At 69.2% G+C, this 55,213-nt stretch carries 59 protein-coding genes; 27 read left to right on the top strand and 32 right to left on the bottom strand.

Features of this window, described 5'->3' with window-relative positions:
- Window positions 1–243: 243 nt before the first annotated feature.
- Genes H5411_RS19250 through H5411_RS19240 form a run of 3 tightly spaced genes read right to left on the bottom strand, consistent with a single transcriptional unit; the run spans window position 244 to window position 3,252 of the window.
- Complete coding sequence (locus H5411_RS19250) at window positions 244–1,833, bottom strand: glycoside hydrolase family 13 protein (RefSeq protein WP_101434096.1); 1,590 nt, start codon at window positions 1,831–1,833, stop codon at window positions 244–246.
- Complete coding sequence (locus tag H5411_RS19245; RefSeq protein ID WP_376772182.1) at window positions 1,833–2,222, bottom strand: globin; 390 nt, start codon at window positions 2,220–2,222, stop codon at window positions 1,833–1,835. Before H5411_RS19245 ends, H5411_RS19250 begins: the two co-directional genes overlap by 1 nt.
- A 28-nt stretch (window positions 2,223–2,250) precedes the next feature.
- Window positions 2,251–3,252: a mechanosensitive ion channel family protein gene (locus tag H5411_RS19240; RefSeq protein WP_167441805.1), complete on the bottom strand. Its 1,002-nt coding sequence runs from the start codon at window positions 3,250–3,252 to the stop codon at window positions 2,251–2,253.
- A 411-nt stretch (window positions 3,253–3,663) separates the two neighbouring features.
- Between H5411_RS19240 and H5411_RS19235 the strand changes: the two genes are divergently transcribed.
- From H5411_RS19235 to H5411_RS19220, 4 genes are all read left to right on the top strand, one after another.
- Window positions 3,664–4,116, top strand: a complete 453-nt coding sequence (locus H5411_RS19235; protein WP_101434098.1) for an HNH endonuclease — start codon at window positions 3,664–3,666, stop codon at window positions 4,114–4,116.
- 349 nt (window positions 4,117–4,465) lie between these two features.
- Window positions 4,466–4,639, top strand: coding sequence for a hypothetical protein (locus tag H5411_RS49575; protein ID WP_235146640.1), 174 nt, complete (start codon window positions 4,466–4,468; stop codon window positions 4,637–4,639).
- 309 nt (window positions 4,640–4,948) lie between these two features.
- Entirely contained in the window at window positions 4,949–5,203 is a 255-nt protein-coding gene (gene ctaJ, locus H5411_RS19225) for an aa3-type cytochrome oxidase subunit CtaJ (protein WP_101434100.1), read from the top strand.
- Window positions 5,190–5,672, top strand: coding sequence for a DUF5130 family protein (locus tag H5411_RS19220; protein ID WP_101434101.1), 483 nt, complete (start codon window positions 5,190–5,192; stop codon window positions 5,670–5,672). The genes ctaJ and H5411_RS19220 overlap by 14 nt, the downstream gene beginning before the upstream one ends.
- 594 nt (window positions 5,673–6,266) lie before the next feature.
- Here H5411_RS19220 and pepN read toward each other — a convergent pair.
- Complete coding sequence (pepN, locus tag H5411_RS19215) at window positions 6,267–8,834, bottom strand: aminopeptidase N (RefSeq protein WP_101434431.1); 2,568 nt, start codon at window positions 8,832–8,834, stop codon at window positions 6,267–6,269.
- A 180-nt stretch (window positions 8,835–9,014) separates the two neighbouring features.
- On the opposite strand from pepN, the gene H5411_RS19210 reads away from it, so the two are divergent.
- A complete protein-coding gene (locus tag H5411_RS19210) occupies window positions 9,015–9,635 on the top strand; it encodes a mycothiol-dependent nitroreductase Rv2466c family protein (protein ID WP_101434432.1) in 621 nt (206 codons plus the stop codon).
- A gap of 43 nt (window positions 9,636–9,678) precedes the next feature.
- On the opposite strand, the gene H5411_RS19205 is transcribed toward H5411_RS19210, so the two are convergent.
- Entirely contained in the window at window positions 9,679–10,470 is a 792-nt protein-coding gene (locus H5411_RS19205; protein ID WP_101434102.1) for an MBL fold metallo-hydrolase, read from the bottom strand.
- Complete coding sequence (locus H5411_RS19200) at window positions 10,467–11,204, bottom strand: 2-phosphosulfolactate phosphatase (protein WP_183124518.1); 738 nt, start codon at window positions 11,202–11,204, stop codon at window positions 10,467–10,469. Before H5411_RS19200 ends, H5411_RS19205 begins: the two co-directional genes overlap by 4 nt.
- A gap of 44 nt (window positions 11,205–11,248) precedes the next feature.
- Here H5411_RS19200 and H5411_RS19195 point away from each other — a divergent pair, with 44 nt between their 5' ends.
- The gene (locus H5411_RS19195) at window positions 11,249–11,722 is read left to right on the top strand and encodes a ribose-5-phosphate isomerase (RefSeq protein WP_101434103.1); all 474 of its coding nucleotides are present in this window, start codon (window positions 11,249–11,251) and stop codon (window positions 11,720–11,722) included.
- Window positions 11,722–12,531, top strand: a complete 810-nt coding sequence (locus tag H5411_RS19190) for an Fpg/Nei family DNA glycosylase (protein WP_101434104.1) — start codon at window positions 11,722–11,724, stop codon at window positions 12,529–12,531. Before H5411_RS19195 ends, H5411_RS19190 begins: the two co-directional genes overlap by 1 nt.
- Before the next feature lie 161 nt (window positions 12,532–12,692).
- On the opposite strand, the gene H5411_RS19185 is transcribed toward H5411_RS19190, so the two are convergent.
- Complete coding sequence (locus H5411_RS19185) at window positions 12,693–13,496, bottom strand: hypothetical protein (RefSeq protein WP_101434105.1); 804 nt, start codon at window positions 13,494–13,496, stop codon at window positions 12,693–12,695.
- Between the two features lie 142 nt (window positions 13,497–13,638).
- Between H5411_RS19185 and H5411_RS19180 the strand changes: the two genes are divergently transcribed.
- Window positions 13,639–14,514 (top strand): TIGR03619 family F420-dependent LLM class oxidoreductase, encoded by an 876-nt coding sequence (locus H5411_RS19180; RefSeq protein ID WP_101434106.1) that lies wholly within the window; start codon window positions 13,639–13,641, stop codon window positions 14,512–14,514.
- Window position 14,515: 1 nt separating this feature from the next.
- The gene (locus H5411_RS19175) at window positions 14,516–14,956 is read left to right on the top strand and encodes a nuclear transport factor 2 family protein (protein WP_101434107.1); all 441 of its coding nucleotides are present in this window, start codon (window positions 14,516–14,518) and stop codon (window positions 14,954–14,956) included.
- 217 nt (window positions 14,957–15,173) lie between these two features.
- Here the strand turns inward: H5411_RS19175 and H5411_RS19170 are convergent, their stop codons facing one another.
- Window positions 15,174–15,641: a MarR family winged helix-turn-helix transcriptional regulator gene (locus tag H5411_RS19170; protein WP_101434108.1), complete on the bottom strand. Its 468-nt coding sequence runs from the start codon at window positions 15,639–15,641 to the stop codon at window positions 15,174–15,176.
- Between the two features lie 73 nt (window positions 15,642–15,714).
- Between H5411_RS19170 and H5411_RS19165 the strand changes: the two genes are divergently transcribed.
- Window positions 15,715–16,722 (top strand): substrate-binding domain-containing protein, encoded by a 1,008-nt coding sequence (locus tag H5411_RS19165; protein ID WP_183124517.1) that lies wholly within the window; start codon window positions 15,715–15,717, stop codon window positions 16,720–16,722.
- 34 nt (window positions 16,723–16,756) lie between these two features.
- Here the strand turns inward: H5411_RS19165 and H5411_RS19160 are convergent, their stop codons facing one another.
- The 9 genes from H5411_RS19160 to H5411_RS19120 all read right to left on the bottom strand — a co-directional run bounded on the left by H5411_RS19160 (window position 16,757) and on the right by H5411_RS19120 (window position 24,935).
- Entirely contained in the window at window positions 16,757–17,212 is a 456-nt protein-coding gene (locus tag H5411_RS19160) for a GNAT family N-acetyltransferase (RefSeq protein ID WP_101434109.1), read from the bottom strand.
- 39 nt (window positions 17,213–17,251) lie between these two features.
- The gene (locus H5411_RS19155; RefSeq protein WP_183124516.1) at window positions 17,252–17,413 is read right to left on the bottom strand and encodes a hypothetical protein; all 162 of its coding nucleotides are present in this window, start codon (window positions 17,411–17,413) and stop codon (window positions 17,252–17,254) included.
- A gap of 25 nt (window positions 17,414–17,438) precedes the next feature.
- Window positions 17,439–18,536, bottom strand: coding sequence for a glycosyltransferase family 2 protein (locus H5411_RS19150; RefSeq protein WP_183124515.1), 1,098 nt, complete (start codon window positions 18,534–18,536; stop codon window positions 17,439–17,441).
- 181 nt (window positions 18,537–18,717) lie between these two features.
- Window positions 18,718–19,989, bottom strand: a complete 1,272-nt coding sequence (locus H5411_RS19145; RefSeq protein ID WP_246369070.1) for a cation:proton antiporter — start codon at window positions 19,987–19,989, stop codon at window positions 18,718–18,720.
- 337 nt (window positions 19,990–20,326) lie between these two features.
- Complete coding sequence (locus H5411_RS19140; RefSeq protein ID WP_101434111.1) at window positions 20,327–20,902, bottom strand: dihydrofolate reductase family protein; 576 nt, start codon at window positions 20,900–20,902, stop codon at window positions 20,327–20,329.
- A 70-nt stretch (window positions 20,903–20,972) separates the two neighbouring features.
- The gene (locus H5411_RS19135; RefSeq protein WP_244194505.1) at window positions 20,973–21,827 is read right to left on the bottom strand and encodes an RNA polymerase subunit sigma-70; all 855 of its coding nucleotides are present in this window, start codon (window positions 21,825–21,827) and stop codon (window positions 20,973–20,975) included.
- A 180-nt stretch (window positions 21,828–22,007) separates the two neighbouring features.
- Complete coding sequence (locus H5411_RS19130) at window positions 22,008–22,673, bottom strand: fasciclin domain-containing protein (RefSeq protein WP_101434113.1); 666 nt, start codon at window positions 22,671–22,673, stop codon at window positions 22,008–22,010.
- A 64-nt stretch (window positions 22,674–22,737) separates the two neighbouring features.
- Complete coding sequence (locus H5411_RS19125) at window positions 22,738–24,255, bottom strand: molybdopterin-dependent oxidoreductase (protein WP_183124514.1); 1,518 nt, start codon at window positions 24,253–24,255, stop codon at window positions 22,738–22,740.
- Between the two features lie 194 nt (window positions 24,256–24,449).
- Window positions 24,450–24,935, bottom strand: a complete 486-nt coding sequence (locus tag H5411_RS19120; RefSeq protein ID WP_183124527.1) for a DinB family protein — start codon at window positions 24,933–24,935, stop codon at window positions 24,450–24,452.
- A gap of 371 nt (window positions 24,936–25,306) precedes the next feature.
- On the opposite strand from H5411_RS19120, the gene H5411_RS19115 reads away from it, so the two are divergent.
- Window positions 25,307–27,004, top strand: coding sequence for a DUF1003 domain-containing protein (locus H5411_RS19115; protein WP_183124513.1), 1,698 nt, complete (start codon window positions 25,307–25,309; stop codon window positions 27,002–27,004).
- A 2-nt stretch (window positions 27,005–27,006) separates the two neighbouring features.
- Here H5411_RS19115 and H5411_RS19110 read toward each other — a convergent pair whose 3' ends face one another.
- The 4 genes from H5411_RS19110 to H5411_RS19095 form a co-directional block, all read right to left on the bottom strand.
- Window positions 27,007–27,417, bottom strand: coding sequence for a hypothetical protein (locus H5411_RS19110; protein ID WP_101434117.1), 411 nt, complete (start codon window positions 27,415–27,417; stop codon window positions 27,007–27,009).
- A 67-nt stretch (window positions 27,418–27,484) separates the two neighbouring features.
- A complete protein-coding gene (locus H5411_RS19105; protein WP_183124511.1) occupies window positions 27,485–28,312 on the bottom strand; it encodes an SCO6745 family protein in 828 nt (275 codons plus the stop codon).
- A gap of 7 nt (window positions 28,313–28,319) precedes the next feature.
- Entirely contained in the window at window positions 28,320–28,739 is a 420-nt protein-coding gene (locus H5411_RS19100; protein ID WP_183124510.1) for a HutD/Ves family protein, read from the bottom strand.
- Window positions 28,740–28,842: 103 nt separating this feature from the next.
- Window positions 28,843–29,448, bottom strand: a complete 606-nt coding sequence (locus H5411_RS19095; RefSeq protein WP_312878433.1) for a TetR/AcrR family transcriptional regulator — start codon at window positions 29,446–29,448, stop codon at window positions 28,843–28,845.
- Between the two features lie 81 nt (window positions 29,449–29,529).
- Between H5411_RS19095 and H5411_RS19090 the strand changes: the two genes are divergently transcribed.
- Window positions 29,530–30,489, top strand: coding sequence for an SMP-30/gluconolactonase/LRE family protein (locus H5411_RS19090; RefSeq protein ID WP_246369069.1), 960 nt, complete (start codon window positions 29,530–29,532; stop codon window positions 30,487–30,489).
- A 4-nt stretch (window positions 30,490–30,493) separates the two neighbouring features.
- On the opposite strand, the gene H5411_RS19085 is transcribed toward H5411_RS19090, so the two are convergent.
- From H5411_RS19085 to H5411_RS19045, 9 genes are all read right to left on the bottom strand, one after another.
- Window positions 30,494–30,775 (bottom strand): hypothetical protein, encoded by a 282-nt coding sequence (locus H5411_RS19085; protein ID WP_183124507.1) that lies wholly within the window; start codon window positions 30,773–30,775, stop codon window positions 30,494–30,496.
- A gap of 29 nt (window positions 30,776–30,804) precedes the next feature.
- Complete coding sequence (locus H5411_RS19080) at window positions 30,805–31,155, bottom strand: hypothetical protein (RefSeq protein WP_101434123.1); 351 nt, start codon at window positions 31,153–31,155, stop codon at window positions 30,805–30,807.
- A gap of 13 nt (window positions 31,156–31,168) precedes the next feature.
- Window positions 31,169–33,079, bottom strand: coding sequence for a hypothetical protein (locus H5411_RS19075; RefSeq protein ID WP_183124505.1), 1,911 nt, complete (start codon window positions 33,077–33,079; stop codon window positions 31,169–31,171).
- A gap of 321 nt (window positions 33,080–33,400) precedes the next feature.
- Window positions 33,401–33,703 carry a hypothetical protein gene (locus H5411_RS19070; protein ID WP_183124502.1) on the bottom strand — a complete coding sequence of 101 codons (303 nt, stop codon included), beginning with the start codon at window positions 33,701–33,703 and terminating at the stop codon, window positions 33,401–33,403.
- 120 nt (window positions 33,704–33,823) lie between these two features.
- Window positions 33,824–34,141 (bottom strand): hypothetical protein, encoded by a 318-nt coding sequence (locus tag H5411_RS19065; protein ID WP_101434126.1) that lies wholly within the window; start codon window positions 34,139–34,141, stop codon window positions 33,824–33,826.
- 273 nt (window positions 34,142–34,414) lie between these two features.
- The gene (locus H5411_RS19060) at window positions 34,415–34,675 is read right to left on the bottom strand and encodes a helix-turn-helix domain-containing protein (protein ID WP_101434127.1); all 261 of its coding nucleotides are present in this window, start codon (window positions 34,673–34,675) and stop codon (window positions 34,415–34,417) included.
- A gap of 125 nt (window positions 34,676–34,800) precedes the next feature.
- Window positions 34,801–35,676, bottom strand: a complete 876-nt coding sequence (locus H5411_RS19055) for a hypothetical protein (RefSeq protein WP_101434128.1) — start codon at window positions 35,674–35,676, stop codon at window positions 34,801–34,803.
- 528 nt (window positions 35,677–36,204) lie between these two features.
- Window positions 36,205–37,062, bottom strand: a complete 858-nt coding sequence (locus tag H5411_RS19050; protein WP_167441807.1) for an SAM-dependent methyltransferase — start codon at window positions 37,060–37,062, stop codon at window positions 36,205–36,207.
- Window positions 37,063–37,185: 123 nt separating this feature from the next.
- A complete protein-coding gene (locus H5411_RS19045; protein ID WP_101434129.1) occupies window positions 37,186–38,103 on the bottom strand; it encodes an SDR family oxidoreductase in 918 nt (305 codons plus the stop codon).
- Window positions 38,104–38,304: 201 nt separating this feature from the next.
- Between H5411_RS19045 and H5411_RS19040 the strand changes: the two genes are divergently transcribed.
- From H5411_RS19040 to groL, 12 genes are all read left to right on the top strand, one after another.
- Complete coding sequence (locus tag H5411_RS19040; RefSeq protein WP_101434130.1) at window positions 38,305–39,342, top strand: M48 family metallopeptidase; 1,038 nt, start codon at window positions 38,305–38,307, stop codon at window positions 39,340–39,342.
- 175 nt (window positions 39,343–39,517) lie between these two features.
- Window positions 39,518–40,525: a Ppx/GppA phosphatase family protein gene (locus H5411_RS19035; protein WP_183124500.1), complete on the top strand. Its 1,008-nt coding sequence runs from the start codon at window positions 39,518–39,520 to the stop codon at window positions 40,523–40,525.
- 101 nt (window positions 40,526–40,626) lie between these two features.
- Window positions 40,627–40,956 carry a VOC family protein gene (locus H5411_RS19030; protein WP_101434132.1) on the top strand — a complete coding sequence of 110 codons (330 nt, stop codon included), beginning with the start codon at window positions 40,627–40,629 and terminating at the stop codon, window positions 40,954–40,956.
- Between the two features lie 412 nt (window positions 40,957–41,368).
- Window positions 41,369–43,144, top strand: a complete 1,776-nt coding sequence (locus H5411_RS19025) for a sigma-54-dependent Fis family transcriptional regulator (protein ID WP_101434133.1) — start codon at window positions 41,369–41,371, stop codon at window positions 43,142–43,144.
- Window positions 43,145–43,359: 215 nt separating this feature from the next.
- Window positions 43,360–44,997 carry a ferritin family protein gene (locus H5411_RS19020; RefSeq protein WP_101434134.1) on the top strand — a complete coding sequence of 546 codons (1,638 nt, stop codon included), beginning with the start codon at window positions 43,360–43,362 and terminating at the stop codon, window positions 44,995–44,997.
- A gap of 70 nt (window positions 44,998–45,067) precedes the next feature.
- Window positions 45,068–46,111: an FAD-binding oxidoreductase gene (locus H5411_RS19015; RefSeq protein WP_101434135.1), complete on the top strand. Its 1,044-nt coding sequence runs from the start codon at window positions 45,068–45,070 to the stop codon at window positions 46,109–46,111.
- Window positions 46,112–46,182: 71 nt separating this feature from the next.
- A complete protein-coding gene (locus tag H5411_RS19010; RefSeq protein ID WP_101434136.1) occupies window positions 46,183–47,286 on the top strand; it encodes an aromatic/alkene monooxygenase hydroxylase subunit beta in 1,104 nt (367 codons plus the stop codon).
- Window positions 47,287–47,291: 5 nt separating this feature from the next.
- A complete protein-coding gene (gene mimD / locus H5411_RS19005) occupies window positions 47,292–47,630 on the top strand; it encodes a propane 2-monooxygenase effector subunit MimD (protein WP_101434436.1) in 339 nt (112 codons plus the stop codon).
- Window positions 47,631–47,725: 95 nt separating this feature from the next.
- Window positions 47,726–48,727, top strand: a complete 1,002-nt coding sequence (locus H5411_RS19000) for an amidohydrolase family protein (RefSeq protein ID WP_101434137.1) — start codon at window positions 47,726–47,728, stop codon at window positions 48,725–48,727.
- Complete coding sequence (locus H5411_RS18995) at window positions 48,724–49,455, top strand: metal-sulfur cluster assembly factor (protein WP_183124498.1); 732 nt, start codon at window positions 48,724–48,726, stop codon at window positions 49,453–49,455. Before H5411_RS19000 ends, H5411_RS18995 begins: the two co-directional genes overlap by 4 nt.
- The gene (locus H5411_RS18990; RefSeq protein ID WP_101434139.1) at window positions 49,452–50,477 is read left to right on the top strand and encodes an NAD(P)-dependent alcohol dehydrogenase; all 1,026 of its coding nucleotides are present in this window, start codon (window positions 49,452–49,454) and stop codon (window positions 50,475–50,477) included. The genes H5411_RS18995 and H5411_RS18990 overlap by 4 nt, the downstream gene beginning before the upstream one ends.
- Window positions 50,478–50,504: 27 nt before the next feature.
- Window positions 50,505–52,151, top strand: a complete 1,647-nt coding sequence (gene groL / locus H5411_RS18985; protein WP_101434140.1) for a chaperonin GroEL — start codon at window positions 50,505–50,507, stop codon at window positions 52,149–52,151.
- Between the two features lie 55 nt (window positions 52,152–52,206).
- Here the strand turns inward: groL and H5411_RS18980 are convergent, their stop codons facing one another.
- Window positions 52,207–52,620 carry an enoyl-CoA hydratase-related protein gene (locus H5411_RS18980; RefSeq protein WP_101434141.1) on the bottom strand — a complete coding sequence of 138 codons (414 nt, stop codon included), beginning with the start codon at window positions 52,618–52,620 and terminating at the stop codon, window positions 52,207–52,209.
- A 149-nt stretch (window positions 52,621–52,769) separates the two neighbouring features.
- On the opposite strand from H5411_RS18980, the gene H5411_RS18975 reads away from it, so the two are divergent.
- The 3 genes from H5411_RS18975 (at window position 52,770) to H5411_RS18970 (ending at window position 54,168) form a co-directional block, all read left to right on the top strand.
- A complete protein-coding gene (locus H5411_RS18975; protein ID WP_158242443.1) occupies window positions 52,770–52,916 on the top strand; it encodes a hypothetical protein in 147 nt (48 codons plus the stop codon).
- 318 nt (window positions 52,917–53,234) lie between these two features.
- On the top strand, window positions 53,235–53,552 hold the full coding sequence (locus H5411_RS47655; protein WP_246369068.1) for a nucleoside hydrolase: 318 nt from the start codon (window positions 53,235–53,237) through the stop codon (window positions 53,550–53,552).
- Complete coding sequence (locus tag H5411_RS18970) at window positions 53,446–54,168, top strand: nucleoside hydrolase (RefSeq protein ID WP_246369067.1); 723 nt, start codon at window positions 53,446–53,448, stop codon at window positions 54,166–54,168. Before H5411_RS47655 ends, H5411_RS18970 begins: the two co-directional genes overlap by 107 nt.
- Here H5411_RS18970 and H5411_RS18965 read toward each other — a convergent pair.
- Window positions 54,137–55,192, bottom strand: a complete 1,056-nt coding sequence (locus H5411_RS18965; RefSeq protein ID WP_101434142.1) for a LacI family DNA-binding transcriptional regulator — start codon at window positions 55,190–55,192, stop codon at window positions 54,137–54,139. The genes H5411_RS18970 and H5411_RS18965 overlap by 32 nt on opposite strands.
- Window positions 55,193–55,213 lie beyond the last annotated feature (21 nt).

Genomic DNA, 55,213 nt, shown 5'->3' with positions numbered 1-55,213 from the left:
CGAGCCTGCCGTCGACCAGCGGGCTGCTGGTGCGGAGGAGCGGCATGCGGCCGGGAGGACGTCCGCGTTGTCGCCGGGACACGCGCACGACGTCGACGATCTGCGGGGATTGCTCGCGATGCTGGGTCTGGAGGCGGGTGCCCGCGTCTGAGCCGCCGGGGTCCGCCTGTCGGTGTTGAGGCTGGTGGGCGGTGCGGTGGGTTGGCCGTGGCGGGTAGGTCGGGCGAGCAGTTTCGTCGGGACCTACCCGAGCCAGGCGGCTGAATCCGGTGCGAGCCTGCCGTCGACCAGCGGGCTGCTGGTGAGCAGCACCTCGCCCGGCGGCAGGACGATCGAGCTGGCCGAGGTGTTCAGCGCGCAGATCAGGCCGCCCCGGCCGCGGCGGAACGCGAAGCAGCCCGCGGGCGCGCCGTACCACTCCAGCTCGTCGCCGCCCCGGAACGCCGGGTGGTGTTTCCGCAGCTCCACCGCACGCCGGTACAGCGACAGTGTCGATTCCGGGTCTTCGAGCTGCCGTTCCACGGTGAGTGGAGCCCAGTCCGCGGGCATCGGCAGCCAGGTCTGGGCGGTGCCCGAAAACCCATAGGGCGGCAGCGTGCCTTCCCACGGCAGCGGCACCCGTTCGCCGTCGCGGCTGAATTCCGGGCCTTGCGAGCGGGCACGGGGGTCGGTCATCGCCTCGAGCGGCAGGTCGGCGTTCGGCAGTCCCAGCTCTTCGCCCTGGTACAGGTAGACCGCGCCGGGCAGGGCGAGTTGGACCAGCGCCATCGCGCGCGCCCGGCGGAGCCCGGTCGCGCCGCCGCCATAGCGGCTCGCCGCGCGCCAGACGTCGTGGTTGGACAGCGTCCAGGTCGCCGGAGCGCCCGCCGAACGCGGCACCGCCAGCGAACGCTCGATCGACGTGCGCATCGCGTCCGCGTCGAAATGGGTGAGCACCAGGCGGAAGTTGAACGCCAGGTGCAGTTCGTCCGGCCGCAGGTACCGCGCCAGCCGTTCCTCGTCCTGCACCCAGATCTCGCCGACGGCCATCGCGTCCGGGTACTCGTCGAGCACTTTGCGGATCAGCTGGTGCACCTCGTGCACGCCGTCGTCGTCGAAGCGCGGATCGCCGGGCGCGCCGCCGCCGTGCGAGGGCGTGTCGGGGTCCATGTCGGGCAGCCCGGCGGGCTTGGCCATCCCGTGCGCGACGTCGATCCGGAACCCGTCCACGCCCCGGTCGAGCCAGAACCGCAGGGTGCGCTCGAGATCGGCGCGGACGTCCGGATTGGCCCAGTTCAGGTCCGGCTGCTGCGGCGCGAACAGGTGCAGGTACCACTGCCCGTCCGGCACCCGCGTCCACGCCGGGCCGCCGAACACGCTGACCCAGTTGTTGGGCGGTTCGGAGCCGCCCGGGCCGCGGCCGTCGCGGAAGTGGTAGCGCTCCCGCTCCGGGCTGCCCGGCCCGGCGGCCAGCGCGGACTTGAACCACGCGTGCTGGTTGCTCGTGTGGTTCGGCACCACGTCCACGGTGACCCGGATGCCGCGCCGGTGCGCCTCCGTGAGCAGCACGTCGAAGTCGCCGAGGGTGCCGAACATCGGGTCGACGCCGCGCGGGTCCGCCACGTCGTAGCCGTGGTCGGCCATCGGCGACGGGTAGAACGGCGTCAGCCACAGCGCGTCGACGCCCAGCAGCTCCAGGTAGCCGAGCTTGCTGCGGATGCCCTCGAGATCGCCGATGCCGTCCTCGCCCGAGTCGGCGAACGACCGCACGTAGATCTCGTAGAACACCGCGTCGGACCACCACGACGGCCGCGGCGGGCGGTCCGGCCGCCGCCGGCCGGCCACGCGTCTCATCAGACGAAGCTGTTCATCATGCTGTGCGCGGCCATTTCCAGGTACGCCCACAGCTGGCTGAGGTACGGCTCGGGCAGGTTCTCCTCGTCGATCGCGATCCGGATGCAGCGCAGCCACGCGTCGCGTTCGATCGGGCCGATCTTGAACGGCGCGTGCCGCATTCGCAGCCGGGGGTGGCCGCGCTGGTCGGAGTAGGTGTGCGGACCGCCCCAGTACTGGATGAGGAACATCCGGAACCGTTCCTCCGCCGGGCCGAGGTCCTCTTCCGGGTAGAGCGGGCGCAGCACCTCGTCGCGGGCCACTTCCTCGTAGAACCGCTTGATGATCCGGCGGAAGGTCGGTTCGCCGCCCACCGCCTCGTACAGGTTCGCCGGTTCCGGCTCGCTCACAGTCGACACACCTCCATCTTGCCCTGCCTCAGCTCTGCGGCGCGCCCGCCTGCTTGTCCTGCATGGACGACAGCAACCGGCCGAGCGGCGGTTCGAAACCGGCCTCTTCCAGCGCGCCGAGCAGCTGCCCGCGCAGCTTCCGCTGCACCGCCCACTGCTTGCCCGGTCGCACCTTGACCGTCAGGCGCAACACGATTCCCTCCGGCGTGACCTGTTCGACGCCGAGCATCTCCGGCGGCTCCAGGACGTTCGCCGAGAGCGCGTCGGCTTCGACCGCCTTCGTGGCCGCGCCGGTGAGAACCTCGGTCGCCCGGTCGACGTCCGCGGAATAGCTCAGCGGGACGTCCACCACGGCGTAGGCGAAGCCCTGGCTGGAGTTGCCCACGCGCAGCACCTCGCCGTTGCGGACGTACCAGACGGTGCCCTTCATGTCGCGGAGCGTGGTGATGCGCAGGCCGACCGCCTCGACGGTGCCGGTGGCCGAGCCGATGTCCACGACGTCGCCGACGCCGTACTGGTCCTCGATCATCATGAACATCCCGGAAAGGAAGTCCTTGACCAGATTCTGCGCGCCGAACCCGAGCGCGACGCCGACGATCCCGGCCGAGGCGATGATCGGGGCCAGGTTGATGCCCAGTTCGCCCAGGACGAGGATCACCGCGAGGCCGTAGATGAGGAACGTGGCCATCGACTTCAGCACCGAGCCGATCGTCTTGGCCCGCTGCCTGCGGCGCTCCACCACGGCCGTGCCGAGCATGTCCGGCGCGCGTTCCCGCAGCGGTCTCAGCAGCGACGGGATCTTGCCGTTGCTGCCCGAGGCCGGGAGCGTGGTGACCCGCTCGATCACTCGCTTGGTGAGATATCGCACCACGAAGGCGATGAGGAGGATCATGATGATCTTCAGCGGCTTCGTCAGGAGCCAGCCCGCCGACGCGGCGAGCCACTCGTTGTGCGTGACCGAATAGACCTGGGCGCACCACGTCCCGGTCTCGGAGATGCAGCTGGGCGGAGCGCTGAGCACGGCATTCACTGGCTGAGGAAGTCCCTTCTTGCGTGGTTGTCCCGGCGGCGCGCAAGCGGCCGCAGGGTAGCCGCCGGGTCGCGGGTATGTGACACGTCACAGAACACGCGTGCGCCGGGGCCCTGATGTGTGGTCGACTATGCCTGCACCGGTGGAGGTGGTCGAGTGCCAGACCGACAACCCGTCCCCCTCGGCGGAGCCGGCCAAGCCATGGCCGAGCTGCCGCCGGAGGCGATCCTGCGTGCCTGCCCGGGAGGGTCCGCATCCGGCGGCTCCGTCCCGTCCGGGCCGGGGACCCGTCCAGGGGGAGCGTCCCGTCCGCCCGGACAGCGTAGAGCCCGCGATCCGGTCGCCCCGGCGTGGGGGCGGCGCCGGGTCCTCCTGCTCAACGCCACTTTCGAACCGCTTACCGCGGTGCCCATGCGGCGCGCGGTGGTGCTCGTCATGTGCGGCAAGGCGGAGGTCGTCCACGGCGATCCGGGCGGCGTGGAACTGCACGCCGCGACGGTGTCGCTGCCCGTTCCCTCGGTGATCCGGCTCAGCACGTACGTGCGGGTGCCCTACCGGGCGCAGGTGCCGCTCACCCGGGCCGGGCTGATGCACCGGGACCGGCACCGCTGCGCCTACTGCGGCGGGCGCGCCGAGACGATCGACCACGTCGTCCCGCGCAGCAAGGGAGGTCCGCACAGCTGGACCAACTGCGTCGCCTGCTGCGCGAAATGCAATCACCGCAAGGCCGACCGGCTCCTGTCGGAGATCGGCTGGCGGCTGCGCGTCGTGCCGCGCGCCCCGCACGGTCCGCACTGGCGGCTGCTGGCGCATTCCAAAGAGGCCGATCCGCTGTGGCAGCCGTACCTCGGGTCGGCGGCCTAGCCTTCCGTACCCGGAGACGTCGGCGCCCCGGCTGCCGGTGCGGCGGCCGGGGCGAGCCGATGGAGCGCGCTCGACGTCTCGTGTCCGGTGCTGGGCTGGTGCTCAGGCGGCGAGGCTGTAGTCCGCCTGGCAGGTGACGCGCGTGCCCATCGTGACCCGGGTGCCGCGCGTGACGCGGGTTCCGCGGGTGACTCGCGTGCCCATCGTGACGCGGGTACCGCAGGTGACACGGGTTCCTGCCGTGACCCGCGTGCCGCGGGTGACCCGGGTTCCCCGCGTGACGCGGGTGCCCATCGTGACGCGAGTTCCGGCCGTGACGCGGGTCCCGCGGGTAACGCGGGTGCCCCTGGTGACTCGAGTTCCCATGGTCACCCGGGTACCCATTGTCACGCGCGTGCCCGCGGTGACCCGGGTTCCCCGCGTGACCCGAGTGCCGCGCGTAACCCTGGTGCCGGACGTGACCCGCGTTCCGGGCACGAATCCGGTTTCGCTGGGTGACGAAATGGTCTCGGTGATCGCCTGAGCGGGGGGCTGGACGCTCTGCATGAGGTGTCCTCCTGGGACCGGTGCGTGACGGGCTGGGGCTGGGGAGGCGGGCGCAAGGCCCGTACAGGTGAAAAAGCTACGAGGATTTCAGGGTTCGGACAAGCCGCTATCGCCCGGTACGGCCGCCTGTACGGCGAGTTGCCATCTTTCGGCCCGCAGCCCTTCGCCCCAACGTTCCAGCGGCGACGGGCCAAGCGGCGGACGGCGCCTCAGCGGCGACGAACGGTCGCCCCCGGTCGCCGGTGTCGCGCGGTGGCTCCGGGAGGCATCCGATACGCTCACCGGCGTGAACGTTGTCGAGACGATCCTGGTCTACGCGGTCATCCCCGGGGCCATTTACTTCGTGGTCGGCGCCGCGACCTTGCGGAAGAAGTTCTCGGGGACGCCGCGGTACCGTCCGGGGCAGCCGTGGGAGTACCCCGCTATGTGGTGGACCGCCAACCCGGACGGCGTAGGAGCCGGCCACGGCCCGGCGGTTGACGTGAATGCGGCGCCCTCGGGCGCTTCGACGGCCGCAGGAGGCGCTCGTGGCAAGTGGTGAACTGACCCAGACCGCGGTCGCGGAGAAGGACCTGGCGTTCGGCGAGGCCATCACCAACAGCGGCCGGCTGTCCGCGGCGAAGATGTACGAGCCCGCCGCGCCGACGAGCCCGTTCACGGTGCAGCAGCTCGCGCGCCTGGACGAGGCCCTGACCTTCGCGACGCGCGAGACCGGCCTCGACTTCAGCATCTACCTGGGCGACCTGGGCGAAGACACCCGGGCCGGCGCGGAAGCGCTGCACGCCGCCACCGAGAACCCGTCGAACGCGGTGCTGATCGGGGTTTCCCCCGCCCAGCGCGTGATCGAGATCGTCACCGGCGAACGCTCGCACGCCCGCCTGCCCGACCGCGGAGCGAACCTGGCCGTGGCGAGCATGGTGGCCTCCTTCAAGGAAGGCGACCTGACCGGCGGCCTGGTCAACGCCCTGCGCATGCTGAGCGACCAGGCAGGCCCCGCGCCAAAGCACTGATTTTCACGACCCACCAGGGCCGTCCCGCACCCCGCGGGACGGCTCTTTCTCTGTTCCAGGCCCCGGCCCACCGTCCGTGAGGGGAACCCTGACGGAATCAGATTCCCTCAGGGTTCCCCTCACGGCCCTCTGCCGATGGCGAGGAACCCCGTTCCCGACCTGGATTCCCTCAAGGGCCCCTTCACGGCGAATGCATCCGAATGCGGCGTTGGATGCGTCAGACGCACCGAACAACACATTCGGTGCAACCCACGCACCCAACGCCACAGTGGAGTGCTAGCCCCCGGCCAAAACCGCAGCTCGCCCGCCGCCGAGATGCGCCCGATTGCGGCATTGGGCGCATCTGCCGCACCGAACGCCACCTTGGAGCGCTAACCCCCGGCCAAACCGCAGCAGATGCACCCCAACGAGCGAGGTGCCCAGCCCGCCCCCGCACCCCGATACGAAGCCTCCCTGCGGTTCGGGGGTGCTTGTCAAGGCATCTTTCCCGCCTTGACAAGCACCCCCGAACCGTCAGCACAGTCGGGCTTCGGGGTGCCCCACGCAACCACCCACCTGCAATGTCGCCGCCAGGCGACGAGCAGACCGCGACCCTCAAGCCTGGCTGTCGAAATCCCGAGCAGCCAACGCCCGCACGATCCCCGCACGCCCCTCCGAAACCAGCCGCCGCAACGCCGCCGGGTGATCCCCGGCAAGCCACTCGTCCGAAGCGTTCACCGTCTCCGCCTCAACCGCCCAAGACGGGTACAACCCGATCGCCGTAGGTTGCGCCCGCTCGCTGGACCGCCGAGCCCACACGTCGTCGATGACCTCGAAGTACCGCTCGACGTACTCGCCGAGCAGATGCTTCTGCCCTGGGTGCGAGAACCCGGAAATCAACGCGTCGCTCACCGCGTTGGGGATCTCGTCGTCGTAGATCGCCCGCTGCCACGTGTCGGCCTTGGCCTCGGCGGTCGGCTGCAGCGCCCGCGCACGCTCGGCGTGGCGCCGGCCGGCCGCGGTGTCGTCGCGCTGCTGTTCGGCGTTGATCTCCGCCTCGCCCGCCTTGCCGTGCGCGACCAGCGCCTCCAGCAGCCGCCAGCGCAGGTCGGTGTCCACGGTCAGCCCCGGCAGCGGCGCGGACCCGTCGAGCCAGCCCGCGACCACGGCCACGGTCTTGTCGTCGAGCACGCCCCCGGCCAGCGAGTTCACGAACGCCAGCTGGTGGTCCGACCCCGCTTCCGAGGTCTGGGCCAGCTCCAGCAGCCGTCCGCTGAAAGCGGGCCAGCCCTCCTCGGCCGCCCACTTCTGGTTGGCGTAGGAGTTGAGCGCGGTCTGCGCCTGCAGCAGCAGCCGCTGGACCACGCCGACCTCGCTCTCGGCGTGGATTCCGCGCGCCACCAGGGTGACGAAGTCGCGGGCCTTCAGCTCGGCCTCGCGCGTCATCTCCCACGCGGCCGACCAGCAGAGCGTGCGCGGCAGCGATTCGGTGATGTCGCCGATCCGGTCGATCAGCGTGGTCAGCGACGCCGGGTCGAGCCGCATCCGGCAGTAGGTCAGGTCGTCGTCGTTGACCAGCACGAGCTTCCCCGCGGCCTGGCCGACCAGGTCCGGCACGTCGGTGCGCTCGCCGGTGACGTCCAGTTCGACGCGGCGGGTGCGCACGATCTTGCCGTCGCCGTCCTCGTCGTACACGCCGACCGCGACGCGGTGCGTGCGCAGTTCGCCCGCGCCCGGCTTCGCGCCGGTCTGCACGACGGCGAACGACGAGAAGGTGCCGTCCTCAGCGACCTCGTAGCGCGGGCTGAGCGAGTTGAGGCCGGTGGTCTCCAGCCATTCCGCGCTCCACCACGAGAGGTCGCGGCCGGAAGCTTCCTCCAGCGCCGCCAGCAGGTCGGCGAGCGTGGCGTTGCCCCACGCGTGCTTGCCGAAGTACACCTTGAGGCCGTCGAGGAAGTGCTCGATGCCCACGTACGACACCAGCTGCTTCAGCACGCTCGCGCCCTTGGCGTAGGTGATGCCGTCGAAGTTGACCTCGACCGCGTGCAGGTCGACGATGTCGGCCGCGATCGGGTGCGTCGAGGGCAGCTGGTCCTGCCGGTAGGCCCAGGACTTCTCGATGTTCGCGAAGCTGGTCCAGGCGTTCTTGTACTCGGTCGCCTCGGCCTGGGCGAACACGCTCGCGAAGGTCGCGAACGACTCGTTCAGCCACAGGTCGTCCCACCAGCGCATGGTGACCAGGTCGCCGAACCACATGTGCGCCATCTCGTGCAGCAGCGTTTCGGCGCGCCGCTCGTAGGCGTAGCGGGTGACGCGGCTGCGGAAGACGTAGTCCTCGAGGAAGGTGACCGCGCCGGCGTTCTCCATCGCGCCCGCGTTGAACTCCGGCACGAACAGCTGGTCGTACTTGGAGAACGGGTACGGGGTGCCGAATTTCTCGTGGTAGAACGCGAAACCCTGTTTGGTTTCGGCGAACAGCCGCTCGGCGTCCATGTGCTCGGCGAGCGACGCGCGGCAGTAGATGCCGAGCGGGATGGTGCGGTGCTCGTCGCGGAACTCGTCGGTCCATTCCGCGTACGGGCCGGCGACGAGCGCCACCAGATAGGTGGAGATCCGCTCGGATTCGGCGAACTGCGTGCGGCGCGCGCCGTCCTCGGTGTCCTCGGCGCTCTCGACCAGCGCGTTGGACACGACCTTCCAGTCGCGCGGGGCGCGCACCGCGAGCCGGTAGACCGACTTGAGGTCCGGCTGGTCGAAGCAGGCGAACATGCGCTTCGCGTCGGCGGTTTCGAACTGGGTGTAGAGGTACACGCCGTCGTCGACCGGGTCGACGAACCGGTGCAGGCCCTCGCCGGTGTTCATGTAGCGGCAGTCCGCGGTGACGACGAGTTCGTTGTCCGCGGCAAGGCCGGGCAGCGCGATGCCCTTTTCCTCGGTGTAGCCGCTGACGTCGAGCTCGGCGCCGTTCAGCACGGCGGAGCGGACCCCTTCGGCGACGAGGTCGATCCACGACGCTTCGCCGGGACGGCTGCTGGAGAACCGCACCGTGGTGGTGGAGCGGAACGTCTTCTCCCCGGGACGGCCGGAGCCGTCGGTGAGGTCCAGCTCGATGTCGTAGGACGACACGTCCAGCAGCCCGGAGCGCTGCTTGGCTTCGTCACGCGTCAGGTTGGGGGCGGGCACGGGCACCTCTGGTCTTCGGTTCCGGTGGGCACGACGTCCAGCATCCAATCATGACGAGCCCGGAAGCGGCGACCAGGGAACAATGCGGAGGGCTCCCCGCGTTGCCCCGCAGTGCGGGGGTTTCGCCCCGCCCTCCGGCGAGCGCCGGGGAGCAGCCGCGCCGAGGAGCCCGTGAAAAAGATGACTGACTCGTCCCAGCCCACCAAGGTCGACTTCTACTTCGACCCGATCTGCCCGTTCGCGTGGATCTCGTCGCGGTGGATCCTGGAAGTCGAGAAGCACCGCGAGCTGGACCTGACCTTCCGCGTGATGAGCCTGTCGGTGCTCAACGAAAACCGCGAAGACCTGCCCGAGCGGTACAAGGCGCTGCTGAGCGAGGGCTGGGCGCCGGTCCGCGTCGCCACCGCGCTGGCGCAGCACGAGGGCCAGGAAGCCGTGCGCGCCTTCTACACCGAGTTCGGCACCCGCTACCACAACCAGCACAACGAGGACCGCAAGCTCGTCATCAAGGAGGCGCTGGCGGCGATCGGAGCGTCGGCCGAACTCGCCGAGGCGGGCGAATCGACCGAGTACGACGAGGCGCTGCGCAAGAGCCACCACGAGGGCATGGACCCGGTCGGCATGGACGTCGGCACGCCGACTATCCACGTCAACGGGACCGCGTTCTTCGGCCCGGTGCTGTCGTCGATCCCGCGGGGCGAGGACGCGCTGAAGGTGTTCGACGGCGCGGTCGCGTTGGCGAGCTACCCGGACTTCTTCGAGCTGAAGCGCACCCGGACCGGGGACCTGAACTTCGACTGACGTCGTCGTGAGTGCTGATCACGGTTCTAACCGTGATCAGCACTCACGAGAACCCGAGCGCCGCCCTGGTGACGTCCTCCGGGTACGGCGAGTCCCGCAGTGCGTCCTCAAGCGACGCCCGGGCGGTCTTCAGCTCGTGCAGGCGCAGCAGGCCGTCGCGATGCGTCCGCACGAACGCTTCGTCCACCTGGTCGCCGTGGCCAGGCACGACGATGCGCGGTTCGAGTGCGAGCAGTGCCTCCATCGCGCGGGCCCACGCGTCCAGCTGGTCGTCCGGGCCGAACGAGTACGCGGTGAAGCCGTGCGGGCCGTGTTCCACGACATCGCCCGCGAAGACGACTTTCGCGTCGGGCACGTGCACCACCAGGTCGTGGTCGGTGTGCGCGGGCCCAGGGTGCACGAGCGCGACCGTGCGGCCGCCGAGGTCGAGTTCCGCGCGGTCGGGAACGAGGCGGTCCGGCGGCATGAGCCCGGTGCGTTCGATGGCTTCGGCGATTTCCGGCTTGCCCTCTTCGCGGTAGTGCGCGGCCCACTTTTGTTTGTCAGTTTCGCCGTTTTTCAGCAGGGCCCGCAGACAGCCGGGGTGAGCCCAGATGTCGCACGGCAGGAACGGCGTGGTGCCGAAGGCGTGGTCGAAATGCGCGTGCGTATAGACGACCGACCACGGCAGCTCGGTCAGCTCGCGGACCGCGGCGGCGAATTCGGCGCCCTGGTCGACGTCGCCGCGGGTGTCGATCACCAGGCACCGGTCCTGGCCGAGCACCAAGCCGGTGGTGAGGTCCAGTTCGTCGTACCGGCGGGCGAAAACCCCGTCGGCGACCTCGGTCCAGCTCATCGCCCCTCCAGAATTCCGTGCGACAGCCTCGCCACGCTATCGCTGACGTCGTGCTGTGCGGCGAGAACTACGTCGTTTCCGTGGCCGGTCGCGGCGAGTTCCCGGCCGGAGGTGCAGGAGTGCAGCGCGGCCGGTACGTCGGTGGCCGCGTAGGAAGCCGCCGCGAGCGCGGCTTCGGCGGACCACGAGCCGGCCAGCGCGCTGACGATCGCGCCCGCGCCCAGCTGGTCCTCGACGCACGGCCGCAGCGGACCGAACTCGGTGCCTTCTCCGAACAGGTCGACCCCCCAGCGTTCCCCGGCGGGAATCACGCCGATCGGCTGCCCGTCGGCGATTTCCCTCGCTTTCGCCGCGGTCGCGGACGCATTCCGCAGGCAGCCGGCCAATACGTGCGCGCCGGTTTTCGCCGCGGCCGCGCAGAGCGTCGCGCCGTTGGGGGAGGGGAGCGCGAGCAGCGTGCCGGACGGGATCTCCGTCACAGCGGACGGCCGGAGCGTCCATTCCTCTTCGCCCGCGATCACCGCTCCCGCGCCGCGCGCCTCGGCGATTCCGCGTTCGTCCCGCCACCGCACCGGCAGCACCCGGCCGCCGCGACTGACGACGAGATCCGTTGTGGTGCTGAAGGAAAGCACGTCCACGATGATCAGCACGGCGCATTCCCGGCCGAGGATCCCGACCCCTTCGCCGCCCCATTCGAGGCGGACGTCCGCGCCGTTCTGCGCTGCGATGTCCACCCCCGGAGCATGCCGGGTCCCCGGCGAGATGGCACACTCCCGCTGTGCGTGTCTACTTGGGATCCGACCATGCCGGTTTCGAGCTGAAGAACCACCTTGTCCGCCACCTCGGCGAACAGGGGCACGAGGTGACCGACATCGGTCCGTTCGTCTACGACGCGGCCGACGACTACCCGGCGTTCTGCGTCGAAACCGCGCGCCGCGTGGCCGCCGACGAGGGCAGCCTCGGGATCGTCGTCGGCGGTTCGGGCAACGGCGAGCAGATCGCCGCGAACAAGGTGCCGGGCATCCGCGCCGGACTCGGCTGGAGCGTCGAAACCGCGCAGCTGACCCGGCAGCACAACCACGCCCAGGTGCTGGGCGTCGGCGCGCGGATGCACACCGAGGAGCAGGCGACCGAGATCGTCGAGGCGTTCCTCGCCGCGGAGCCGGACCCGGACGAGCGCCACGTGCGGCGCGTGCAGCAGCTGGTCGACTACGAGCGCACCGGCACCCCGCCCGCGCTGCCGGAGGCCTGATGCCCGAGGGGCATACGCTCCATCGGCTGGCCCGTCTCCACAAACGCCGGTACGCCGGCGGACCGGTCGGCCTCAGCAGCCCGCAGGGCCGGTTCGCCGCGGAGGCGGAGAAACTCGACGGGCAGGTGCTCGTTTCCGCTGAGGCGTATGGGAAACACCTGTTCCACCACTACGGTCCTTTGGGGACAGTCCATGTCCACTTAGGTCTGTACGGCACCTTCGGCGAAGCGCCGCTGCCCGAGACCGCGCCGGTCGGCCAGGTGCGGATGCGGCTGGTCGGCCGCACCCACTGGACCGACCTGCGCGGCCCGACGCGGTGCGAACTGCTGGATCCGGCGCAGGTCGACGCGATCAAGGCCCGCCTCGGCCCGGACCCGCTGCGCCGCGACGCGAAACCGGATCAGGCGTGGGAACGGATTTCGCGGTCTCGCACGACGATCGCTGCCTTGCTGATGGATCAGTCTGTGCTGGCCGGGGTCGGGAACGTTTATCGTGCGGAAGTGCTGTTCCGGCACGGGGTTTCGCCGATGCTCCCCGGGCGGTCGCTGGACCGCGCGCTGTGGGACGCCATGTGGGCGGACCTGGTGACGCTGATGCGCGCCGGGGTCCGGGTCGGCCGGATCGACACGGTCGCGCCGGAGCATCTGCCCGCGGCGATGGGCCGGGCTCCGCGGGAGGACCGGCACGGGGGCGAGGTTTACGTGTACCGGCGGGCTGGAATGCCGTGTCTGATCTGCGGGACGCCGGTGGCGCACAAGGAATTGGCTGCGCGGAATCTTTATTGGTGTCCTGCCTGCCAGCCTGAATGAGTACGGCGGATTGAGCTGGTGCTCGGAGCTGGTTGTGCATTCGCGTAGGTGAGTTCGCCGCATCCGGCCAAGCTGAACTCGCCAACGGCATCAGCCGAAGCGAATCCGCGAGCAGAGACGGTGAAGGCCCCGCGGCTAGCCTGCCGCGGGGCCCTCACTGGTCAGAAGTCGAAGCCTCCGCCGTCGAATCCGCCGCCATCGAAGCCGCCTCCGTCGAAACCTCCGCCGAAGTCCTGGCTTCCGTCGAACCCGCCGCCGTCAAAACCGGCTCCGTCGAAGCCGCCGTCCATGCCGCCGGCGTCCAGGGCGTCCGCCTGGCCCGCGTCGTAGCCCGATTCCCAGGCCGATGCGCTGGCGATGCCGCTCATGCCGGAGAACATGGCGCTGAACAGGAACATCGAGCCGAGGCCCCACGCGCCGGCCACGAGCGCGGGCTTCCACCACGGTTCGCTGTACCAGCCTTGCGGCACCGGGCGGCCCGCGACGCGGCCGCCGGGGTAGTAGTACGGCGTGTCCTGGCCGGGGTCGGGCGAGGCGGCGTAGCGCTGGCCTTCGACGTCCACCTCGCGGTGTTCGGTGACCTTGCCCGCGCGTTCGCGTTCGGCCTCGTCCGGCAGCGCGGGGCCCGGGTCCATGCCCATCGCCACGCGCGCGGCGCGCACGTAGTACAGGCCCTCGACGGCGGTTTCCTTCACCAGCCGGGCCTGCTCGACGGTCTTGGCCTGCTCCAGCTGGGAACCGGCGGCGTTGTAGCGCTCGCTCGCGTCGGCCATCGCCTGCTGGGAGGCGGTGTCCGTGCCGGTGATGTTGAGGACCTGGCCGCCGAGGCGCTCGACGAGGCGGCGCGCGTCGGCTTTCGCGTCGTCGAGCTGGCTCTGCCTGGTCGCGGCCTGCTTCCTGGCCAGGTACAGCCCGCCTCCGACGATGACGACGACCAGCACGATCAGGAGGATCGCGGTGCCCATGGGTCACTCCGTGTCTCGATCTGACGCGACGGCCGGGCAGCCGTCCCTAAACCGGACAACGCGGACCGTGCGCGGAGAGTTCCCGGCGGTGCCTCCGTTCGGGCGGTGGCAGGCAAAACTAGAACACGTTATAGTCCGCGGCATGAGGTTCTCCCTGTCGATCGCGATGAGCCCGCTCGACCAGCTGAACGGGCTGGCCCGCGCCGCCGAGGAGGCCGGGTTCTCCTCCGTCGTGCTGCCCGATTCGCTCTTCTACTCCGAGAAAGTGTCCGCCGACTATCCCTACACGCCGGACGGCAGCCGGTTCTGGGACGAGGAGACGCCGTGGGCGGATCCGCTGGTCGCGACCGCCTCGATGGGCGCGGTGACCGAGCGGATCCGGTTCTACACGTCCGTGCTGAAACTCGGTTCGCGCAATCCGGTGCTGCTGGCCCGCCAGGTCAACTCGGTCGCCGCGCTGACCGGCGGGCGGTTCGGTCTCGGGCTGGGGATCGGCTGGTCGCCCGAGGAATTCGAATGGTGCGGCGCGCCGTACGCGCGCCGCGGCAAGCGGTTCGACGAGGCGATCGAGGTGCTGCGGCTGATCCTCGACGGCGGCATGGTCGAGTTCCACGGCGAGTTCTTCGACTTCGACAAGCTCCGGATGAGCCCGACGCCCCCGTCGCGCGTGCCGTTCTACATCGGCGGGCACACCGACGTCGCGCTGCGCCGGGCCGCGCGCGTCGCGGACGGCTGGTCGTCCGCGATGATGACGCTCGAGCAGCTGCGCGAGACCATCGGCAAGCTCAAAGGCCTGCTTGCCGAGCGCGGGCGCGCCGACGATCCGTTCGAATTCCAGGCGGTATGCGTCGACCGGTTCGGGCTCGACGGGTTCCGCGAACAGGCCGAGGCGGGCGTCACCGACGCGATCACCATGCCGTGGGTGTTCGAGGGACACGGATTCGACGCGGAGCTGGGCCTCAAGGTCGACGCGATCCGCAAGTTCGGCGACGAGATCATCGCGAAAATCGAGGAGTGACATGGGAGTCGAGGTCTGCTGGGACCCCGCGGCGAAGCAGCCGCCCGCGCGGGAAGCGGCGTTCAAGTCGATGACGGCGGCGACCGCGGGGGACAAGGACGCCTGGCTTGCGCTGTTCGCCCCGGACGCGGTCGTCGAGGACCCGGTCGGCCCGTCGATGTTCGACGAGGAGGGCAAGGGCCACCACGGGCCCGACGGCCTGTCCGCCTTCTGGGACAAGACGATCGGGAACGTCGAGAAGTTCGAGTTCGTGATCCGCGATTCGCACGCGGCGGGCTCGGAGGTCGCGAACGTCGGGACCATCACGACGTATCTGCCCGGTGGCTACCGCGTCGACACCGACGGGGTGTTCGTGTACCGGGTCAACGAGGACGGGCTGGTCGTTTCGATGCGCGCGTTCTGGGAGACGGAGCGGGCGATGGCGACTGCGCGGCAGGTCTGACGTCAGGCCGGGTTTCGCTTCGACGAAGTCGAGAACGCGTGCGGTGACGAGGTCGGGCTGCTGGTTCTCGGCACGATTTCCGTACTGATACGGGGATTCGGTGCGGTGACGCGTGCGGCGACTTCGATCGCGCGGAGCTCGTCGTCGGTGCTCGCCGCGTTGGGGGGCTGTTGCGCCGGACGCGCGTGGGGCTGAATTTCGTTGCTTCGGCGGGTAGTCAGGCATTGTCCAGGCGTAGCAAGGTGTTCAGCAGATTTCCGCCCGGCAGTCCCTCGTCGCCGAAAATGCGGTGCTGCACCTCGATCACGAGCGGCAGCGCGGCGCGCAGGACGTCTCCGCCGGAGTCGGTGACCTCGACGCGTTTGGCCCGGACGTCCTCGGCACTGCGCGCGCGGGCGACGAATCCCTTGCGTTCCAGCGTTTTGAGGATCTGCGACACCTGCATCGGGTGGATGTCGCCGGAGGTCGCCAGGCCGGATTGGGTGACCGGGCCGCCGCCGCGGTTCAGCCACGCGGCGAGGGCGAGCGTCTGGAACTGCAGGTGCGTCAGGTCGAGCGGGGCGAGAGCCTGGTCGACCTCGCGGACGTAGCGGTGCACGACCCGCCACATGACGAACCCCACCGCGTTCTCGGGGGCGCCGAGCGAGGCGGTGGCGAAGAGCTCGGCGAGCGCGTCCTTGTCCATCGGAAGGCATCGTAGCGGTTGCCCGCAGATAGTAAACGCGTTTAGTATCGGACGGGACGGAAAGGGGCACCTGATGGCTGACCTGCGGCTGGACTTCGGCCTGTACCGCTACGACAACACCCGCGCGCTCTTCGACGGCCGGGTCCGCTTCGACGGCGTCGACGCGACCCTGCATACCGCCGACATCGTCTCGGACTTGTTCGAGCGCATGGTGCGGGGCAGGGAGTTCGCGGTCGCCGAGCTCGGGCTCACGTTCTACCTGCGCACCCTGGACCTGCCGGATCCGCCGTTCGTGGCGCTGCCGGTGTTCCCGAACCGGCAGTTCCGGCATTCGGCGATCTACGTCAACCGCCGCAGCGGCATCCGGTCGCCGCGGGATTTGATCGGCAAGACGATCGGCGAGTTCGCGACCTACGGGCACGACGCGGGCGTGGTGGCGAAAGGCATCCTGTCCGATGAATACGGCGTGCGGCCGGAACAAAGCCGGTGGGTGATCGGCGGATTCGACTGGCCGATGGAGTGGTTCGATTTCGTCCCGCGACTGCATCCCGCGGAAGTCGACGTGCGACAGGCTCCGGCGGGGAAAGCGCTCGGGCAGATGCTGGAGGCCGGGGAGATCGACGCGTTTGTTTCCGCGGATCCGCCGCGCGGGATCCGGGAGGATTCGCCGGAGGTGGCGCAGCTGTTCCCGGATTACGTGAGTGTGGAGCGCGAGTATTACCGGAGGACCGGAATTCGGCCGATCATGCACACAGTGGTGGTCCGGCGGGATTTGCTGGCGGAGCACCCGGGGTTGGCGGAGCGACTGTATCGGGGATTCGTGGAGGCGAAAGAGGTCGCGATGGCGGATTACCGGCGTGGTCGCGTCTTCAATCACATGGGCGAGGCCGGGATGGTGCCGTGGTTCAGCGCGCTGTATGACGAGAACCGGCGGCTGTTCGGCGAGGATTGGTGGCCGTATGGGATCGAAAAGAACCGGCGGTCGGTGGAGGCATTCTTGCGGTGGCACTTCGAACAGGGGCTGTCTCGGCGGTTGATGACGGTGGAGGAGGTTTTTGTGCCGGAATTGCTGGGGACTTAGCCGTTCCAGCAATGCACCGCGGCCGGCGGTCTGGTCAATCCTCCTGGCCCGGGCTTCGGGCCAGGAGGATTTTCCGTTCGGTTCGGCCGGTTTCGCGGAAACCGTGCCGCAGATAGAACGCGTGCGCGCGAGTGTTGACCGCGAGAACCTCGAGTACCAGCGGCTGTTCTCGCTCCGCCGCGACCCTGATCAGCCGCCGGAGCAGCCGTCCGCCGATTCCTCGGCCTTGGTAGCGCGGGTCGAGTTCGATCCGGCCGAGGAAGACCTCGGCCGGCCGGTGTTCGACCACGAGCAGGCCCGCGTCGGCTCCGTCGACCGTGATCACCTGCCACCTGCCGGGTGTGAAGGCGCGGTCGTGGTAGCCGCGTTGGATTTTGTCGTTCCAGCCCCAGATCGCGGCGACATACTCGCCAAGAGCGGCCCGGTGCACCTGGAAACAGAAGTCGCTGTCCGCGGGGGTCGTCGGGCGAAGGCCGACCTCGTCCGGCATGCGCGCCTCCGGTGCTCGGGAGCGCTCAGGGGAGCGCGGTCACCCGTCGTTTTTCCGCACCTTCGGAAGGATCCGCACCATCGCGGTTCCCGCTGCCAGCAAAGCGAATCCGGCCAGCAGCAGCCACAGCACGTTCACTCCGGTGAACGCGAGTCCGCCGGTCACTCCGGCAGCCGAGGCCGCGCCGATTTTCTGGTACATGGGGATTCTCTCTTCCGTCGGGGATTCACCAGTTCTTGCGGGTGCGCAGGAGCGCGTCCGCGTACGCCTTCAGGTGGCAGGCCTGCAGGAAATAGTCGAGCACCAGCTCGTACATCGACGCGGCGAGCAGCATCCGGCGCCAGCCGCGGTAGCGCACGGTCACCGCTCGCTCCACCACGAAGATCGCCGAGAGGCCGAGCCACCACGGGTTGAGGTGCAGGCCGCCGCGGTACAGGGCTATCGCGAGGGTGGTCAGGTAGATTCCGCTCACCAGGACGCCGGCCATGGTCAGCAGCTGCCTGCCCCAGTACCGCCACGTGACGCGGGTCAGTCCGTATTGGACACAGTTCTCCACCGCGCCCCGCTTCCATCGCAGCCGTTGTGTCCACAGTGCACTCCAGCTGGTCATGACCTCGGTTTCCAGCGTGCACGCGCTGGGCGAGATCACCCGGTGTCCGAGGTGCAGCAGGGCGAAAGTGAGCTCGTTGTCCTCGGTGAGGACAGTGGTGTCGTAGATCCCGCCGTTGCCGTCGCCTGCCGGCAGCTGTCCGACGAGCCGGGCGGTGGAGACTTCGCGGAGGGTACGGACCCGGAACATCGCCGCGGTTCCGGTCAGCACCAGGCATTTCCCGCGCAACCGGTGCACGTCGCGGGCATAGCGGGCGTATTCGTTGCGCTGCAAATGCCCGACGAAACCGCCGCCCGGGCCGCCCCGGAAGACACCGCCGACGCCGCCGTATCCGCGGTCGAGGTGGTGCAGTGCGGTGCTGACGAACTGCGGGTCCAAAGTGGAGTCCGCGTCCTGCACGAGGATCACGTCGTCCTCGTCGAGCCTGGGCAGCAGCCACGCGAGCAGCTGGTTCAGTGCGCCGGCTTTCTTGTGCGCGTTGTCTTTGGACGGCCGGACCCGGGCTCCGGCGGCCGAAGCCACGCCGGCGGTGTCGTCGGTGCAGTTGTCCGTGACGACGAAGACCTCGTCGACGCTCCGGTCCTGTCGGCGCAGCGCGGCCACGGTGTGCGCGATCTGCGCTTCTTCGTCGTGCGCCGGGATGACGGCGACGACACGCACGCTGCCGGAACAGTGCCGTCCGGTTCGCGGTTCGGCGAGCGTGGGTGCGGACATGAGCGGGGGATCCTCTGCGCGGAACGGCGACGTGGTGCGTCGCGCTTGAACCCTTACTCTGTTCGTGGTCACGGAACGTTACGCGAATTTTCCAGGCGTCACCCTTAAGGGGGAGATTTGCTCGCGAACCTGTGGGCCAGCTGGGAATTCGCCCTCGGCCGACACCTACTGTAAGTAGATATTACCGGGACTGACGGTGCGCCCGCGGAGTCATCAACCGGGTGATGAGGGGCGTCGATCCGAGCCCGTGCAGTGCCACGCTGCCGAGGACGCAGACCACGGTCAGCGTCAGCACGAGGTCGCTCTCCCCGCCGCTCAGGCCGTTGATCGCGAGCAGCCCGAAGACGATCGACGTCGTGCCGCGCGGGCCCAGCGCGCCGACGAGGAACCGGTCCCGCAGCGGCATCCGGGTCCGCGTGAGCGACACCAGCACGGGGACGATCCGCAGGACGGTCAGCGCGAGGAGGCAGAACACGATCGGCTGCCACTCCATGCCGAAGGACGCCACGACCACCGCGGCCGCGCCGACGACGAACCACATCGCCATCGTCAGGATTCCGGTGACCTCTTCGAGCAGCTGCAGGTCCTCCGACGGCCGAGCGAAGTGTTCTCGCGCGGGGCTGTCCGAGGTGCGGAGGTGCCGCGCGGCGAAGGCTCGGTAGACGTAGCGGAAGGCGATCCCGGAGACGAAACAGGCGACGAATCCGTTGCCGTCGATGGCGACTGTCGCCGCGTAAGTCAGCAGCGGAGTCGTGAGGAGGGCGATGCGCCGCCCCTGTCCGGAAGTCCAGCCGGAGCGGACGGCGAGGAACAGCAGGAAACCGATCGCCGTGCCGACGACGGCTCCGGCGACAATGGCCTTGAGCGCGAACGGCAAAGCGGTCGCGAGAGCTTTTCCGGCGGTGTTCGCGGTATTGTCGCTGCGTGCGAGAATGAGCGCGAACAGGAACAGCGGCGAGACCAATCCGTCGTTGTAGCCGCTTTCGACATTCAGCACGCTGCGCACCTGCGGCGTCAGGGTTTTGTCCCGCACGACACGTTCAGCGGCGGCGAAATCGCTCGGGATGACGATGCACGCGACGATCAACAGCAACGGCCACGGCAGATCCGGGAAGAACGCCCAGCCGGCCAGCATGGCCAGCCCGAGGCTCAGCGGCAGCGCGAGGAACAGCACCCGCGCGACGAGGCTGGGCGCGTGTCCCCACAGCCGTCCGCCGCGGACCTCGGTGGCGTCGACGAAAAGCAGCATCGCGAGAATGACTTCGGCGACGTGCTGCGCGACTTCGGTGTCGAAGAGCTCGAGCAGTTTCTCCGGATTCGCGAACAACGCGGTCGCGACTCCGCACAGCACCATCAGCACGGGCGCGGCGATGTTCCACCGGTCGAGTTGTTTGGCCGCGAGCGCGCGCAGCAGGACCGCTGTCGAGAGGACCAGCAATGCGGTAATCAACATCGTTCGTCCGGCTCCACGGCTTTGATCGCGCCCAGCCGTCTTCGGCCGCTGACGCTCCACAGTGTACCGGCGGGAGCACGCGATCTCCGGTCTTCCGGGTGTACGTCACGTCCACCCGGAATCGGCCGGTGGCTGGACGATTCGGCGGGTTCCGCGCGCTAGCCGTCGCCGAGGCGGCCATGTCGCGAATCCTTGGTGCAGAGGAAGAAGCTGGCTCGGCTCGCCGCGGTGGGCAAGCCGAGCCTGACGGGCCTCGTCGAGCAGGCACGCGGTGATGTCGATCCGGTCCGCGCTCGGCCGGGATCGGCCCGAGCGTACAGAGTTCGGCGGGTACGGCTTACCGCCCGGAATCCTCCACCGAATTTCCGCGCACATACCGCGAAAGCGTCCCCGCGCCCACGCGTTCGACCGAAACGCACTCCAGATGCGCGGTTCCCGTGCCGTCCGGGAACAGGCGGGTGCCGCCGCCCAGGACGGTGGGGAAGGTCAGCAGCCGGTACTCGTCGATCAGGTCCGCTCCCATCAGGGTGTGCACGACGCTCAGGCTGCCGGTGACGACGACGTCGCGTTCTTCCTGTTTCACCGCGTCGACCAGGTCGCCGTCGAGGACCGACGAGTTCTGCCACGCGCTGGTGTCGGCGAGGGTGCTGGTGGCGACCAGCTTGGGCACGGCGTTCATCCGCCGCGAGAACGGGTCGTCGCGGTGCGGCCAGATGGTCGAGAACAGCTGCCAGGTCGTGCGGCCGAGCAGCAGGACGCCGTCGTCCAGCGTGCTCCCGACCCGGAATTTGTCGCCCGCGACGGCCTCCGCGCCGTGCCGGAAAGCCCAGCCCCCGCCGGGGGTGCCGGAGGAGCCGTCCGGGTCGGACGCGACGCCGTCGAGGGTGGTGAAGGCGATGACGATGACGCTCATGGCGGAGATCCCTTCAGTCGGTGGTCGCCAGTACTTACCGGCGGCCCCGGCTGAACTCATCGGTCCCCGGCTAGAAAATCCTCGACGGCAGGTCGAAGGCCTCGAAGACCCCCGGATCGGCGAAGACGACGTTGTGCGAAATCCGCCCGCCGGTCACGGTGAAGACCTGCAGCGTGTGCAGGCGCCCGTCGGCCGGGTAGGCGGCGAGCGCGGGCTGGCCGTTGGCGGTGAGCCCGCGCATGGTCCAGCCGGTTCCGCGCATTTCGAACACGCGGTGCATGAACCGGCCGTAGTCGTCGCTGCCGCGGAACCAGAGCGGGACCGGCGGCATTTCCATGATCGCGTCGTCGGTGAGCAGCCGGACGAGCCCTTCGACGTCCGCGGCTTCGAAGGCTCGCGCGTACCGGTCGATCACGGCCTGGGCTTCCGCGTCGTCCGGTTCGGCGATCTCGTCCATCCCGCCCGCGTCGGCGAGCGTCGCGCGGGCCCGTTGCAGCGCGCTGTTGACCGCCGGAACGGTTGTCTCCAGCTGCGTAGCGACCTCGGCCGCGCTGAACTCGAGCACCGACCGGAGGACGACGACTGCTCGCTGCCGCGCCGGGAGGACCTGCGTCGCGGCGATCCAGGCCAGCCGCAGCCCGGCGCGCGTGTCGGCATCGCAGCGCGCGTCGGGGAACGGCTGCAGCCACGGGATGTCCATCGCCGGCTGCAGCGGTGCGCCCGGATCGTCGCTCGCGGCACCGAGACCGGAGGGCAACGGGCGGCGGGCCCGGCCCTCCAGTGCGGTCAGGCAGACGTTCGTCGCGATCCGGTACAGCCAGGTCCGCACGGAAGCACGCGCCGGGTCGTACCGGTCGCGGGCTTTCCACGCACGCAGCAGCGTTTCCTGCACGAGATCCTCTGCCTCGTGGAAGGAGCCGGCCATCCGATAGCAGTAGGCGGTCAGCTCGCCGCGGTGCGCTTCGAAGTCCACCTGGTCATCATCCGGCACGCGCGACGCTGAGGGAATGGGGTGGTACTGCGGTTCTTAGTCGCGGACGCCGCACACGCCGGGCTGTTCTGGGAAACCGGACCCGGCGCGGGAACACGCGCCGGGTCCGACGGCTCAGTTTTTGTTGGTGCCCGGGGTCAGCACCTTGTCGATGACGAAAACGGTCGCGTTCTTGGTCGGAATGTTCCCGCAGAGGATCTTCGCGCCGTTGACGGTCAGGTTCTCACCGGAACCTTCGATCTTCAGCGGGCCGCCCGCGGTGTTCAGCGAGGTGACGGTCCCGGCTTGTTCGAGGCCTTTGGCGTCGTAGCGCTTGCCGACAACGTGGTACTGCAGGATCGGCGCGAGCTGGTTCGGGTTGGCCGCCAGCTCGTTGAACTTCGCGTCGCCGAGGGCGTTGAACGCCGGGTCGGCGGGGGCGAAGACGGTGATGGCCTGCTGGCTGTTGAGCGTGTCGACCAGGTTGGTGGCCTTGACGGCCGCGACCAGCTTCGTGAGCAGCGGGTTCGTCGAGGCCGCGGACGCGACCGGCTGCGGGCCCATCGAGTCGAGCGAACCGGGCGCGCTGCCCTGCGGGAGCTGGGAACAGGCGGGGCCGAAGACCTGGTCGTTGGTGGTGACGCCGGAGGCGCTGCTGGACATCGGCGCGGAGATCGGAGCCGAGGACGGCATCGCTGACGGGCTGCTGCCGCTCGAGGCGTTGGTGTCAGTGCCGCTGCCACAGGCGGTGAGGGCGAGGGCGGCAGCGGCACCGATACCGGCGAGGCAAAGGGTCTTCACGGGAATTCTCCGTTCACAGTGGACTGTTCGAGAGGGATTCGGCGCCGGACCGGCAGCGGATTGGTCAGGAAGCGATGAAAGTCGTGGAATGCCATCCGGTCGCGCCGTCCGGCACGGTCCCAGCACGGGTTTCCGTCTGGGTATAGCCGGATTTATCGGTCGCCCGCACGAACACCTGGTGCGTACCCGGCTTCACCGCGATCTGGGTCCACCACATCCGCCAGGTATTCGGGTTCACCTCGGCGGACAACGTCGTCGCCTGCCAGGCTCCACTGTCCACTTTGATCTCCACGGCGGCGATCCCGGTGTGCTGCGCCCAGGCGACGCCCGCGAGGCGCACTGTCCCGGCGGGAACGGTGTCGAAGCCCTTGGGCGTGTCGATCCGCGATTCGGTTTTGATCGGCGCCTGCTCGCCCCAGCCGCGGCGGAGCCAGTACGCCTGCCGGGCCTTCCAGGTGGTGACCTCGATATCCACCACCCATTTGACCGCCGAGACGTACCCGTAAAGGCCGGGCGTGACCAGACGGGCGGGAAAACCGTGCTCCAGCGGCAGAGGCTCGCGGTTAATCCCGAGCGCCAGCATCGCGCTGCGCGAACGGTCGAGCGCGGCCGCCACCGGGGTGCCGGACGTCCAACCGTCCACACTGGAGCAGAACAACTGCTCCGCACCCGGCTGTACTCCGGCTTCCTCCAGAAGATCCGCGAGATCGACCCCGACGAAGTTCGAAGTGGACACGTAATCGCCACCGACCTCATTGGACACACACGTCATCGTCACCGTGCGCTCGACCAGAGGCCGGTCGCGGAGATCGCGATAGCGGTACCGGATTTCCCGCTCGACCATTCCGTGGATGCGCAGGCTCCAGTCCTCCGTGCGCACCTGCGGAACGGACAACGCGGTGTCGACGCGGTAGAAATTCCGGTTCGGCGTGAGAAACGCCGGGGTGCCGAGCTTGGCGAAGTCCGCGTCGGCGGGAATCGGCGGGGCGGAAACCGCGGGCACGAGCTGCCCGACCGCCGCACGGGAAGCCGCAGCGTCGCGCGTCCCGCTGATCGCCTGTCCGGCACCGCCGAGAACTCCGGTCCCGACGACGGTACCGACACTGCTGAGCAGAAAGCGCCGCCGCGAGGAGTCCGTTGCCTGCTGTCGCGTCGCGATTCGGTGCAGCAGAAGGAAGACTGCCGTCCCGGCGACCAGGCTGGCCAGCGGAGCCAGCAACGCGATCGCGGTCAGATCCGGTCGCGCGGCCACGGCGACCCCACCGATGAGTCCAAACGCGACAATCACCGCGACGCCCGGCCACGGCGTCCGGCGCGACAGCAGACCGGCCGTGGCGGACACGAGCACTAACACCGCTGCCATGCCGCCGAGCAGGACAGTCTTGTCGTACGTGCCGAAGGTTCGCACGGCGAAGTCCTTCAGCGGCAGCGGTGTCAGGTCGATCGCGCCGTTCCCGACGGCGAGGTACGGCGAGGCGTTGATGTTGCCGAACGACGCGACCAGGTGCCCGGCGGTTAAGGCCGCGACCAGGGCGAGGACGCCGCACAGCGCTGCCGGAAGGATCCGCAGACGGGAGGACATGCGAGGCATTCGTCGCCGGACCATCGGCGGATGGGTGTGAGCTGGTCACCCGCCGGTGGGAGCCTCCCGCAGGAGGGGGTCACGTCCGAGAGACGTCGCATTTGTGCGATCTCGTGTGGACATGGCCGTTCTGTCGGCTAAGTTCTCGGATAACTCCGCCGCCGTCGGCGTCGACAAGGACGGTGCGTACCCGGTCAAGAAGCAGCCGCTTCCGCGAGGATTTGCTCGCGGAGGATGTCCGCGTGCCCGCAGTGCTGCGCCAGTTCGCGCAGCATGTGCAGGTAAACGAACCTCAGCGGCAACAGGCCGCGGCGGTTGCCGGGCAGGAGGTCGGTCAGCTCGAGCGACGCGGTGGCCCGGCGAGAGTCCTCGCACGCTTCGCGGTGCGCCCGCTGGACGGACTCGACGGTGTCGTCGTCGGTGAGGATGAACGATTCGTCCGGTGTCGCCGGGATGCCGATCTCGGCGCGGGACCGGCCGGTGACGGCTTCGTCGAACCAGACCTTCTCCACGAAGGTCGCGTGCTTGACCAAGCCGAGCAGCGTGGTCCGCGACGGCACGAGCGATCGGCGGGCCTGCTCCTCGGTGAGCCCGTCGAGGCAGTGCCGGAGCGCCTCGCGGTGCTCGTCGATGAAGTACTCGAACTGGTCCTTGGCGGGGTTGTCGATCGCTGATTCCATGGGCACCGGTCCAGCTTGCCGGATCTCCGGGTCCAGGTGAAGAAGGGGTAAGCCGTCGCTCGGCGGAAACTGCCCGCGGACGGGCATCAGGACGACGCCGGTCAGGGCGGACCAGGTGCCAGCGGAAAGCTCATCGGCTCCGGGGAAGCCAGCGGCGTCGTCGCCGGACGGCGGAAGAGTCCTCTGTGGACAGCGGAGCACGGGTGCCGTGGACCCCTCCCGGACCGCGCCGGGATACTGGTGCGCAGAGACCGGCTCGAAGCGGAAAGGGGCTCGACGGTGCCGCGGCGCGGATCCAGGGAGCGAACGAAAATGTGCGGGAAAGCCGGCGCGACCGCCGAATCCGGACAGATCGGGTGAACCGCCGACGCATGCCGCGCCTGCCGCGGTTGCCGCGGCGTCCGGCCACGACCGCGGACGAGCAGGTCGGTTTCAACGGCGCGTTCGCGGCCGCGCTGACGCGCGCGATCGGGTCGATGCCCGCGCTGTATGTCGTCCTCGCGCTCGTCGCTGGATGGATGGCGCTGGCGACGTGGGGCCCGCTGCGCGCGGTCGATCCGTATCCGTTCGCGTTCCTGCTGTTCCTGGACAACGTGGTGCAGCTGGTGCTGTGCCTGGTGATCCTGGTCGGCCAGCGGGTGCTGGGCGGTGCGGCCGACCGCCGTTCGGTGCAGACCTACGAAAACGCCGAGGCCGTCTTCGAGCAGATCGCGGACCTGCAGCGGCATCTCGACGAGCACGACCGGACGCTCAGCCGCGGCGTGAGCCTGCTGGAGTCGAGCCCGCATCCGTGGATCCAGCAGCACCGGGTGCAACGGCCGCCGCAGGCGCTCGACCAGGCGGTGAGCGTCAACGGCCGGATCGCGGCCTGGCTGACGCAGCGGCTCGGCAGCATGTGGGCGTTCTACCTCGCGGCCGGGACGCAGGTGGTGTGGATGGGCCTGGCCGCGCTCGGCGTGCAGCGGCTGGACCCGTACCCCTTCCCGTTCATGACCTTCCTGTCCACGCTGGTCCAGCTGGTCTTCATGATTGTGATCATGGTCGGCCAGGGCGTCCTCGGCCAGGCCGGCGACCGCCGTTCCGAGCAGACCTACCTCAACGGCGAGGCGATCCTGCACGAATGCCGCCGGATGAAGGCGCGGCTCGAGGCGCAGGACCGGCTGATCGAGGACCTCAGCCGCTACACCCGCGGCGAGCTGATCGAGGATCTCGCGCGGGCCATCCACGACGTCGACGGCCAAGCCCAGCGCGCCGTCCACGCCTGGGTCCCGCCCCGCTGGGACCAAGCGCCCGAGGAGCACAAGGCGGTGACCCGCGCCCAGGCCCGGCAGCTGGGCGAACACCTCGCGCTGGTCGGCTGCGTGATGGTGCCGGCTTTCGACCCGGCCCTCACCGTCGCGTTCGCCGACGACGAGGTCCTGCTGCTGGCCCAGCGGGAACACGACCGGTGGCGGACCGAACAGGCCTCCGGCGAGGTGGCCGACCCGCATCTGGTCGCCTGGGACGATCTGCCGGAGCCGGTGCGGGCGCGGAAACTGCACGTCGCGCGCAGCATCCCGGGCTTGGTGGCCAGCGTCGGCATGCAGGTGGTCCGCGACGGGCGGGCTCGCGGCGGTGCGGGCGAGGAGGATTTCACCGCCGAGGAATGGGCGACCCTGCAGCGGGCGATGATGGCGTCGGGAATCCTGGTCGGGCTCTCCGTCGGCGGGGTGGATTCGGACGAAATGTTCGCGCTGGTGAAAACCTTGCGGGAAGCGAGCGTCGCGCATCCGAGGCGCTTCATCCGCGAGGTCGCCGCGTCGTCGGCGTTCGACACGGGCCTGCGGCCGGGCGTCAAATACTCCGAATACCTGCCGTACGCGGAAAAGACGATCCGCTCGGCCGCAGCGATCGTCGCGGCCACCGCACCGGCGGAGCTGCCGGACTTCCGCGAATTCCTGGTGGAGATAGCCACGGTCGTCGCCGAGGTGAACCAGGAGGGCGGGTTCCTCGGCGTGGGCGCGCAACGCCGGACGCCCAAGGAGGTGGCGGCGATGGACGCCGTCCGCTTGGCCGCGCGCCACGACTGAGGTCACTTGATCGCCACGGCGGCTCCCATGACGGCCCCGTAGAGCACGAAGACGTTGACCAGCGCGATAAAGGACGGTTGGAGCCACCGGATCAGCGGAGCTGCCTGGCCGGGCACCAGCGTGCCGTTGGCGTCGAGCGCTTTTTCGCCCGGTCGCGAAGCCAGCAGCGAAACCAGGCCGAACAGGGCGCAGAGCGTGAACGGGAACCAGTGGCCGTGCAAGGGATTCCAGAGCCGCTGCGCGCCGCCCCAGGCCGCGGAAACGGCACCGGTCATGGCGGCGAAGTTGGTCAGCGATTGAACGGTGACGAAATCGCTGACGTTCTTCGTGCCCGCCGGCGCCGCGTCGCCGAGGTTGCCGCTCGTAGGTTCGGCGGTCGCGGTGGTGGTGGCGAAGGCTTTGGCAAGGGACATGAGACACCTCGTTGTGACCCGGATTCCCCGAAGTCGCAGCGAGGCGCGGACCCGTTACGCCGGCTCGTCACCGTGATCCGGTGGCCACCAGCCGCGCGGTGATCGGTTCGAGCGCGGCGATCAGTTCGTCGAGTTCGGCGGCTGACAGGGCTTCGTACGGCGCGGCGGCGAGTTCGTCGGTCAGGGTTTCGATGTGTTGCTTGAGTTCGCGGCCCGCCTCGGTGAAGTGGCCGTCGCTGTCGACGAGCCCTCGTCCGCGCAAGCCGTTCATGACCGCGGCCAGCCGCTTCTTCGGCAGATGGTGGACGCGTCCGAACGACTCCGGCGGATGGATGTCCATGTCCAGCGCGGACAGGATGTGCGCCTCCGCGCCGCCGATCCGCGCGCCGACCAGCGCGGCGATGTGCCCGTCCTCTCGGTGCTCGCGCAGCATGGTCGCGGAATGCCACAGCCGGGCGGCCGGATCGCTCGGCATCGGCAGGGTGCGCATTCCGGCGTACATCATCCGGCCCGCGGTGGGTGCGCTCGTCGCGGCCTTGGCGGTCAGGTCGGCGGCGCGCACCAGCCCTGGAGACCCGGCCAGTTCGTCGCCGAGGATCCGGCGCAACGAGGCCGCGCTGCCTCGTTCCCGCGCGGCGACGGAAGCCTCGGGCGGGATCGTCTCCCACGCGCTCGGGATGTGCCGCGCGACCTCGCCCTCGGCGAAGTTGTAGAAAGCCGCGTGCACGACCTCGGCCGGAACCCGCCCCAAGGGCGCGGCGCGGCTGGCGAAATAGCCGTCCCAGTAAGTGCGGTGGCCGAGCGCGGCCAGTTCGTCGTTGCATTCGTCGGCGAAGAACGTGACGAGGCAGATCGGCTCGAGAAGCTCGAACATGCGCCGAGCGGTGCTGGTCATCGCTGCATCATGCCAGCGTGGTGAGGAGAATATCGGCGATTTGCTCGCCGAGGTCGACGCTCGTGACCGCTCCGTCCGTGCACTCCGCCGAGGGGTCGCGGAGGACGACCTCGGCCCGGCAAAGCCCGCGCCGGGTCATCACGTTGAGGGCCTGGGTCGGCTGGTCGATGCTGACGGTCACGGTGTCCTCGCCGGCGAACCGGATCTGGTCGCCGCGCTCGAGGTCGGCCGGGGTGCCGTTGATCGTCAGCCGGAGCGGGCCGAGAGCGGTGAAAAGCCGGTCGATGCCGGGGAAAGCCGAGAACGGCGCGTCTTCGAGAAGGTCCGCGACGCTGATCCGCCAGCGGTCGGCATGGGCGGCGAGTTCCCGGGTGGTGCCTGCTCCATTGCGCCAGGGGACCGGGGTGACTTCGGACGGGATGAGCATCAGAGCATCTCACTCGTTCGCCCCGGCAGACGCAAACCCGCGTGTCCGGTCGGCGTCTCTGAGGCCGCCGCGCACGGTGAGCAGCCTGTTCGTGCGGGCGCGCTCACTGCGGCAAAAGCGTGCGGACCGCGTCGGGGAATCCGGCTACTCCGTCCGGTCCGGACAGCGCCAGATTGAAGAGAAACCCGGGAAGGAGCGACAGAATCGCTTGCGCGAGAGCCTCGGCGGGTGCGCCGGTCCAGGCTCCGGCCTCCTGCCGGTCGCGTACGAGGCCGGCCACTTCGGCGCTCATCTCGACCGTCGCGGCGGTGAGGCGGTCGGCGAGTTCCTGGTTGCGCTGGGCTTCCGACCAGACCAACACCGCCATGTTCGCCAATTGCCGGTCGCGGTGCAGGTCAGTCACGGCCTCCAGCAGTTCCGCCATCACCTCGCCGACGCCGTTCTCGCCGGTGCCGCGGGCGAGGGCAGCGCGCAGCACCCCGGCGACGTCGTCGAGGTTCTGCGCGGCGACCGCGACGATCATGTCCTCCTTCTTCGGGAAGTACCGGTAAACCGCGCCCGCGGACTTGCCCGCCTCGGTGAAGACGTCCTGCATCGACGTGCGGTGGAAGCCGTTGCGGAGGAAGCAGCGGCGCGCGGCCGCCAGGATTTCTCCCCGCTGGTCGTCCTTGTACTGCTGGCTCACCCTCGGCAACGTCCGCTCCCTCACGTTGACACTTCTCGCGCCGAGAGCATACCGTGAAAGAAAAGCGGATGTCCGTCCTCTTTTAAAGGAGCGCCAGCGATGCCCATGACCCCTGTTCCCGACGTCACGCTGACCCCGGTCGCGTCCTTCCCGGAGAAGTACTTCCCGGAGAACCTCGCCGTCCGCGGCGACGGTTCGGTGCTGGTCACCGTCCTCCTGCAGCAGGAGCTGTGGATCGTGCCGGAGCCGCGGCACCCCGTGCTCGTGCACCGCTTCGACCATCCCGTGACCGGGATCGTCGAGGTCCTGCCGGACGTCTTCCTGATCAGCCTGACCGAGGGGTACACGACCCACGAATCGCATCTGGCCCGGCTCGACCTCACCGGCTGGACGCCCGGCGAACCCGTGGCCCCGGAGATCATCTTCACCTTCGACGAGCCGGTGCGCGCCCTCAACGGCAGCTGCCTGCTCGGCCCCGGAGTGCTGGCCGTCGCCGACTGCTTCGCCGGGCTGATCTGGCGCGTCGACCTCGATGCCGACGCCCGCGGTGCGAAGGCCCGGATCTGGCTGGCCCACGACACCATGGCCGACGACCCGGACGCCGAGGTCGCCCCGCCGCGACAGCCGGGCGTCAACGGCGTCCGGTACAGCGCCCGGACCGGATACCTCTACTACACCTCCACCGCGCAGAAGGTCTTCATGCGGGTGCCGGTCGACCCCGGCACGCTCGACCCGGCCGGAGGCGCGGAATTCGTCGCCGCGATCGACAACGCCGACGACTTCGCCCTCGACGAGGAGGCCGGTTTCGCTTACGTCACCAGGCATCGCGCCAACACGCTCGACCGGGTGCCGCTCATTCCCCGGCACGGCAGCGAAGTCCGGCACGTCGCGGGCGAGCCGTTCGACGAACTCCTGGTCGGGCCGTCCAGCGCTGCCTGGGTCCCGGGCGAGGAAGGGCGGGCCCTCTACGTGACCACAGACGGCGGCACGACCGCTCCGCCGGACGGGATCTTCCGCAACGCCATGCTGGTGCGGGCGGAGCTGCGTCCGCGCACCGGTTCGTGAAGAATCACCGCACCGGAGTACGGGCGCTCGGGCCAGGCTCCGCGCGAGTGCCGTCGGCCGGCACGCTCACCGTCGGGAGGATCTGGGCCAGCTGCGCCTGCGAACCGGGCTGAGCCGGGGCCGGCGGGTCTTGGTGGACCGGGCCGCAGCCGTGGATTCCCTGGTCGGCCGGGACGGTCATCGGACACACTTGCGTCGCGCTGGCTGTCGCGGTCATGGCACCGAAGGTCAGCGCCGCACCGGCGGTGATCGTCGCGATTCGGGCCCAGCGGATGGCATCGGACATGACGAATCTCCTTCGTTCAGCGGACAGGGTCAAACGAGCGTGCAGCGGGCGTAAGCCTTGAGCTGGAACGGTTTCGCGGTGTTTCCGCTCGCGTAGACCTCCCAGCCGGTCCCGTCGTCGGTGGGCCGGTTCGTGTAGACGGTCGGCCCGTAGCTGGACACGGCGTAGCCGCCCGACGAGACCTGGTACCCGGACGGGCATTGAGCCACCGCGTGGGCGGCTCCGCCGGAGCTGTCGGCCGTCGCGGTGGCCGAGCGGTTCAGCGGATTCGACAGCGGCGGCGAGGAATCGGCGGCGGCGGTCCCGGCGGTCAGGACGCCTCCGGCGAGGGCCGTCGCGACGGTGATCGCGGTCCGGTGGATCGTGCGCGGTACGGGCATGGCAACCAACTCCTCAGCAATTCATCGAGACGCCCAGCAGCGGGCAGGACGGGCTCTGGGTCGGCGACAACGGCGGCGGTCCGCTCTCGGCGGGCGGTTCGGCCGGACCGCTGCCGCCGTTCGATCCGGTCGGCGGTGCGGGAGTGCCGGTCTCGCGGTGCCCGGTCGGTCCGGCGGGACGCTGAGTGCGGGACGGCGTGGTGGTGGTGTCGTTGTGCTGGGCCGCGCGGTGGGTTTCTTGCGCTTGCGGCTCCGGCGTGGTTTCCGGTGCCGCCACCGCGTTCGCGGCCGGGGGAGCGGGTGCCGGGGAGGAGGACGAAGGCGGCGGTGCGGCGGAGGTGCTCGGGCGGTGTTCCGGACGAGCGGGCGCTGGGCTTGCCGCTGCCGGTTCCGCCGATTGATTGCCGGGCAGGGCGCCCAGTGCCCAGCCGACTCCTCCGCCGACGGGAATCGCCACCGCGGCGGCAAGGGTGCCGTAAGCCAGTCGCCGCCGCCGCTCCGGTCCGTCGGCGAGCTTGCGGGCCAGACCGGGGAGGCGGAGCCGCGCCAGCCGCCACCCCGCGCGGCCGAGCTGCCACGCGATCGCGGCGATCCCGGCGATCGGCAGCGCCAGCAACAGAATCTGCACGGCCGCTGAAATCGCGCCCAGCAAAGGGTGCGGATCGGTCGCGGCGCGAGACAGCAGGCTGGACACCGCCTGCACGTCGGTATGGATCAACCCCGGGACCTGCCAGGCGATGTAGCCCAGCTCCAGCGCGAGAGCGGGCACGATCAGCAGCACCCACGTCGTGACGGCGGCTTGCGGCCAGCGCTTCAACGCGTCCAGCCGCTCGTCGCGCGGCCGGCGCAGGAGGTAGTGCGACAGGATCGGGCCGATGTAGCGGTAGAGGTCCGGTACGCCGACGAGGTCCGCCATGAGGTAGTAACCGTCGAAACGCAGCGTGGGCAGGAGTTGCTGCACGATCTCCAGGTTCACCGACAACACCGCCACCAGCAGCGGCGCCCATCCCGTGCTGAAGTAGGCCGCGGCGAGCGCGAGCGCGAAGATCGCGTTGAAGTACACGCCGCCCAGATCGGTGCGCATCCGCCCGGCGCGGTTGAGCCGGTACGTGTCGGTGATGTCGGTGTAGAAAGCGGGCCACACCAGGTAAATCCCGGCACCCATCCCGCCGGGAACGGCACCGGAATAGCGGCAGGCGGCGGCGTGCCCGCATTCGTGGAATCCGGTCGACGCGACCGCCAGTCCGAGCACCGCCAGCACGCCGACCGGGTCGGCGAGAGTGCTGCTCATCGCGTCGGAAACGCTGTGCCCGGCGAGCAGCCACCACTCCGCGATTCCGGCCGCGGCCAGCACGAGCGGGATCACGACCGGGAAGAACAGCCACCCCAGCAGGCCGCCGACGAGCCAGGTCGCCGCCGGGGCGAGCACCTGGACGCGCACCCGCAGCGCCAGGAAAGGGTTGTGCCGGGCCAATTCCGGGACGGTGCCGTCGGCGTAGGTGGTCAGCCCGAGCGGGGCGAGCTTGCGGTCCAGCAGGTACGCGAGGTGCTCGGCCTCCAGCCGCAGCCCGGACTGCTCGCTCGCGGCCGCCGCGACTCTCGCCAGCATCTTGGCGTCGTCGCGGTTTTCGGTCTCTTCTGATTCTTCGGGCACGAAGGCTTGCTGGGCGACGAGCAGGCGGACGATCAAGTACAGGAGTGCGGGCAGTCGCACGAGTTGCCCGTCGGTGCGTGCGACGAGAAGCGGCGGTTCGCGGTACCCGCTGCCGCGGAATTCCCCGACCGGCTCGGTGTCGGGCAGCAACCCGACCGGACCGGATTCCCCGATCCGCGCCGTCGCCCCGGTTTCGCCGCTCGCCGCGGTCGGCACGGCAGCGTCGTCCGCGGTGGCGGTGGCGGCGGGAAGTCCGGGATGCGGGCACATGACGGTCCTCTCCAGGGCGGGTCGGTGACGTGCGGCCGGGTTGATTCGTGGCGGTGGCTGCTGTCGTCCGGACGGCGGCCTCAGTCAATGGCGTCGGGCGGCCCGAGTCCGAGCGTTTCGCTGGCGCTATCTGCCGGTGACGACGCATCTGGCACGGGATCCGCGGTCAGCTCGTGGGGTGAGTGCTGCCCGAGTCCCAGATTTGGTCCCTGCCAACAATGTTGACAGGGCGGTCCTGACCATCGCTGCTCGCAGCGGGCGGGCGCCGGGCCGACCGCCGGAGTACGCCGCCGCTCGCGGGGTCCTCGGGACCGGGACGGATCAGTGGTTCTCGACCGCGGCAGGCATGCAGGTGGTGGTCGTCGACGGCGGTTGCCCGAGCCCCAGCGCGCCGACCACTCCGCCGCTGCCTTCGCTGTGGGTGGTTTGGCAGGCGTAGTACACGGTTCCGCCGTGCCCGTCGGGCACCGCGTAGCGGCCAGGGTCGGCCGTCGGAGCGGCGGGGCCGCCAGTGACCGCGGAGAGCGCCGTGCGGGCCGGCAGCACCTCCCCGGCCAGCGCGTCCAGCTCCGCGAAACGCGGGTCCGCCGGAACGGACCGCGCGATGGGCTTTGCTTGGTGCACGGTAGTCGCCTTCTCTCCGCTGTCGTCTGGGGTTTCGTCCGCACGGGGCAGGGCCGGAAAACGGCCGGCCCCGCCCCGTGGGTGTCCCCGCGCCCACCCGGGCGGGGGCGGTCACCGTGCTCAGTAGCTGGACACGGCCGCCGGGGTGCAGCTCATCGTCTCGTTGGGGTTGTTGGAACCCAGCCCGAGCGTCCCGGTCAGGCCGGGAGTGCCCTCGGAGTGCGAGGACTGGCAGGCCGACAGCGCCGTGGCGCCGTGGTGGCCGCCGTCGTAGACGACGGTGTTGCCGCCCGAAGCGGCCGCCGAGCTGCTCGAGGCGGAGCCGTTCGCGCCGCCGCCGGCGTTGTTGAACGGGGTGGACACGATGCCCAGCACCGCTCGCTCCGGCAGCACCTCGGCGGCCAGCGCGTCCAGTTCCTCAAACTTCACCGAATCCATGGTGCTCCTTTTTCGTTCTCGATCTTTCTTTTCGATCAATCCCGGAAAAGAGCTCTCCGCGTACGAAGACGCTCGGTTGTGTTTCCCGGATTCCGCGAATGCGGCGATCCCTTTGTAACACCTTCCGCCGCGCGGACGCAAACACCAGATTGTCTTGACAGGTAAGGGAAATGGTTCAGTGAGCTGGACGAGTTCAGTGTGTCGGACGTCATTTCAGAATTCCTGAAAACGGGGGCCTGTGCGGAGTTTCACGATTCGTGAAATTGCTCGTCGTCAGCGGGCCTGCCGCGCGGGCACCGGCGTCAGCCGCGGACGGCTCGCCCGCTCCGGGACCAGCAGTTCGTCCACCGGACAGCCCAGTACCGCGCACAGCGCGTCCAGGTCGCCGAGTTTGACGCTGGCCGGTCGCCCGGACCACCACTTGGACATCTTCCCGGCGGACACGGCCAGTCCGTGCGCGGCCAGGCGGGTGCGCAGGTCGGTGGCGGTCCAGATGCCGCGCCGGGCCGCGGCCAGCCGCAAGTTCCACTCCATGGTGACAGGACCTTTCCTGGTCAGTCGGAGGCTCCGTGCCGCTCCTGGAGAGTCCATTGAGGACACGGCAAGCCGAGGGAAACCGCGCGCCGCGGTCGCGGCGCGCGGGGGGAAGGCGGTCCTGGTCAATCCGGGAAAACGGTCGGCAGGTCCGCTCTCGATCGCGGACTTCGCTGCCGTGGCGTGTGCGCCGGTCCGGTCGGGCCGCGCGGCACCACGCGTCCAGCGTTCACGCTCAACGCGACGACCCCGCTCGTGCCAGCCTGGGCCGACGTCGTCCCGTCGCCGATCGGAGTCGACGGTGTGCACGAGGATGTCTTGGTCGGCGAGGGAAGCCCTTCGGTCCGGCTCGTGGTCCAGTAACCGTTGCCTGCCTTGGGTTTGTGCGGGTGCGGCGTCGGTCCCGTCCGTGGTGCGGCGACCGGTTTGCCAGAGTGGGCCTCGACGGGCCGGTCAGTGCGGGCCGGAGCGGCCTTTGCCGGGGGATCGTTGCTCGAGCCGACCGGCGGAGCGGTGACCGAGCGCACGGGATGGGTGGTGAGGACCTGGCCGCTGATCATGTTCGTAAGGCCGGATGTCGGCAGCTGGTCAGTGATCCGCCGTGCGGTGCTGGCGAGCGGAGTAGCGAGGATCTCTCCGGTGATCGACCGTACGTCGTTGACTGGAGAGGCGTGGTGCGTCTGACCGGTGGTCACCGCGGAGACTGTGCTGCGGCTTAGCCGGGTCGCCGTCTGCAACGTCCGGTCCGGATGCCGCAGGCCGGTGCCGACGATGTCCGGCAGCCGCGCGTTGTCGTCGTCAGGCTTGGTCTCACTTGGCGCGTCACTCCTGTTCGGACCCGGATCGGCGACCTGGCTGTAAGCCAACGGGCAGGGCGCGCCCGTCCGCAGCACCGGGGCCGTCACCGGACACTGGTCAGCCGCCGCGGTGTCTCCGCCGATGAGGGCACCGAGCAGCCAGCTCCCCGCCAGAAACCCGATCGCGACGAGCAAGCGCACCACCCATCGGCCGGGGCTCCGCGTCCGCTGCCGTGTGCTCCACAGCACGCGACCGGCGGGTCGGTGCGGCATGGGAATCAGGCGCACCGACAGGACGCCGCGGCGGCTGGCACTGACCTTGGTAATCCCGACACCTGGCCGTGTGTACACCGCGACTTTGCGGGAGGCAACCGCCTCGGATTCCTTCGCGGGTAAGGGATCGGCCGCTTGTCATCCGAAGCTGTGTCCTCGTGGGACGAACAGTTCGGCAGGTCGGCCGCGAACGTCGCCGAGATCAAATCCGGGGCCAGGCGCCGTCGACTGAACCGTGCTGTTTTCCCGGGAATTCACGAGAGGGTCACCCTTGTGAGCGACGCCGGGGGTGATCGTCCACTGTGGACACGCAGGCAATAGTGTTCCAGGTTACAGAAATTCCTCGCGACGAGGAGGTGTAGCCGCGAGACGACCGGGTATTCCCGCACGGTCTTGCGTGCTTTGTCCGGGAAAGGCGGTGATCACGTTTCCGTTGCCACACAACAGCTTCCGTGATGCTCAGCGCTTGCGCGCCACCCCGGCGAGCATCGCGGCCTCGCTTGGATCCGCGAAGTCGACAACGGGGGTGTTGGGTCCGCTTTCCTCGGGATGCCAGGCGGCAGTCCACGTGACGCCGGGATCCAGCAGTTCGAAGTCGCCGAACAGTGCGCGGATTTCCGCGCTGGAGCGCAGCACGTGCTTGCTGACATTGGTGTCATACAGCTGGATGACCGTGTGCAGCTGTCGGGCGATGTCCTCCGGCAGTCCCTCGTGGGTGAGCTGGGACAGCACCATGTACGAGCCCGGCGGCAGCATTTCCCGGTACCGCGCGACGGCCTGCGGCCCGAGGTCGCGCCCGTCCGGGCCGGGCTGCTGGATGTGCAGCACCGCGGTGACCAGCAAGGCCAGCGGCTGGCCGGGATCGACAACGCCGGTGTCCGCGACGGATTGCCACAGCTCGTCCGGTTCGCGAAGATCGCCCTGGATCACCGCATGGCGTTCGGGATCTCCGTGGCGCTCCAGCAGAATCCGGGAGTGCGCGACCGCGACGGGTTCGCGGTCGATGTAGACGACGCAGGAGTCCGGAGCGACCTCGTCGGCGATCTGGTGCACGTTGCCCATCGTGGGGACGCCGGAGCCGATGTCGACGAACTGGCGGACGCCGAGGCGCACGAGGTGCCGTACCGCGCGGTGCAGGAAGGCGCGGTTGGCTCGGGCGCAGTACATCCCGGCAGGGAAGGCGGACAGGACCATTTTGCCGAACTCGCGGTCGATGGCCCAGTTGGCCGTGCCGCCGAGATACCAGTCGTAAACCCGCGCCACGCTGGGCCGGTCGAGGTCGACGCCCGGGATGGGCTCGTCAGGTCCTTGCGCCACGCTGCCTCCCCGCAGTCGTGATCAATCGTAGCCAATCCGGCGGAGCGTGCCGGACGAACGAGCTGCCGGGGTTCCGCCGAATCGAGCGCTGTCGGCCCCAGGCGCGGGACTCCGCCTGGAGCGCTAGCCGGTGGCCCGGCCCGGTTCGAAGTAGTGCCCCAGGTCGAGGTCCTCGAGCAGGCCGACCTCGGCCGGGGCCCAGCCGGTGATCTCGCGGGTGCGGGCGCTGGAGACCGGGCTGTCCGGTTTGAGGAACATCCCGAGAAACCCGAAGTGCTCGTCCACCTGGTCCATCGGCACCGATCGGACGGGGAGGCCGAGGTGGCGTCCGATGGCCGAGGCGATGTCGCGGAGCGCGATGCCTTCCTCGGCGACGGCGTGCAGGTATCCGGCCGGTGCGACCTCGATCGCCAGCCGGAAGAGCCGCGCGGTGTCGCGCACGTGGACCGCTGGCCAGCGCCCCGACCCGTCGCCCGGGTAGCCGGAGAAGCCGGTCCGGCGAGCGGTGGCGATGAGGTGCGGGACGAAGCCGTTGTCTCCCTTGCCGTGGTTGGTCGGGGCGAGACGCACGACGGTCGGCCGGAGACCCCGGTCGGCGAGCGCGAGCTCGGCGTCGTCCGAGGGCTGCCGCGCGGCGAGGAGCGCGTCGGGCGAGGGGCGATCATGCTCGGTGGCGGGCACTCCGTGCCGCGCCAGTCCCGCGGTGCCGGACGCGACCGCGATCGGCGCGCCCGAGCCGAGCCCCTCGCCGAGGGTGCGGATCGTGGTGACGTCGGAGGCGACGGCCTCCGCCATCCCTCCGGACAGAGATCGGTCGACCGGGAACGCGAGATGGATGACGGCATCGACGCGGGCGGCGGCTTCCCGCACCGCGTCAAGATCCTCGACAGAGCCGCGGACGCTCGTCGCGCCTGCTGCTTCGACAGCGGCGGCGGACGCGTCCGAGCGGGCGAGACCGGTGACCTGGTGCCCGGCGGCCAGGAGCTCGGGTACGACGGCCGAGCCGACCCAGCCGGAAGCGCCGGTGACGAGGACACGCATCGGAAGAACCTCCCAACAGCGGCACGAGCTGCGCCGCCCCAGACGGCGGATGCTCCGCATGATCACCTGCCTCCAGCCCTACCACTCTTCGGCCCGGCTCGCGAGCAGCTGATCCTCCGCGGCGACGGCGTCCCAGTAAGTCGCAGCTCGCCGTGATCGTCTTTGAGTAGGCTGCTGCCAACGACTTTCTCTGGGGGAGACATGACCGACCACATCGAACCTGCGCGCCGGGCCGCCGTCCGGTTTCCGGGCATCAGCCCGCGGGCCTACGAACATCCGGTGGATCGCGGCGCGCTCGCCACGCTGCGCGCGGTGCCCGGGTTCGCCCAGGTGATCAAGGCGGTCTCCGGCTTCTACAACGAACGCGGCGAACGGCTGATGGCGCTGGCGTCGTCGATCCGCGTCGGACCGCGGCAGTACCCGGAACTCGACCGGCTGCGCCACGAATGCGCCGAAACGCTGGATCTTCCCGCCGTGCCGAACCTGTTCGTCTACCAGGACCCGCGGCTGCAAGCGTCGACGCTCGGCATGGACGAGCCGTTCATCCGGATCAGCACCGCGCTCGTGGACCAGATGAGCCACGAATCGCTTCGCTTCGCCATCGGCCACGAAATGGGGCACGTGCTGTCCGGGCACGCGGTCTACCGCACGATCATGGTGCGCCTGATCAACCTCCAGATGTCGATGTCCTGGACGCCGGTGAGCGCACTCGGCATCCGGGCGATCATCGCGGCGCTGAGCGAGTGGTACCGGAAAGCCGAACTGTCGTGCGACCGCGCGGGCCTGCTCTGCGGCCAGGACCCGACCGCGGCGTTGCGCGCCCAGATCCAGCTCGCCGGCGGCGTCGACCCGTCCCGCGTCGACATCCCGTCCTTCCTCCAGCAGGGCGCGGAATACGAGGCGGGCGAAGACATCCGGGACAGTTTGCTGAAGCTGAAATACGTCGAGACGGAGACCCACCCGTTCGCCGTGGTCCGGGCGACGCAGCTGCAGAAATGGGCCGCGTCCGAGGACTACCGGGCGATCCTGACCGGCGATTACCCGCGCCGGGACGACGACGCGCCGGCCACGGACTGGAAGGACGATCTGAAGTCGGCGGCGAAGTCGTACAAGGATTCCTGGACCGCCTCGGCCGATCCGCTGACGAAGGTCTTCACCGAAGTCGGGGAGACGGTCGCGGACACGGCGAGCAAGGTGTGGGCCAAGTTCGGCGGGGGTTCGGAGAACGGCAACGCGTGAGGCGATTCCGCCGCGGCTGCTGATGCGAAAAGAACCTGTGTGGCTGTGGTGACGACGAGGTGCGCCTACGCGAGGTAACCGGGAAGAGCCGGAACGTGAGGCTGTCGACCGGGTTCTCGGCAGCTTCGCCGCGGAAGACGCGGTTGCCTGGTGCGTTCCGGGGTATCCCGGCGCAATGCGACTGGCCGTATTGGACATCGGATCGAATTCCGCACAGCTTCAGGTGGTCGACGTCGTGGCCGGTGCGCCGCCGCTGTCGACGCACGCGGTGAAGGAGCCCACCCTGCTCGCGGAGGAGCTGCTGCCCGACGGGACGTTGAGCGAGCGCGGCATCGAACGCGCGGCGGCCGCGGTCGGCCGGGCGGTGGCCGCCGCGGTCCGGCTCGACGTCGATCAGCTGTATCCGTTCGTGACCGCGGCGATCCGGGACGCGGTCAACCGCGACCTGGTGATCGAGCGGATCGCGGAGGCGTCGGGGATCCGGCCGCAGTACTTGTCCGGCGAGGAGGAAGGCCGGTTGACCTATCTCGCCGCGCATCGCTGGTACGGCTGGTCGGCAGGCCGGTTGCTGCTTGTCGACATCGGGGGCGGCTCGATGGAGATCGCGTTCGGCCGGGACGTGGAACCGGAGCTGGCGGTGTCGTTGCCGCTCGGCGCGGGCCGGTTGAGCCGCGAGTTCGACGCGGCGGAGCAGACGTCGCGCAGGCAGCTCAAGGCGATGCGGAAACACGTGCGCGGCACGCTTTCGGAGGTGACGGACCGTCTGCGCTGGGAGGGAACCCCGCGCCGGGCGGTGGCGACGTCGAAGACGTTCAAGCAGCTGGCCCGGCTCGCCGGCGCGCCTCCGCAGCGGAAGGGCCCGTTCGTCCGGCGCTCGCTCAGCCGGGCCGATCTCAAGGAAATCGTTCCGCGGCTGGCGAAGCTGACCAGCGCGGAACGGGCGCGGCTGCGGGGAGTTTCCCAAGCGCGGTCGGGGCAGATCCTCGCCGGTGCGCTGGTCGCGGAGGCGACCATGGCCGCGCTGGACGTGGATTCGGTCGAAGTCAGTCCGTGGGCCCTTCGCGAGGGAATCATGCTGCGGCATCTGGAAGCGGTCGCGGAGCGGCCGGCCCTGTCGCTGCAGCCGCTGAGCCGGTCGGATTCGGCGACTGTGGTCCCGCTGTCCACGGCCGTGGACCACTGACGGCCCATCCGGTGGCGTCGGCCCGCGGACTGGACAGGGCGGAGGTGGCGCGACACACTCAGCGCATGCCTCCACCGGGGTTTCACACGGTGACACCGCGCATGGTCGTCAGCGACATGGCCGCCGCAGTGGAATTCCTGCGCGCGACGTTCGATGCCGTAGGCGAGGCGAACGCCAGCCGTCCCGCAGAGGTCCGGATCGGCGACTCGATCATCCTGGTCTCGACTGCCGACCAGCGTGAGGCGTTCCCCGCCTTCCTCTATGTCTACGTCGACGACGCCGACACGATCTACCGGCGGGCGTTGACTGCCGGGGCGACAAGCATCGAGGAGCCCGTCGACACCCCGTACGGCGATCGCCGGGCGATGGTCCGCGACCCGTTCGGCAACGTCTACCAGATGGCCACTCGGCAGGGCGAGGACGCGCGCTGAGAACTGTTCTCGCCTCGGCTGGAAACGGGTCGGCCCATTTACGGGAAACCACACGGCCCCGAAGGTGGCTCTCGCAGTACCTGTATCACCAGGATCTCCCGGACGTCCAGGCTGCCTGACAACCTGTTTGAGTCGGCTTTCACGGCAGAATGGACGAAAACCCATGGCGGACAGCCATTTCACCGCTCAAGCAGATCTTTTCGATTTGAGCGGGAAGCACGCCCTTGTCACTGGCGGCACACTGGACGCCCGGAACCGGGCATTCAGTGCCATACCGCCGCGCGTGCGGGGACTGCCTTGCTGCTGGCCACGCCTTGTCTCACTATGAGACAAAGTGACGCGCGCCACGAGTGCACCATGTTGCGCGTGGGGTGGGCAGGACCCCCGGCACTGGACGTCAAAGGAGACGGTGGTGACGACTCGAGGCAATGAGACCATGCGCGACCTGCGGGAGCGGTTCCTGTCCCGCGGCTCGCCCGAGGTGCCGGGGGTGCGCGACGTCATCACCGCGTCGTGGCAGCGGGCGCTGGAGAACCGGGTCGACGTGGAGCGGCCGGAGCCGGTCTACGTGTCCGATCGCGACGAGGAGAGCCTGCTCGCGCACAGCGCCGCTCCGGTGCTGGCGAATCTGTCCGAGGAACTGGCCGGCCATCCGACCGCGATCCTGCTGACCGACGCGAACGGCCTGGTCGTCGACCGGCTCAGCACCGATCGTGCGCTCACCGCCGGGCTGGACCAGGTCTCGCTCGCCCCGGGCTACAGCTATGCCGAGGAATCGGTGGGCACCAACGGCATCGGCACCGCGCTGGAATGCCAGAAGTCCGTGCTGGTCTCCGGTTTCGAGCACTTCAACGGCGAGCTGACCGGCTTCGAATGCGCCGGCGCGCCGATCGTGCACCCGGTTCGCGGCCACCTGGCGGGCGTTCTCGACCTCACCTCATGGGCTGACGCGTCCGGCCCGCTTCTGCTGACGCTGGCGCGCACCACCGCGAAGCGGATCGAAGAGGCGATGCTCGCCAGCACCGGAGCGCGCGAACTGAGCCTCTTCCGCGAGTACCTTGCCGCCTGTCAGCGCGGTTCCGGGGCGGTCCTGGCGGTCAACCAGGACGTCGTCATGGTCAACAGCCATGCCGAGGAGCGCTACGACGTCACCGACCGCTCGGCGCTGATCACGCATGCCACGGATCTCGCCGGTTCGGCGAAACCCGCCACGGTGCTGGCCGATCTGCCGTCGGGGATCAGCGCGCGTCTCGAATACCGGCCGGTCTACAACGGCGACGTGCTCGCCGGGGGCGTCTTCCGGGTCAAGAATCAGACTGTCTCCCGGCGCACTTCCGCGCGTGCCGAACTTCAGCTGCCTGGTTTGGCCGGTGCGAGCCCCGCGTGGCGGCAGGCCTGCGCCGCGGCGGACGCGAGCCTTGGCGGCGGGCAGTGGCTGGCGCTGAGCGGCGAAACCGGCGTAGGGAAAGCGGCCATCGCCCGCGCGGTCGCGCTGCGCCACGGACGCAGGCAGGTCGTGGTCGACTGCGCTTCGGCGGACGTCACTGAAGACTGGCTGCCCGCACTCGCCGAGGAGGCGGCGTGCAGCGACCCGCCCGTTGTTCTTCTCCGGCATTTGGACGCGCTGGACGAGACCGTGTTGCCCGCGCTGTCCGACCTGTTCACCGCGTGGCAGAACGATCCGGCGCAGCACGCGCCCGCGTGGGTGGTGGCGACGGTCGGCAGCGAACCCGTCGATCCCGGCATTCACGGTGCGGTGATGGCGTTCTTCGCGCGGAAGATCGAGGTCCCGCCGCTGCGCCACCGCATCGAAGACGTGCAGCGGCTCGTGCCGCATTTGCTGGCCCGCCGGGCAGGCAGCCGTTCGCTGTCCGCGTCCGACGCCTGCGTCCGGCAGCTGATGCGGCTGCCCTGGCCCGGCAACGTCCGTCAGCTCGACCGGGTGCTCGCCGCGGCGGCGCACCAGCTGCACGGCGGCGTCCTCGACGTCGCCGATCTTCCCGCCGAATGCCGCACCTTCACCCGGCGCCGGCTCACCAAGCTGGAGACCATCGAACGAGACGCGATCGTGCGCAGCCTCGCCGCGAACCGCGGCAGCAAGGAACGCGCGGCCAGTGATCTCGGGATGTCCCGGGCCACGATCTACCGCAAAATCCGCGCCTTCGGCATCGTCGACGAAATGTGCTGATTCCCGGTTGCACAGTGGACTGACCGATTCCGGGAAAATGACCGTCCGCGGCTGATCGAAAGCTCATTCCGAACCCGCCCTCCCGATGCGAGGGCGGGTTTTTTCCTGCTCGTCGGCCCGATCTCAGATTGAGATAGAACGCGGGCATTTCCCGGCACAGACTCTGCCAGTCAGACGGACAGCGGCGGAGATGCCGCCGGTTCCAGGAGGCCCCAGTGAGCAGGCAGAGCCTTACCAAGGCGCACAACAAGATCACCGAGCTGTCGTGGGAGCCGACGTTCGCCACGCCGGCGACCCGGTTCGGGACGGACTACACGTTCGAAAAAGCGCCGAAGAAGGACCCGCTGAAGCAGATCATGCGGTCCTACTTCCCGATGGAGGAGGAAAAGGACAACCGCGTCTTCGGCGCGATGGACGGCGCGATCCGCGGGAACATGTTCCGGCAGGTGCAGCAGCGCTGGCTGGAATGGCAGAAGCTGTTCCTCTCGATCATTCCGTTCCCGGAGATCTCCGCGGCGCGGGCGATGCCGATGGCGATCGACGCGGTGCCGAACCCGGAAATCCACAACGGGCTCGCGGTGCAGATGATCGACGAGGTCCGGCACTCGACGATCCAGATGAACCTCAAAAAGCTGTACATGAACAACTACATCGACCCGGCCGGGTTCGACATCACCGAGAAGGCGTTCGCGAACAACTACGCGGGCACCATCGGCCGCCAGTTCGGCGAAGGCTTCATCACCGGTGACGCGATCACCGCGGCGAACATCTACCTGACCGTGGTCGCCGAGACCGCGTTCACCAACACGCTGTTCGTGGCGATGCCGGACGAGGCGGCGGCCAACGGCGACTACCTGCTGCCCACGGTGTTCCACTCGGTGCAGTCCGACGAGTCGCGGCACATCAGCAACGGCTACTCGATCCTGCTGATGGCACTGGCCGACGAGCGCAACCGGCCGCTGCTGGAGCGCGACCTGCGGTACGCGTGGTGGAACAACCACTGCGTGGTGGACGCCGCGATCGGCACCTTCATCGAGTACGGCACCAAGGACCGCCGCAAGGACCGCGAGTCCTACGCCGAGATGTGGCGGCGCTGGATCTACGACGACTACTACCGCAGCTACCTGCTGCCGCTGGAGAAATACGGCCTGGTGATCCCGCACGACCTCGTCGAGGAAGCGTGGAACCGGATCACGAACAAGCACTACGTGCACCGCGTCGCACAGTTCTTCGCGACCGGCTGGCCGGTGAACTACTGGCGCATCGACGGCATGACCGACGCCGACTTCGAATGGTTCGAGGACAAGTACCCGGGCTGGTACGACCAGTTCGGCAAGTGGTGGGAGGCCTACAACCGGCTGCGCTACCCGGGCCGGAACAAGCCGATCGCGTTCGAGGACGTCGGCTACGAGTACCCGCACCGCTGCTGGACCTGCATGGTGCCCTGCCTGGTCCGCGAGGACCTGGTGGTGGACAAGGTCGACGACCAGTGGCGCACCTACTGTTCGGAGACCTGCGCCTGGACCGACAAGGTCGCCTTCCGGCCGGAGTACGAGGGCCGCGAGACGCCGAACATGGGACGGCTCACCGGGCACCGGGAATGGGAGACGCTGCACCACGACCGCGATCTGGCCGACATCGTCAAGGACCTCGGCTACGTCCGCGACGACGGGAAGACGCTGATCCCGCAGCCGCACCTGGACCTCGACGACCCCAAGAAGCTCTGGACGCTCGACGACATCCGGGGCATCCGGTTCGCCAGCCCGAACGTCGCGCTCAACGAGATGACCGACGCCGAGCGGGAGCAGTGGGCCGCGGCCTACCGCGCCAACCCGAACGTCACCGTCGCCTGACGAGCCCGGGTCCCGCGGCCGCGTCCTCGCGGTCCGGTCGCGGGACCCCGCCGGAAGAATCGAGAAACCCATGGGCGACAAGCACCGCATCTCCTTCGAACCGGTCGGTGTCGAGATCGAGGTCACCGAGGACGAGAAGATCCTGGACGCCGCCTTCCGCCAGGGCGTCCACCTCATGCACGGCTGCCGCGAGGGGCAGTGTTCGGCCTGCAAGTCCTATGTGCTCGAAGGCGACCTGCAGATGGAGCGGTATTCGACGTTCGCGTGCAACGACGCGGAGGTCGAGGAAGGCTACCTGCTGCTCTGCCGGGCGCACGCCTACAGCGACTGCACGATCGAGCTGCTGAACTTCGACGAGGACGAGCTGCTCAACTCGGCTCCGCTGCAGGAGATCGCCACCGAGGTCGCCGAGATCGTGCCGCACACCCGCGACATCGTCGGCCTCCGGCTGCGGACCGCGAGCCCGCTCCAGTACAAAGCCGGGCAGTACGCCGAGCTGACCATCCCGGGCACCGAGGACTGCCGGTCCTTCTCGATGGCGACCACGCCCTCGACCGAGGACCACGTGGAATTCCTCATCAAGAAATACCCGGGCGGCCGGTTCTCGGCGTTGCTGGAGGACGGCCTGGCGGTCGGCGATTCCCTGCTGCTGCGCGGACCGTACGGCAACTTCACGCTGAAGAAGGGCCACGTGCTGCCGCTGGTGCTGATGGCGGGCGGCGCGGGAATGGCTCCGGTGCTCAGCCTGCTGCGGCACCTCGCCGAAACGGCCGACCCTCGGCGGATCCGGTTCTACTACGGCGCCCGCACCGCGGCGGATCTGTTCTGCCTGGACGAGATCCGGACGCTGGGGGAGCGGCTGGCCGATTTCGGGTTCGTGGTCGCGCTGTCGGAGTCCGCGGACGGCGCGGGCGAACTCGGCGTGGCCGTCGAACCGGGGATGGTCACCGACGTGGTCGAGGCCCGCGAACCGGAACTGCACCGCGCCGAGGTGTACCTCTGCGGGCCGCCGCCGATGGTCGACGCCGCGCTCGATCTCGCGACAAGGCAAGGGGTTCCGGAGGACCAGGTGTTCTACGACAAGTTCACGACCTCGGTCAGTGACGACCAGTGACAAGCGGAGCTTCGCCCCGCGCCGGGGGCTCCGCCACCCGGACCCCCCAAAGACAGTAAGAGGAGAAAGAGATGGCGAGCAGTCAGACAGCGACACGCAGCTTCCCGAAAGTGGAGTTCACCGACTCCGAAGCCGGCGCGCTGGAATTCCCCAGTTCGAAGAGCCGCAGCTACAACTACTTCACGCCCGCCAAGATGCGCGCGACCGTGTACGAGGACGTGACGGTCGACGTGCAGCCCGACCCGGAGCGGCACCTGAGCCAGGGCTGGATCTACGGCTTCGGCGACGGACCCGGCGGCTACCCGCAGGAATGGACGCGGGCGAAATCCTCCAACTGGCACGCGTTCCTCGATCCCAACGAAGAGTGGGAGCAGACGCTCTACCGCAACAACTCCGCGGTAGTGCGCCAAGTCGCGCTGAGCCTGGAGAACGCCAAGCGCGCCGGAGCCTACTCCCACTGGAAGCCGGCGTGGCAGACCTTCATCGCGCGCAACCTGGGCGCGTGGATGCACGCCGAGAACGGCTTGGCGCTGCACGTGTTCACCTCGATCCAGCGCTCCGGGCCGACGAACATGATCAACACCGCCGTCGCGGTCACCGCCGCGCACAAGATGCGCTTCGCCCAGGACCTCGCACTGTTCAACCTGGACCTGTCCGACTCGCTCGAGACCTTCGACGGCGAAACGCACCGGGCGGTCTGGCAGTCGGCGGAGGAATGGCAGCCCACCCGCCGTGTGGTGGAGGAACTGACCGCGGTCGGCGACTGGGCGGAGCTGCTCTTCGGCGCCAACGTCGTGTTCGAGCAACTGGTCGGGCAGCTGTTCCGGTCCGAGCTCGTCATGCAGGTCTCTGCGGCGAACGGCGACTACGTGACGCCGACGCTGGTCGGCACCGGCGAGTACGACTACAGCCGCGACCTCGCCTACACCCGGTCGCTGTTCCAGATGCTCGCCCGCGACGAGGAACACGGCGCCGCCAACAAGGAGCTGTTCGGCGAGTGGCTGTCGACCTGGGTGCCGAGGTGCCTGGCCGCGGCCGAGGCGCTGCAGCCGATCTGGTCGCAGCCGGCGGAGAAGACGCGCACGTTCGCCGATTCGCTCGCCGCGAGCAAGGAGAAGTTCGCCCAGCTCCTCGAGGAGATCGGGCTCGACGTTCCGAAGGAGCTGGACAAGTGAGCGACATGAAGTTCGGCGCGCAGACCGAAATCTCGAACATGTGCGGCGTGACCCTGATGAACACCCCGATCGGCCGGGTGGTCGCCGACGTGATGGGCGCCAAGGACGGGGTCGGGCTGGTCGAATACCCGTCGATGATCCGGGTCGACGGCACCCGGCTGCTCGAATTCGACTACGCCGAGCTGACCGACGCGCTCGGCCAGGAGTTCGACGGCTCGGTCTTCGAGGAGATCAGCTCCACCCACTACGGCCGCATGGTGCACCTCGACGACCGCACCCTGCTCTTCGCCAACCCGGAGGACGCCGCCGAGTACATCGGCTTCGACCTGCTGGCCCAGGGCTGAGGCCGGACCCCGAACTGCGCGGCGGCGGGCCGAGCCGCCCGCCGCCGCGTTCCCACCGCAGCACTGCCGAGCACAACGAAGGGCGAGGATCTCCGATGTACGCGAAGGATGGCGAGCAGTACTACGTCGTCGACGGGCATGTCCACATCTGGGACGCGCGGGAGTCGAACATCAAGAACGTGCACGGGAAGCAGTTCATCGACTGCTTCTACGACTACCACCGCAACCTCAGCCCGGAGGAGGTGACGTGGGACTACGGCACCTACACCTACTACGGCGGCGAGCGGCTGATGAAGGACGTCTTCCAGGACGGCCACGTCGACCACGCGATCTTCCAGGCCACCCTGCTGCGGGACTTCTACCGGAACAACTTCGGCCAGACCGGCGAATGCCTCGACCTGGTGCGCCAGCATCCCGGCAAGCTGACCTACAACCACGCCTACGACCCGCGCGACGGCGAGGCCGGCCTGGAGCAGCTGCGCCGCGACGCCGAACAAATGCAGCTCAAGGGCGTGAAGCTCTACACCGCCGAGTGGCACGGCGACTCCCGCGGCTACCGGCTGGACGACCCGTGGTCGCGGCGCTACCTCGAAGAATGCCTGGAGCTCGGCATCAAGAACATCCACGTCCACAAGGGACCGACGATCCGGCCGCTGGACCGCGACGCGTTCGACGTGGCCGACATCGACCACGTGGCCACCGACTACCTCGACCTGAACTTCATCGTCGAGCACGTCGGCCTGCCCCGGCTGGAGGACTTCTGCTGGATCGCCACCCAGGAGTCCAATGTGTACGGAGGGCTCGCGGTCGCGATGCCGTTCATCCACGCCCGCCCGCGCTACTTCGCGCAGATCATCGGCGAACTGCTGTACTGGCTCGGCGAGGACAAAATCCTCTTCGGCAGCGACTACGCGCTCTGGACGCCGCAGTGGCTGGTGGAGCGGTTCGTGGACTTCCAGATCCCGGAAGACCTTCCGGAGTACCCGCGGATCACCGTGGCGCAGAAGAAAAAGATCCTCGGGCTGAACGCCGCCGCGCTGTACGACCTGGACGTGCCGGCGCAGTTCCGGCTGCCCGCGGAGGCCGGTGCGCGATGACCACCGCCGCGGTTTCCCTGGACGCGCAGGTCCTGTCGGCGCTGGCGACGGTGTTCGACCCCGAGCTGGACCAGCCGGTGACCGAACTCGGCTTCGTCCGCTCGGTCACGATCGACGACGCGGGCGTGGAGGTGCATCTGCGGCTGCCGACCTCGTTCTGCGCGCCGAATTTCGCGTACCTGATGGTTTCGGACGCCTACGACGCGCTCTCGGCGCTTCCGGAGGCGGGCCGGGTCAGGGTGCTGCTGGACGACCACCACGACTCCGTGAAGATCAACAGCGGGCTCGCGGCCGGTGCCGGATACGTCGGAACATTCGGCGTCGAGGCGGAGCGAAGTCTTGACGAACTGCGCCGGACGTTCCAGCGGAAAGCGCATCTCGCCGCGGTCGAACGGTGCTGCCGCGCGGTGCTGGCCGGCGGTGCGTGGACGCTCGAAGAGCTGCCGCTGCTGGAGCTGCTCGACCTGCCGGAAGGCCGGTTGAAGAACGCACTGCTGCGCCGGCGGGAAGCGCTCGGGCTGCCGACCGACGCGCACGCGCGGGTGGCCGTGGACCACACCGGCCGTCCGGTCGGCAAGCAGGACGCCGCGCTGTGGCTGCGTTTGGCGGCCGCCACCCGCATTTCGATCGAGGGCAACGCGCATTTCTGCCGCGGGCTGCTCGCCACCCGGTACGCGGATCCCGAAGGGGCCGCACCGCTCGTCGTCGACACCAGGAGCCGATCGTGAAAGCCGTCCAGGTCACCGGATACCACCGGAATCTCGAACTCCGCGACGTCGACGAACCGAAGGTCGCCGGCCCGCTCGACGTGGTGGTCAAAGTCGGCGCGGCCGGGGTGTGCCGCACCGACCTGCACATCCTCGAAGGGCAGTGGGCGGAGAAATCCGGCGTCGCGCTGCCTTACACGATCGGGCACGAGAACGCGGGCTGGGTGCACGCCGTCGGCGACGCGGTCACCAACGTCTCGGTGGGGGACAAGGTGATCCTGCACCCGCTCATCACCTGCGGGCTGTGCCGGGCGTGCCGGCGCGGTGACGACGTGCACTGCGAGCAGTCGGATTTCCCCGGCATCGACACGAACGGCGGGTACGCGGAGTACCTCCGCACGTCTGCCCGGTCCTGCGTCAAGCTCGCCGACAACCTCGAACCGGCCGACGTGGCCGCGCTCGCCGACGCCGGGCTCACCGCGCAGCACGCGGCCGCGAAGGCGGCGAAACTGCTGCGTCCCGGCGATGTCTGCGTGATCATCGGCGCGGGCGGGCTCGGTCACATCGGCGTTCAATGCCTGAAAGCGATGAGCGCGGCGACGCTGGTCGTGCTGGACCGCAACCCGGCGGCTTTGGCGCTGGCCAAGGAAATCGGCGCGGACGTCACGATCGTCGCCGACGGGTCTCATGTGGACGCAGTGCTCGACCTGACCTGCGGCCACGGCGCGGAAGCCGTGGTGGACTTCGTCGGCGAAGGCGGCGCGACCGCCGAAGGGGTGCGGATGCTGCGCCGCGCGGGCAATTACTACGTGGTCGGCTACGGCGAGAACCTCGACGTCCCGACCATCGACATCATTTCCACCGAGATCAACTTCGTCGGCAACCTGGTCGGCTCGTACTCCGATCTGCAGGACCTGATGGTGCTGGCCGCCCGCGGCGACGTGAAGCTGCACACCGCGCGGTACCGGCTGGACGACTTCCAGCAGGCGATCGACGATCTCAGCGCCGGCCGGGTCCGCGGCCGCGCGATCCTCATTCCCTGACACCGCAAGGAAAGGACGGAGACCATCATGGCGAAGCAGCTGAGGTTCGGCGTCGACGCGCGGCGACAGCTCGAGCTGGGGGTCAACACCCTGGCCGACGCGGTGAAGGCGACGCTGGGCCCGAAGGGGCGCAACGCGGTGCTGGAGAAGCTGACCGGTCCGCCGACGATCACGAACGACGGGGTGACCATCGCCCGGGAGATCCAGTTGGGCGAGCCGTTCGCGAACATGGGCGCCCAGCTGGTCAAGGAAGTCGCGATGAAGACCAACGGCGCGGTCGGCGACGGCACCACGACCGCCACCGTGCTGGCACAGGCGATGGTGCGCGAGGGCCTGGCCGCGCTGGGCGAGGGCGCGAACCCGATGCGCGTGCGGCGGGGGATCGAGGAGACCGTCGAAGCGGTCGTGGAATACCTGCGGAAGTCCGCGGTCGCGGTGTCCGGCGAAACCGAGCTGGAGCGGATCGCGACGCTCGCGGCCAGCGACGACGAGCGGATCGGCCGGGTGATCGCGCAGGCGCTCGCCGCAGTGGGCCGTGCGGGCGTGGTGGAGATCGAAGAATCGGACCAGCCGGGGCTGAGCGTCGAGCTGGCCGATGGGATCGAGTTCGACCACGGCTACACGTCGCCGTACATGGTCACCGACCGGGACCGGATGGAGGCGAGCTTCGCCGATCCGGTGCTGCTGCTGACCAACAAGAAGATCAGCCAGGTGCAGGACCTGATGCCGACCGTCGAGGCGGCCCGCCGGCTGGACCGGCCGCTGGTGGTGCTGGCGGAGAACGTGGACGGTCCGGCGCTGCAGCTGATCGTGAGCGGGAACGTGCACGGCACGTTCGCGGCGGCGGTGGTCCGCGCGCCGGGCTTCGGGCACCGGCGGATCGCCGAGCTGGAAGACCTCGCCGCGGCGCTCGGCGGACGGGTGGTGAGCGAGGATTCCGGCGTGACGCTGGCCGAGGTCACCGAACGGGACCTGGGCCGCTGCGCGCACATCACCATCACCGAGGACTCGACGACGATCCTCGGCGGCGCCGGAGCCGAGGACGTGGTGCGCGCCCGGATCAGCCAGCTGGAGAAGCAGCTGGAGCGGGCCCGGATCGAGCACGACCAGGACAGCCTGCGGCTGCGGATCGCGCGGCTGTCCGGGCGGATCGCGGTGGTGCGGGTCGGCGCGGCGACCAGTGTCGAGCTGAAGGACCGGATGCTGCGCGTCGAGGATTCCCTGGCCGCGGCCCGGGCCGCGCTCGAGGAAGGCGTCGTCGCGGGCGGCGGTGCGGCGCTGGCCCAAGCGGCGCTTCAGGTGGACTTGGACCTCGACGGCGACGCGGCGCACGGCCGCGACATCGTGTTGCGGGCGCTGGGCGAGCCGTTGCACTGGATCGCGGCCAACGCTGGCTACGAGGGAGCCGAAGTCCGGGAACGCGTCGCGGGACTGGCCAACGGCCAAGGGTTCGACGCGCTGGCCGGCGGGTACTGCGATCTGTTCGCCGCGGGGGTGATCGATCCGTTGAAGGTGACCCGCTCGGCGCTCGAGAGCGCGGCGTCGATCGCGGCCCTGGTGATCACCACCGAGACGGCGGTGGTGGAGGAGGTCATGGTCAACCCGGGTTCGATCATCGCGCCGGGCTTCGGGGACCTCGCCGAGGGCATGGTCCGTCCGTCCAACATCTACTAGGAACCGGGGGTCCCGCGCCGGGTCCGCTTCCTACGGGCGGACCCGGCGCGGTCGACTACGCGGCGGCGTCGGGGCGGGCGTACGCGGCCAGCCGGACAGCGAGGCTGAGCAGCCGTGCGGGCGGGCAGTGGAGATCCACGAGCCCAGCGGCGACCGCGGCGGCCGCGTCGAGCGGCTGCGGCCAGCCGGACGGGTGCACGACACCGCCGGACATGATCCGGAGGTCGGCAGCTTCGGCGAGCGCGTAGCCCGCGCCGATCGCGTCCCCGTTGATGGCGGCGACCACCGGTGCCGGGTGCTCGCGCACGGCAGCCAGCGCGGGGCCCGCCCCGAGATCGGGCGCGAACTGGCGGCCGATTCCGGTCAACACCACCGGACGCCGCCCGGCGTAAGCGAGTGCCGCGACGAGCTGGCCGGTTTCCCCTGCTCGGAAGCGCACCACGACCGTTCCGTTCCGGTATTCCAGCATCCCCGGACCTCCTGGCCTCCTGGGCATCGACGTCGCCGAAGCGTAGGTCGGGCCGAGGCCGGGTTCTGTCTCAGAACGAGATCTCCGCCGGTGTGCCGATGTGGTGCGGTGGTGCGGTGGTGCGGAATCTCCCGGAAAGGTATGTGCTGATGTCCGACGACGATGTTCCCGACCAGCTCTCCTCCGACGGGGCTTCCGCGCACCGCGAATGCCTCGAACGGGCCCGCCGGGCCTTGGCAGGCACCGGATGGGAGATCGAACGGCGCGTTGAGACGAGCGGGATGCGTGCTGGGTAGCCAAGATTGACCTGCCACTGTCCACAAGGGATTCCCGGCTGTCAGTGAGTGAGCATGGCCTGCGCCTTGCCGCGTAGTCCGGAGAACTACCAGGAGCGCAGTGCGAGGATCCGCCCCCGCCCAGTTCCTCCACCGGTGCCATCGCGGTGGCGGCCCGCCGCACCGACGCCTGCTGATGCGCACGTTTTCCCTCCCGGTGAAGTCACCGAGGGTCGGCGAGCGCCTGCCGTGCTCCTCGGACCTTGACAAGCCAAGCGGGGAGTGTAATCGTTTCCGCACCTTAGTGGAAACGATTACGCACCGCGTGAAGGAGTAAGCATGCCCACTCCGGTCATCATCGACTGCGACCCCGGCCACGACGACGTGTTCGCCCTCTGGCTGGCTGCCGGGAACCCGGCGATCGACCTGCTCGGCGTCACGACAGTCGGGGGGAACGGTCGCCTGGAACACACCACGCACAACGCGCGAGTCGCCCTCACCGTGGCCGGCGTCGAGGGCGTGCCGATCGCTGCCGGGGGCGGACAAGCCCTTGCGGCGCGAACTCACCCCGGCGACCTGGATCCACGGGGACAACGCGCTCGGCGGTCCGGTGCTGCCCGCACCCACGGTGCCGCTGGACGAGCGAAGCGCGCTTGAACTGATCGGGGAGATTCTCGAGAGCGCGCCGGCCCCCGTCACCCTCGTCCCGACCGGACCGCTCACCAATATCGCGATGTTGCTGGAGCAGCGCGCCGATCTTCGGGGGAAGATCAAGGAGATCATCTGGATGGGCGGCTCGACGGGGCGGGGGAACGTCGGCGCCTACGCCGAGTTCAACGCCTGGGTCGACCCGGAAGCGGCCGACGTCGTCTTCAAGTCCGGCCTCCCGCTCACGATGGTCGGGCTGAACATCTCGCACCAAGCCCTGATCACCGAAGAGGTGATTCAGTCGATCGGGGCGATCGGGAACGAAACCAGCGCCTTCGGTGTCGAGCTGCTCCGTTTCTTCTGCAGTACCTACGATGCGGTCGAAAGCATGCCGGAAGGGCCGTTGCACGACCCCATCACGATCGCGATCGCGATCGACCGGGCCGTGGCGACCGTGCAGCGGAGCCACGTCGACATCGAGACCAAGGGAGAGTTCACCTCCGGAGCCACGGCGGTCGACCTGCACGACATGCTGAAGAAGGAACCGAACGCCGACGTCGCGATCACGCTGGACGTGCCCAGGTTCTGGCAGCTCATCCGCGAGGCTGTCGCGAACCTGAAGTGACGCCGTGGGACGCCTCCGCCAAGGGTTGGCGACCGGTCGAGCCGCCTTGGCGCAACGTCGTGCGGAGCCGGGTGTGCGACCCGGCGGCGGTCGCGTCGTCGATCTGCCGCATCAGCTGGTTGACCGCGACCTCGGCGATCTTCGCCATCGGCTGCTGCGCCGTCGTCAAGGTCGGACTGCAGATGTCGGCCAGGATCGTGCCGTCGAATCCGGTGATCATGACGTCCTCCGGGACCGACCTCCCCTGGCGGACGAATCCGGCGAGGAGCCCGGTGGCGATGAGGTCGTCACCGGCGATCACCGCGTCCGGCAGCTTCGAACGCCGCATCAGCTGGCTCGCCGCCGACAGGCCGAATTCGAAGAGGTAGCGGTCGATGACCGGCTTCTGCACGGTGAGGCCGAGGCGTTTCGCGCTCGCCGCGAAGGCCTGCCGACGCTCCCGGCCGACTGAGGTCCGATTGTCGGCGCCGACGAATGCGACTGTTTCGGCGCCTTGGCCGGAGACGTGCCGGAGGACCTGGTCGATGCCCGCTGCGTTGTCGACGCCGACAAAAGACAAATCAGCGTCGTCTTCGACTCGGCGATCGACTTGTACGACAGGGAGGCGCTGTGCGACATCGACAATCGTCGGCCGTGACCGGTCGAAGTAGGCGGGGACGACGAAAATTCCCTTCACTCGCCTGCTGGCCAACGCTTCGAGGCGTTCGATCTCGCGGTCGAGTTCGCCGTGCGAGTCCGCGATGAGCAACTTCAGGTTGAATGCCGCCAATTGGTCTTCGAACTCGTGGACGAGGGACGCGTAGAAAGGATTGCTCACCATCGGAACCACGATCCCGACGACGCCGTCGGATCCCTCGCGGAGTGCTTTGCCCAGTACGTTCACCTGATAGCCGAGGCGATCCGCGGTCTCGCGCACGAGGCGCATCGTCGCTTCCGACACCCGGCCCTTGCTGCCGAGTGCGCGCGACGCGGTCGCGATCGAGACGCCGGCGGCGTCGGCGACATCTTGAAGCGAAACCGCCATTGCTACTCCGTAAATTCACAC

The organism is Amycolatopsis echigonensis, from assembly GCF_014174495.1.
GTDB classification, from domain to species: domain Bacteria; phylum Actinomycetota; class Actinomycetes; order Mycobacteriales; family Pseudonocardiaceae; genus Amycolatopsis; species Amycolatopsis echigonensis.
The sequence above is the reverse complement of the archived record's forward strand: the minus strand, read 5'-3'. Positions and strand labels throughout refer to the sequence as shown.

What these genes read in the sequence shown, in the direction of transcription:
- H5411_RS19060 (WP_101434127.1), bottom strand. Translation starts at nt 34,675, where the DNA reads ATGGAGTGGAACTTGCGGCTGGCCGCGGCCCGGCGCGGCATCTGGACC.
- H5411_RS19110 (WP_101434117.1), bottom strand. Translation starts at nt 27,417, where the DNA reads ATGTCCCTTGCCAAAGCCTTCGCCACCACCACCGCGACCGCCGAACCT.
- H5411_RS18975 (WP_158242443.1), top strand. Translation starts at nt 52,770, where the DNA reads ATGTCCGACGACGATGTTCCCGACCAGCTCTCCTCCGACGGGGCTTCC.
- H5411_RS19160 (WP_101434109.1), bottom strand. Translation starts at nt 17,212, where the DNA reads ATGCCGGACGAGGTCGGCCTTCGCCCGACGACCCCCGCGGACAGCGAC.
- H5411_RS19205 (WP_101434102.1), bottom strand. Translation starts at nt 10,470, where the DNA reads ATGAGCTGGACCGAGGTCGCCGACGGGGTTTTCGCCCGCCGGTACGAC.
- H5411_RS19150 (WP_183124515.1), bottom strand. Translation starts at nt 18,536, where the DNA reads ATGTCCGCACCCACGCTCGCCGAACCGCGAACCGGACGGCACTGTTCC.
- H5411_RS19120 (WP_183124527.1), bottom strand. Translation starts at nt 24,935, where the DNA reads ATGGAATCAGCGATCGACAACCCCGCCAAGGACCAGTTCGAGTACTTC.
- H5411_RS19185 (WP_101434105.1), bottom strand. Translation starts at nt 13,496, where the DNA reads ATGGGCACCGCGATCCTCCTGATCGTGCTGGTCGTCGTCATCGTCGGA.
- H5411_RS19045 (WP_101434129.1), bottom strand. Translation starts at nt 38,103, where the DNA reads ATGCGTGTCCTCGTCACCGGCGCTTCCGGCTGGGTCGGCTCGGCCGTC.
- H5411_RS19125 (WP_183124514.1), bottom strand. Translation starts at nt 24,255, where the DNA reads ATGTCCTCCCGTCTGCGGATCCTTCCGGCAGCGCTGTGCGGCGTCCTC.
- H5411_RS19140 (WP_101434111.1), bottom strand. Translation starts at nt 20,902, where the DNA reads ATGAGCGTCATCGTCATCGCCTTCACCACCCTCGACGGCGTCGCGTCC.
- H5411_RS19235 (WP_101434098.1), top strand. Translation starts at nt 3,664, where the DNA reads ATGCGGCGCGCGGTGGTGCTCGTCATGTGCGGCAAGGCGGAGGTCGTC.
- H5411_RS19080 (WP_101434123.1), bottom strand. Translation starts at nt 31,155, where the DNA reads ATGCCCGTACCGCGCACGATCCACCGGACCGCGATCACCGTCGCGACG.
- H5411_RS19170 (WP_101434108.1), bottom strand. Translation starts at nt 15,641, where the DNA reads ATGGACAAGGACGCGCTCGCCGAGCTCTTCGCCACCGCCTCGCTCGGC.
- H5411_RS19075 (WP_183124505.1), bottom strand. Translation starts at nt 33,079, where the DNA reads ATGTGCCCGCATCCCGGACTTCCCGCCGCCACCGCCACCGCGGACGAC.
- H5411_RS19040 (WP_101434130.1), top strand. Translation starts at nt 38,305, where the DNA reads ATGACCGACCACATCGAACCTGCGCGCCGGGCCGCCGTCCGGTTTCCG.
- H5411_RS19155 (WP_183124516.1), bottom strand. Translation starts at nt 17,413, where the DNA reads ATGTACCAGAAAATCGGCGCGGCCTCGGCTGCCGGAGTGACCGGCGGA.
- H5411_RS19000 (WP_101434137.1), top strand. Translation starts at nt 47,726, where the DNA reads ATGTACGCGAAGGATGGCGAGCAGTACTACGTCGTCGACGGGCATGTC.
- H5411_RS47655 (WP_246369068.1), top strand. Translation starts at nt 53,235, where the DNA reads ATGCCCACTCCGGTCATCATCGACTGCGACCCCGGCCACGACGACGTG.
- H5411_RS18965 (WP_101434142.1), bottom strand. Translation starts at nt 55,192, where the DNA reads ATGGCGGTTTCGCTTCAAGATGTCGCCGACGCCGCCGGCGTCTCGATC.
- H5411_RS19030 (WP_101434132.1), top strand. Translation starts at nt 40,627, where the DNA reads ATGGTCGTCAGCGACATGGCCGCCGCAGTGGAATTCCTGCGCGCGACG.
- H5411_RS19165 (WP_183124517.1), top strand. Translation starts at nt 15,715, where the DNA reads ATGGCTGACCTGCGGCTGGACTTCGGCCTGTACCGCTACGACAACACC.
- H5411_RS19135 (WP_244194505.1), bottom strand. Translation starts at nt 21,827, where the DNA reads ATGGCCGGCTCCTTCCACGAGGCAGAGGATCTCGTGCAGGAAACGCTG.
- H5411_RS19065 (WP_101434126.1), bottom strand. Translation starts at nt 34,141, where the DNA reads ATGGATTCGGTGAAGTTTGAGGAACTGGACGCGCTGGCCGCCGAGGTG.
- mimD (WP_101434436.1), top strand. Translation starts at nt 47,292, where the DNA reads ATGAAGTTCGGCGCGCAGACCGAAATCTCGAACATGTGCGGCGTGACC.
- H5411_RS19090 (WP_246369069.1), top strand. Translation starts at nt 29,530, where the DNA reads ATGACCCCTGTTCCCGACGTCACGCTGACCCCGGTCGCGTCCTTCCCG.
- H5411_RS19250 (WP_101434096.1), bottom strand. Translation starts at nt 1,833, where the DNA reads ATGAGACGCGTGGCCGGCCGGCGGCGGCCGGACCGCCCGCCGCGGCCG.
- H5411_RS19175 (WP_101434107.1), top strand. Translation starts at nt 14,516, where the DNA reads ATGGGAGTCGAGGTCTGCTGGGACCCCGCGGCGAAGCAGCCGCCCGCG.
- H5411_RS19210 (WP_101434432.1), top strand. Translation starts at nt 9,015, where the DNA reads ATGACTGACTCGTCCCAGCCCACCAAGGTCGACTTCTACTTCGACCCG.
- groL (WP_101434140.1), top strand. Translation starts at nt 50,505, where the DNA reads ATGGCGAAGCAGCTGAGGTTCGGCGTCGACGCGCGGCGACAGCTCGAG.
- H5411_RS19145 (WP_246369070.1), bottom strand. Translation starts at nt 19,989, where the DNA reads ATGTTGATTACCGCATTGCTGGTCCTCTCGACAGCGGTCCTGCTGCGC.
- H5411_RS18980 (WP_101434141.1), bottom strand. Translation starts at nt 52,620, where the DNA reads ATGCTGGAATACCGGAACGGAACGGTCGTGGTGCGCTTCCGAGCAGGG.
- H5411_RS19035 (WP_183124500.1), top strand. Translation starts at nt 39,518, where the DNA reads ATGCGACTGGCCGTATTGGACATCGGATCGAATTCCGCACAGCTTCAG.
- H5411_RS19105 (WP_183124511.1), bottom strand. Translation starts at nt 28,312, where the DNA reads ATGACCAGCACCGCTCGGCGCATGTTCGAGCTTCTCGAGCCGATCTGC.
- H5411_RS19100 (WP_183124510.1), bottom strand. Translation starts at nt 28,739, where the DNA reads ATGCTCATCCCGTCCGAAGTCACCCCGGTCCCCTGGCGCAATGGAGCA.
- H5411_RS19085 (WP_183124507.1), bottom strand. Translation starts at nt 30,775, where the DNA reads ATGTCCGATGCCATCCGCTGGGCCCGAATCGCGACGATCACCGCCGGT.
- H5411_RS18995 (WP_183124498.1), top strand. Translation starts at nt 48,724, where the DNA reads ATGACCACCGCCGCGGTTTCCCTGGACGCGCAGGTCCTGTCGGCGCTG.
- H5411_RS19180 (WP_101434106.1), top strand. Translation starts at nt 13,639, where the DNA reads ATGAGGTTCTCCCTGTCGATCGCGATGAGCCCGCTCGACCAGCTGAAC.
- H5411_RS19115 (WP_183124513.1), top strand. Translation starts at nt 25,307, where the DNA reads ATGCCGCGCCTGCCGCGGTTGCCGCGGCGTCCGGCCACGACCGCGGAC.
- H5411_RS19015 (WP_101434135.1), top strand. Translation starts at nt 45,068, where the DNA reads ATGGGCGACAAGCACCGCATCTCCTTCGAACCGGTCGGTGTCGAGATC.
- H5411_RS19010 (WP_101434136.1), top strand. Translation starts at nt 46,183, where the DNA reads ATGGCGAGCAGTCAGACAGCGACACGCAGCTTCCCGAAAGTGGAGTTC.
- H5411_RS19190 (WP_101434104.1), top strand. Translation starts at nt 11,722, where the DNA reads ATGCCCGAGGGGCATACGCTCCATCGGCTGGCCCGTCTCCACAAACGC.